The sequence below is a fragment of the Oceanobacillus polygoni genome, from assembly GCF_008304605.1.
Taxonomy (GTDB): domain Bacteria; phylum Bacillota; class Bacilli; order Bacillales; family Amphibacillaceae; genus Oceanobacillus; species Oceanobacillus polygoni.
Map to the genome: position 1 here is coordinate 434,013 of NZ_PIJY01000024.1, position 43,350 is coordinate 477,362.

At 39.1% G+C, this 43,350-nt stretch carries 41 protein-coding genes, 2 riboswitches and 1 other annotated feature; of the genes, 25 read left to right on the top strand and 16 right to left on the bottom strand.

What is annotated here, in order from left to right:
* Window positions 1–524: thioredoxin family protein (locus F1560_RS11310; RefSeq protein ID WP_149474774.1), on the bottom strand; the 524-nt coding region annotated here is incomplete at its 3' end.
* Window positions 525–891: 367 nt separating this feature from the next.
* Between F1560_RS11310 and F1560_RS11315 the strand changes: the two genes are divergently transcribed.
* The 4 genes from F1560_RS11315 to F1560_RS11330 all read left to right on the top strand — a co-directional run bounded on the left by F1560_RS11315 (window position 892) and on the right by F1560_RS11330 (window position 8,639).
* Window positions 892–1,950 carry a M20/M25/M40 family metallo-hydrolase gene (locus F1560_RS11315; RefSeq protein WP_149474717.1) on the top strand — a complete coding sequence of 353 codons (1,059 nt, stop codon included), beginning with the start codon at window positions 892–894 and terminating at the stop codon, window positions 1,948–1,950.
* 570 nt (window positions 1,951–2,520) lie between these two features.
* On the top strand, window positions 2,521–6,810 hold the full coding sequence (locus F1560_RS11320; RefSeq protein ID WP_149474718.1) for a S8 family peptidase: 4,290 nt from the start codon (window positions 2,521–2,523) through the stop codon (window positions 6,808–6,810).
* A gap of 270 nt (window positions 6,811–7,080) precedes the next feature.
* A riboswitch (FMN riboswitch) is annotated at window positions 7,081–7,227 on the top strand.
* Between the two features lie 150 nt (window positions 7,228–7,377).
* A complete protein-coding gene (locus F1560_RS11325; RefSeq protein WP_149474775.1) occupies window positions 7,378–7,962 on the top strand; it encodes an ECF transporter S component in 585 nt (194 codons plus the stop codon).
* 236 nt (window positions 7,963–8,198) lie between these two features.
* The gene (locus F1560_RS11330; RefSeq protein ID WP_149474719.1) at window positions 8,199–8,639 is read left to right on the top strand and encodes a cell wall hydrolase; all 441 of its coding nucleotides are present in this window, start codon (window positions 8,199–8,201) and stop codon (window positions 8,637–8,639) included.
* A 143-nt stretch (window positions 8,640–8,782) separates the two neighbouring features.
* Here F1560_RS11330 and F1560_RS11335 read toward each other — a convergent pair whose 3' ends face one another.
* Together F1560_RS11335 and F1560_RS11340 are read right to left on the bottom strand one after the other, a co-directional pair.
* Window positions 8,783–9,136 (bottom strand): TraR/DksA C4-type zinc finger protein, encoded by a 354-nt coding sequence (locus F1560_RS11335; RefSeq protein WP_149474720.1) that lies wholly within the window; start codon window positions 9,134–9,136, stop codon window positions 8,783–8,785.
* A gap of 114 nt (window positions 9,137–9,250) precedes the next feature.
* Entirely contained in the window at window positions 9,251–10,186 is a 936-nt protein-coding gene (locus tag F1560_RS11340) for a 1,4-dihydroxy-2-naphthoate polyprenyltransferase (RefSeq protein ID WP_149474721.1), read from the bottom strand.
* Window positions 10,187–10,458: 272 nt separating this feature from the next.
* On the opposite strand from F1560_RS11340, the gene F1560_RS11345 reads away from it, so the two are divergent.
* From F1560_RS11345 to ytkD, 9 genes are all read left to right on the top strand, one after another.
* Window positions 10,459–11,844 (top strand): isochorismate synthase, encoded by a 1,386-nt coding sequence (locus F1560_RS11345; protein ID WP_149474722.1) that lies wholly within the window; start codon window positions 10,459–10,461, stop codon window positions 11,842–11,844.
* Window positions 11,845–11,850: 6 nt separating this feature from the next.
* Window positions 11,851–13,605: a 2-succinyl-5-enolpyruvyl-6-hydroxy-3-cyclohexene-1-carboxylic-acid synthase gene (gene menD / locus F1560_RS11350; protein WP_149474723.1), complete on the top strand. Its 1,755-nt coding sequence runs from the start codon at window positions 11,851–11,853 to the stop codon at window positions 13,603–13,605.
* Window positions 13,598–14,419, top strand: coding sequence for a 2-succinyl-6-hydroxy-2,4-cyclohexadiene-1-carboxylate synthase (gene menH, locus F1560_RS11355; RefSeq protein ID WP_149474724.1), 822 nt, complete (start codon window positions 13,598–13,600; stop codon window positions 14,417–14,419). Before menD ends, menH begins: the two co-directional genes overlap by 8 nt.
* A gap of 43 nt (window positions 14,420–14,462) precedes the next feature.
* Window positions 14,463–15,281 (top strand): 1,4-dihydroxy-2-naphthoyl-CoA synthase, encoded by an 819-nt coding sequence (gene menB / locus F1560_RS11360; RefSeq protein WP_149474725.1) that lies wholly within the window; start codon window positions 14,463–14,465, stop codon window positions 15,279–15,281.
* 101 nt (window positions 15,282–15,382) lie between these two features.
* Window positions 15,383–16,834: an o-succinylbenzoate--CoA ligase gene (locus tag F1560_RS11365; RefSeq protein WP_149474726.1), complete on the top strand. Its 1,452-nt coding sequence runs from the start codon at window positions 15,383–15,385 to the stop codon at window positions 16,832–16,834.
* 285 nt (window positions 16,835–17,119) lie between these two features.
* Window positions 17,120–18,733 (top strand): mechanosensitive ion channel, encoded by a 1,614-nt coding sequence (locus F1560_RS11370; protein ID WP_245347614.1) that lies wholly within the window; start codon window positions 17,120–17,122, stop codon window positions 18,731–18,733.
* 95 nt (window positions 18,734–18,828) lie between these two features.
* Window positions 18,829–19,149 (top strand): hydrolase, encoded by a 321-nt coding sequence (locus tag F1560_RS11375; protein WP_149474727.1) that lies wholly within the window; start codon window positions 18,829–18,831, stop codon window positions 19,147–19,149.
* 115 nt (window positions 19,150–19,264) lie between these two features.
* On the top strand, window positions 19,265–19,825 hold the full coding sequence (locus F1560_RS11380) for a hypothetical protein (protein WP_149474728.1): 561 nt from the start codon (window positions 19,265–19,267) through the stop codon (window positions 19,823–19,825).
* An 18-nt stretch (window positions 19,826–19,843) separates the two neighbouring features.
* Window positions 19,844–20,317 carry an RNA deprotection pyrophosphohydrolase gene (gene ytkD / locus F1560_RS11385; protein WP_149474729.1) on the top strand — a complete coding sequence of 158 codons (474 nt, stop codon included), beginning with the start codon at window positions 19,844–19,846 and terminating at the stop codon, window positions 20,315–20,317.
* Between the two features lie 70 nt (window positions 20,318–20,387).
* Here ytkD and F1560_RS11390 read toward each other — a convergent pair whose 3' ends face one another.
* The 4 genes from F1560_RS11390 to pckA all read right to left on the bottom strand — a co-directional run bounded on the left by F1560_RS11390 (window position 20,388) and on the right by pckA (window position 24,905).
* Window positions 20,388–21,188, bottom strand: a complete 801-nt coding sequence (locus tag F1560_RS11390) for an ABC transporter permease (RefSeq protein ID WP_149474730.1) — start codon at window positions 21,186–21,188, stop codon at window positions 20,388–20,390.
* A complete protein-coding gene (locus F1560_RS11395; RefSeq protein WP_149474731.1) occupies window positions 21,181–21,978 on the bottom strand; it encodes an ABC transporter ATP-binding protein in 798 nt (265 codons plus the stop codon). Before F1560_RS11395 ends, F1560_RS11390 begins: the two co-directional genes overlap by 8 nt.
* A 13-nt stretch (window positions 21,979–21,991) precedes the next feature.
* Complete coding sequence (locus F1560_RS11400; RefSeq protein ID WP_149474732.1) at window positions 21,992–22,981, bottom strand: ABC transporter substrate-binding protein; 990 nt, start codon at window positions 22,979–22,981, stop codon at window positions 21,992–21,994.
* Window positions 22,982–23,318: 337 nt separating this feature from the next.
* Window positions 23,319–24,905, bottom strand: coding sequence for a phosphoenolpyruvate carboxykinase (ATP) (gene pckA / locus F1560_RS11405; protein ID WP_149474733.1), 1,587 nt, complete (start codon window positions 24,903–24,905; stop codon window positions 23,319–23,321).
* A gap of 200 nt (window positions 24,906–25,105) precedes the next feature.
* Window positions 25,106–25,214: riboswitch (SAM riboswitch) on the top strand.
* A 206-nt stretch (window positions 25,215–25,420) separates the two neighbouring features.
* Here pckA and metK point away from each other — a divergent pair.
* Together metK and F1560_RS11415 are read left to right on the top strand one after the other, a co-directional pair.
* A complete protein-coding gene (metK, locus tag F1560_RS11410; RefSeq protein ID WP_149474734.1) occupies window positions 25,421–26,617 on the top strand; it encodes a methionine adenosyltransferase in 1,197 nt (398 codons plus the stop codon).
* Window positions 26,618–26,744: 127 nt separating this feature from the next.
* Window positions 26,745–27,188, top strand: a complete 444-nt coding sequence (locus tag F1560_RS11415; RefSeq protein WP_149474735.1) for a DUF4181 domain-containing protein — start codon at window positions 26,745–26,747, stop codon at window positions 27,186–27,188.
* Window positions 27,189–27,236: 48 nt separating this feature from the next.
* Here the strand turns inward: F1560_RS11415 and F1560_RS11420 are convergent, their stop codons facing one another.
* The gene (locus F1560_RS11420; RefSeq protein ID WP_246811933.1) at window positions 27,237–27,761 is read right to left on the bottom strand and encodes a gamma carbonic anhydrase; all 525 of its coding nucleotides are present in this window, start codon (window positions 27,759–27,761) and stop codon (window positions 27,237–27,239) included.
* A gap of 85 nt (window positions 27,762–27,846) precedes the next feature.
* Between F1560_RS11420 and F1560_RS11425 the strand changes: the two genes are divergently transcribed.
* Both F1560_RS11425 and F1560_RS11430 read left to right on the top strand, forming a co-directional pair.
* Window positions 27,847–28,923, top strand: a complete 1,077-nt coding sequence (locus F1560_RS11425; RefSeq protein ID WP_245347613.1) for a tetraprenyl-beta-curcumene synthase family protein — start codon at window positions 27,847–27,849, stop codon at window positions 28,921–28,923.
* Window position 28,924: 1 nt separating this feature from the next.
* On the top strand, window positions 28,925–29,362 hold the full coding sequence (locus F1560_RS11430; protein WP_149474738.1) for a DUF1801 domain-containing protein: 438 nt from the start codon (window positions 28,925–28,927) through the stop codon (window positions 29,360–29,362).
* A 53-nt stretch (window positions 29,363–29,415) separates the two neighbouring features.
* Here the strand turns inward: F1560_RS11430 and F1560_RS11435 are convergent, their stop codons facing one another.
* The 3 genes from F1560_RS11435 to F1560_RS11445 all read right to left on the bottom strand — a co-directional run bounded on the left by F1560_RS11435 (window position 29,416) and on the right by F1560_RS11445 (window position 32,086).
* A complete protein-coding gene (locus F1560_RS11435) occupies window positions 29,416–30,174 on the bottom strand; it encodes an HAAS domain-containing protein (protein WP_149474739.1) in 759 nt (252 codons plus the stop codon).
* 2 nt (window positions 30,175–30,176) lie between these two features.
* The gene (locus tag F1560_RS11440) at window positions 30,177–30,503 is read right to left on the bottom strand and encodes a PadR family transcriptional regulator (protein ID WP_149474777.1); all 327 of its coding nucleotides are present in this window, start codon (window positions 30,501–30,503) and stop codon (window positions 30,177–30,179) included.
* A gap of 488 nt (window positions 30,504–30,991) precedes the next feature.
* Window positions 30,992–32,086 (bottom strand): AI-2E family transporter, encoded by a 1,095-nt coding sequence (locus F1560_RS11445; RefSeq protein WP_149474740.1) that lies wholly within the window; start codon window positions 32,084–32,086, stop codon window positions 30,992–30,994.
* 266 nt (window positions 32,087–32,352) lie between these two features.
* Here F1560_RS11445 and F1560_RS11450 point away from each other — a divergent pair, with 266 nt between their 5' ends.
* From F1560_RS11450 to F1560_RS11475, 6 genes are all read left to right on the top strand, one after another.
* Window positions 32,353–32,751, top strand: coding sequence for a VOC family protein (locus F1560_RS11450; RefSeq protein ID WP_149474741.1), 399 nt, complete (start codon window positions 32,353–32,355; stop codon window positions 32,749–32,751).
* Window positions 32,752–32,856: 105 nt separating this feature from the next.
* Complete coding sequence (locus tag F1560_RS11455) at window positions 32,857–33,195, top strand: DnaJ family domain-containing protein (RefSeq protein WP_149474742.1); 339 nt, start codon at window positions 32,857–32,859, stop codon at window positions 33,193–33,195.
* Between the two features lie 39 nt (window positions 33,196–33,234).
* Window positions 33,235–33,708, top strand: a complete 474-nt coding sequence (locus F1560_RS11460; protein WP_149474743.1) for a hypothetical protein — start codon at window positions 33,235–33,237, stop codon at window positions 33,706–33,708.
* 74 nt (window positions 33,709–33,782) lie between these two features.
* Window positions 33,783–34,541: an AAA family ATPase gene (locus F1560_RS11465; protein WP_149474744.1), complete on the top strand. Its 759-nt coding sequence runs from the start codon at window positions 33,783–33,785 to the stop codon at window positions 34,539–34,541.
* An 18-nt stretch (window positions 34,542–34,559) separates the two neighbouring features.
* Complete coding sequence (locus F1560_RS11470; protein WP_149474745.1) at window positions 34,560–35,120, top strand: GNAT family N-acetyltransferase; 561 nt, start codon at window positions 34,560–34,562, stop codon at window positions 35,118–35,120.
* A gap of 19 nt (window positions 35,121–35,139) precedes the next feature.
* Window positions 35,140–35,406, top strand: coding sequence for a hypothetical protein (locus tag F1560_RS11475; RefSeq protein WP_149474746.1), 267 nt, complete (start codon window positions 35,140–35,142; stop codon window positions 35,404–35,406).
* Window positions 35,407–35,763: 357 nt separating this feature from the next.
* On the opposite strand, the gene F1560_RS11480 is transcribed toward F1560_RS11475, so the two are convergent.
* From F1560_RS11480 to mnmM, 4 genes are all read right to left on the bottom strand, one after another.
* Window positions 35,764–36,486 (bottom strand): amino acid ABC transporter ATP-binding protein, encoded by a 723-nt coding sequence (locus F1560_RS11480; RefSeq protein ID WP_149474778.1) that lies wholly within the window; start codon window positions 36,484–36,486, stop codon window positions 35,764–35,766.
* A gap of 5 nt (window positions 36,487–36,491) precedes the next feature.
* Window positions 36,492–37,136, bottom strand: coding sequence for an amino acid ABC transporter permease (locus F1560_RS11485; RefSeq protein ID WP_149474747.1), 645 nt, complete (start codon window positions 37,134–37,136; stop codon window positions 36,492–36,494).
* A 135-nt stretch (window positions 37,137–37,271) separates the two neighbouring features.
* Window positions 37,272–38,066: a transporter substrate-binding domain-containing protein gene (locus tag F1560_RS11490; protein WP_149474748.1), complete on the bottom strand. Its 795-nt coding sequence runs from the start codon at window positions 38,064–38,066 to the stop codon at window positions 37,272–37,274.
* Window positions 38,067–38,172: 106 nt separating this feature from the next.
* On the bottom strand, window positions 38,173–38,754 hold the full coding sequence (mnmM, locus tag F1560_RS11495; protein ID WP_149474749.1) for a tRNA 5-(aminomethyl)-2-thiouridylate-methyltransferase MnmM: 582 nt from the start codon (window positions 38,752–38,754) through the stop codon (window positions 38,173–38,175).
* 164 nt (window positions 38,755–38,918) lie between these two features.
* Window positions 38,919–39,138 (top strand) — a binding site (T-box leader).
* A gap of 66 nt (window positions 39,139–39,204) precedes the next feature.
* On the opposite strand from mnmM, the gene leuS reads away from it, so the two are divergent.
* Window positions 39,205–41,619: a leucine--tRNA ligase gene (leuS, locus tag F1560_RS11500; RefSeq protein ID WP_149474750.1), complete on the top strand. Its 2,415-nt coding sequence runs from the start codon at window positions 39,205–39,207 to the stop codon at window positions 41,617–41,619.
* 67 nt (window positions 41,620–41,686) lie between these two features.
* Here the strand turns inward: leuS and F1560_RS11505 are convergent, their stop codons facing one another.
* Window positions 41,687–42,424, bottom strand: a complete 738-nt coding sequence (locus F1560_RS11505) for a hypothetical protein (protein WP_149474751.1) — start codon at window positions 42,422–42,424, stop codon at window positions 41,687–41,689.
* 178 nt (window positions 42,425–42,602) lie between these two features.
* Here F1560_RS11505 and F1560_RS11510 point away from each other — a divergent pair, with 178 nt between their 5' ends.
* Window positions 42,603–42,911: a rhodanese-like domain-containing protein gene (locus F1560_RS11510; protein WP_149474752.1), complete on the top strand. Its 309-nt coding sequence runs from the start codon at window positions 42,603–42,605 to the stop codon at window positions 42,909–42,911.
* Window positions 42,912–43,350: the final 439 nt, after the last annotated feature.

Genomic DNA, 43,350 nt, shown 5'->3' on the forward strand with positions numbered 1-43,350 from the left:
TTATACACTGCAACCCAAAAGTCATGGTTATCGCGATAGGACTTCGATATAAATAAATACATTTCCTTTGCTTTTTCATCGTAATCTTCCGCATCCTGTGGAGGCAGGGCGGCTCGAGAATGGTCGACAAATTGTTGAAGTTCCGCTGCACGTGGTCCCCATTTAGCTACTTCTTCTCCATTTTCATTAATGAAGATGAAAATAGGAATGGAACGCGCTTTTCCATTTGTTAAGTATTGGTCCATTAATTCTAAATTTTGGTCGCGCAAGAGCATCCGAACTTGAATATCAGTTGCCTCAGATAACTTTAATAAAATAGGGATATTCAGCATCGCATCTCCACACCAATCCTCGGTCAAGACGATGGCTCGAAGATTTTTTTCGCGGATTTCATCAAAAAATGCTTCATCAGCTGGTAAGGAAAAATGATCATAAATATGCAGTAAATCTTCTTTGTTCTTTTCCATGGATTCAATATAAGCGTCTGGATTCAATCCTTTTTCAAAGCCTTGATTAAGATGCATAAGCAAACACTCCTTTTAGATGTTGTTCGAAAAGTCCTTTTACGGATACGTACTGAGTAAAATTGTAAGGCTAAAATGATGATACGTAAACAAATGTGCTCTTTTTTTAGGTGGTAAGTTAGTATAAGAATTTGGCAGTAAACTTGATTTATACATAAACAGCCACGTCTGGCTCCAGCGCCCAACAACTAGCAAACTTCACACTCTTCCACTACGATAAGCGGGCCAGACTTGGACCTCGTCGTGTTTCCTTTATCTCATTGCGGAGTCTCCAGTTTGTACGTTGCTAAACGGGCGCTTGCGCCTTTGATCCAAATTTTGCTATCATGGAAATTAGTTGGATGAATAGCCTGAGGAGGTAGTATGGATGACACAAATAAATCAGCAGTTTTTACTGGAATTATTAAACACGCCATCTCCATCAAGTATGGAAATGGAAATTCAGAGGAAATGGATTAGCTATGTAAAGGATTTTGCCGATGAAATGCGTACTGATAATGCAGGCAATGCCATTGGTGTATTAAATCCGGACGCTCCTTTTAAAATTTTGCTTGCAGGGCATTGTGACGAAATTGCACTTGTAATTAACCGGATCGATGAGAATGGTTACTTGCATTTTGATAAAATGGGTGGTATCAACCCAAAGGCAGCGGTTGGAATGCGTGTAACTGTGCTTGGATATAACGGTAATGTAACTGGTGTTATCGGTGTGAATGCACAGCATCATGGTGGACTGAAAAATGACTTTGAACTATCGGATTTGTTCATCGATTGTGGCTATAAATCCAAAGAGGAAGCTGCAAAGCACGCGCAAATCGGAGATCTCTGTGTATATAAAACAGAACCAGAGATTTTAATGGGTCGCTATATTGCTGGACGTGGTTTGGATAATCGAACTGGTGCATTTATTGTTGCAGAAGTTCTGAGACAGCTTTCTGAAAAAGATATTAACGTTGGTGTTTACGCAGTAAGTACAGTAAATGAAGAAACCAATATGGGCGGAGCGTATTTTGCTGCTGCTGGAATTGAACCGACAATGGCAATTGCATGTGATGTGACGTTTGCAACAGATTACCCTGGCGTTAATAAAAATAAACATGGTGATATTACCCTTGAGGGTGGTCCTGTTCTTGCAAAAGGGGCACCAATCAATATTAAGATTAATCAGATGCTGGAAAAAACAGCGAGGAAGTTAGATATGGATGTGCAATATGAGCTGACACCACGCATGACAGGAACGGATGCAGACAAAATGCGACTAACGGGGAAAGGTGTACCCGTTTCTTTAGTGTCACTCCCATTGAGATATATGCATTCGCCTGTTGAAACATCGAGTATCCAAGATATCAAACAAGAAATTGAATTGATTGTAACGATGATTGCTGATATGACAGGAAAAGAGAGTTTAAATCCATTGGATGATTGAGTTTAGTAACGATTATGAAGTTATAGCTGCTTTCAAAAAGAGCCGATAGCCCCTCATACGGGGAGCTGTCGGCTTTTTTTGACCCGAAAAATAAAAGGGTTAAAAAGTCCTGATAAATATGAACCGATATTACAAAATACCTCTTATCACAGCGTCACATATAGTGTAATGTCCTTGTTTTCCACACTAAAGAAAAAAACCTCTTCTATATTTCCTATTTACTAGTAAAATAGATTTATTTTTCATGTGAAAATAGCGTTATGAAAACGTCCCCTACTATAAGATCCATGTATATCAATCATTTATTGAACGTGTATGTAAGAACAGAGTGAATAGTAATTGTTGTTAATTAGGAAAAATTGGTACTAATTATTCAATTGTGAAAATTCGGATTAATAATGACAATAATCGACAAAATTCATTCTATCTATCTACTATACTGACATTAACAACGAGATTCTACAACTATCGGAAATTGGAGGGGATCGACAAGTTTCTTGAAAAGGAGGGCAAGGGGTTTTTTAGAACTTAAGTGAATGTACTGTTCGAAAATTGAGGGGAGGAAAAGATTTGAGAACAAAGAAAAAGCGGCAGGTAAAGGCGTTCAGTATGGCAGCAACTTTTTTAATGGCATTTTCTATAATTACACCAGGTGTGACATTGGCTGAGTCGCAAAGCAAACCGCATTATTCGCTAAATGATTCCAATAAGGTTGCAGAAGCAAAGGTAAGTGAGCGTTTACTAACTGAATTTAAAGATGATGAAAAACTGACATTTCTTGTGAAGTTCAATGAAATTGCAGAAGTAGAGAAAGCTGCTTCAGAAGCAAAAGCAAATGCTGCGAAGGCGAATCTCTCTGCACAAAAAGTAGAGCATATCAGCCGATCTGCAGTTATCTCTGAGTTAAAAGCAACTGCACTCAGCTCCCAGCAAAATGTGAAAGCATATTTAGAGCAGGAAGTAGAGAATGGAAAAGCGGAGAATATTCAAACATATCACATTGTGAACGGGATTGCAGTTACAGCGACAAAGGAAGTCGCAGAGAAAATTGCAACCTTCGCTGAAGTAGAAAAGATTCTTCCGAATGAAACACGTGAGTTATATACAACCGTTACAAAAGATGCAGAGACACCTAAATCCGAAATTGCAAATGTGGAGTGGAATGTTGAACGTGTTGGTGCTCCGGCAGTTTGGGATATGGGATTTGATGGATCGGGTGTCGTTGTAGCGAGTATTGATACAGGCGTACAGTGGGATCACCCTGGGTTAGAAGATCAGTATCGTGGTTATGATGCTGCAACTGGTGAGGTAGACCACACGTACAGCTGGTATGATGCAACAGCAAATGAAGATGTGCCTTACGATGACCAAGGACATGGTACACATGTAACTGGAACAATGGTAGGTAGTGAGCCAGATGGATCCAATCAGGTCGGTGTAGCACCAGGTGCACAGTGGATTGCTGTTAAAGCATTTACAGCAGCAGGCGGAACCGATGTCGATTTACTAAATGCAGCAGAGTGGATTCTAGCTCCAAATGGAGATGCAAGCATGGCGCCAGATGTTGTTAATAACTCTTGGGGCGGTGGACCAGGTCTGGATGAATGGTATCGTGATGTTGTTATCGCTTGGAGAGCAGCAGAAATCTTCCCAGAGTTTTCAGCGGGAAATACAACGTTATTTAATCCAGGTGGGCCAGGATCGATTGCAACACCGGCAAACTATCCTGAATCGTTTGCAACTGGAGCAACTGACATCAATGATGCTTTAGCAAACTTTTCATTACAAGGTCCTTCACCATATGAAGGCGATATAAAGCCGGATATTTCTGCTCCGGGTGTAAATATTCGCTCGACTGTACCAGGTAGTGGCTATGAAGGCGGATGGAATGGAACATCGATGGCAGGTCCGGCTGTATCTGCAGTCGCAGCTCTATTAATTCAAGCAGATACTAGCCTGTCAGTGGACGAGCTTGAAGAAATTTTAATGCAAACTGCAACACCATTAACAGACGGTACATTCTCAGAATCACCAAATATGGGATATGGCTATGGATTAGTTAATGCATATGATGCTGTGTCTTCTGTCGTAACTGGCCTTGGAAGGCTAGAAGGACAAGTTACGAAAGAGGGAGAAGACACAGAAGCACCAACATTTGAACACGACGCACCAAGTGAAACGTATGCAGGAATGAATTTGGATCTTGCAATCGACGTTTCTGATAATATCAGTATTGCTTCAGTTGAAGTCGTTTATGGAGATGGCGAATCGGTACAAGCGAGTCGTGTGTCAGGTGACTATAAATCTGGTGAATATGTTGCAACTATTCCAGGTGAAGCGATTACTGGTGATTCGTTTTCCTATCATTTAGTCATCAATGACTTCGGAAACAATGAAGTAACAAGTGATAACTATGAAGTAACGGTATTACCAGGAATTACAGTAGGATATGCTGCAGATTTTGAAACAGCTCCAGCGGGCTGGACAATTTTTGGAGAAAATAGCAGCTGGGAAAGAGGTATTCCGACTTCGGGACCTGGAGAAGCAGCTTCTGGTGAGTATGTATATGCAACCAATCCAGAAGGGACATACAACAATAACGAAAATGGAACACTTGTGATGCCACCTATTGATTTGCCAGAAGGAGAATCCTATCTACAATTCAATCAGTGGTATAACATCGAAAACAACTGGGATTTTGGTCATGTGTTTATTTCCACTGATCAAGAAGAGTGGACACAACTAGCACGGATAACCAACACATCTGATGGATGGGAAGCTGCAGAAATTGATCTTTCAGAGTATGGTGGTGAGCGTGTCTATATAGGATTTAACCTTACAACGGATGGTAGTGTGCAACGCGATGGCTGGTATATTGACGATGTCACTTTAGCTGACACATCAAACAGCAGCAGTGCATCACTTGGTGTTGTCCCTGCTAAAGGAAAAGCAGCCGAAAATGCAAAAGCAGATAAAGATGCTATGAAGAAAGAAAAGGTGGATCCGAATAAAATAACACCAGAAAAATCAACGAAAGAAAGTGAAGCAAATAAAGGTGAGTCCATTCATCCGACGTTGCTTCCGCTAGGCGCTCAAGTAAGTGTACTTGAAAGTGGGCGTACTGCAAATACGGATCCTGCAACTGGAAGTTATTCATTGCTTCACGGAGCTGGTGACTTCACAGTAGTTGCTGAAGCATATGGCTTTCATTCAGAGGAACAATCCGTAACGCTCGAAAATAATGGTGTAGCAACGACGAACTTTACATTAGAAGAAATTGATCAATATACAGTAAGCGGTACAATCACGGATGAAAACACTGGGGAAGCAGTAGAAGGAGCGACAGTTCTGATCGTTGAGGATGCAAATATTGCGCCTGCAGAAACGGATACATCAGGTAGCTTCACACTTACTGCTTATCAAGGCACATATACGTTGAAGGTTTTAGCTGCTGGTTACCACGGTAAAGAAGTTGAAGTTGACCTTAGTGAATCAGATGCAGAAATCAATGTAGAACTTGAGCCTTTTTATACGGTTCCAGGTGGAGAAATTGGCTATGATGATGGTACTGCAGAGAATGCACGTGCATTTTATGATGCTGGCAATGGCTGGGCAGTGAAGATGTCATTACCTGAAGGCCAAGAAACTGCACTTGTTACAGAAGGTGTATTCCAATTCCATGATACGGACTGGCCAAGCCCAGGTGGAACAGAGTTCGCTGTTGAAGTATGGGATGCTAGCGGACCAGATGGATCACCAGGTGAAAGAGTAGCTGGTCCAGTAGATGCCGAAGCAATTAGAAGTCTGGATGAATGGACAGTAGTTGATTTATCTGAACATGCAATCCAGGTTGATGGCGATTTCTATATGGTTTACATTCAAACTGGAACAAATCCAAATGTGCCTGGACTTGCAACTGATGAAAATGGTCCAAATGCAGAGCGCAGTTACCAGTATGTTGGTGGAGCATGGTCACCATCTCCAGCTGCAGAGGGTAACTATATGATTCGCGCGCGTGTAGCATATGGAGTAGAAAATCCAGTTATCACCTCACCAGAGGAGGATTTCATTACAAATGAAACAGAATTAACAGTGGAAGGTACTGCTTCTGCAACGACCACGGTTCAATTGCTGAATAATGGGGAAGAAGCAGGGACTGCTGAAATTGATGAAGACGGTACGTTCGCTCTGCCAGTAGAGTTAGCGGAAGGTGAAAATGAATTCCAAGCTGTATCATTACTTGATGATGTACAGGTCGGAGAATCCGAAACCGTTACAGTAACCTTGGATACAGAAGCGCCTGAATTAACCATTGATACTCCTGCAGATGGCGATAAAGTAAATCGTGAAAGTGTAACAGTCGAAGGAACAGTTGCTGATGAAAATCTTGACTTTGTCGAGGTAAATGGTCAAGAAGCAGCGATAGAGGACGGAAGCTATTCGAAGCGAATTTTACTTGACGAAGGTGAAAACACAATTGAAGTTGTAGCAGGTGATCTAGCTGGAAATTCAACAACCGAGTCCGTAACAATTGCGGTTGATTTTACAGCTCCTGAAATCGAAAATCTAACACCAACAGAAGATGTTCATATCAATGCTGGCGAAAGTGTTAAGTTTGAATTTGATAGTGAGCCTGGATTAAAAGCAACATACTTTATCCATATGCCACTTACAAATACAACGGCTAATGCGACAGAGCTACCAATGATGGAAACATCTGAAGGACATTATGAAGGCTACTGGACAGCAACAAGTAGTGTCGTTGCTGAGGGAGCAGTCATCGAAGTTAAAGTAGTAGACGCTTTCGGTAATGAGACACGGGAGCAAGCAGATGGTAAGTTATTTATTAATGTAGAATAAGAAAAAATGCGGGGCGCATGCGCCTCGTTTTTTTTGTGCGGTTGGAATGGAGCTAAAGTAGTACTTAATGGAGCCAAAATATTTATTATGGAGCGTTAACAATAGAAATCGAGTCATAAAATAAGGAGATTTGTAACTTACTGAAAAGCTTGGAGTCATAGGAGGGACGCTCGATAGATTGGTTACATACTGCTTCAAATTAATTCCGAGTTTTTAACTTGCATTGCCAGAAAAATAGTGTATAATAAATTTAACAATTAAATAATCGATTCCAATCTTCGGGGCAGGGTGAAATTCCCGACCGGCGGTAATAAGCAGAGATGCTTTAAGTCCGCGAACTGCAAGGCTGCTTGCCATGCGGTTGACCTGGTGCGATTCCAGGACCGACAGTTACAGTCTGGATGGGAGAAGATGTCGAGCCTGTTTTGGTGCATTTTTGCGCCATTATTTGACTATGATTAAATCAACCCTAAAGCCTCTTTTAAGCTTTAGGGTTTTTGTGTCTGTTAGGCTAGTATCCTTCATCACGAGAGTGGAATCGATAAAAGATGAAGGAGGATTTAGATGATGCGTAACACAAGCAAACAATCATCAAATTTATTAAAACTTATTATTTTAGCTTTATTGGGGACAATTTCACTTTTATTGTTTTTCTTGAATTTCCCACTACCATTTTTACCACCATATTTAAAAATTGATTTTAGTGATGTACCAGCATTAATGGCTTCACTCATTTTCTCGCCACTTGCCGGTGTAATTGTTGTAGCGGTGAAAAATTTACTCTATATTGCTGTATCTGGAGCAGGAGATCCAATTGGTGTTGCAGCAAATTTCCTTGCAGGAGTTATGTTTGTCGTACCAGTTTCGATTTTATACCATAAATATAAAGGTGTTAAGAGTATCGTTTCAGGGTTAGTAACAGGAACGCTTATTATGGCAATTGGAATGAGTGTGCTAAATTACTTTATCATTCTTCCAGCATATGGCTGGTTTATGGGCTGGGAAATGACAAATCAAGTAATTTGGGTATCCGTCATAGCTGGTGTTCTGCCATTCAATATGATAAAGGGTATTATCATCGCATTATTATTTGTACCATTATTTATAAAAATGCATAGCTGGATTAAGCAGCAACAAGCGAAATTTATATAATAATTAAAAGCTAATCTCTATCGAAGAGGTTAGCTTTTTTGTATGGCAAGAAAACAGAACTTGATTAAAGTTACTTCGCGTGAAACTCAAACAGATGAATTTAAAGTGTCTTCAATTAGAATTGAACGGCTTAGCGGTTACATTTTACCTTCCGAAAAGGTCTTTTTCCTAAGCGTTCTTCTAAACAATGACATTAATACAAGCATTCTCTCATACTTTATTCAAGAGGTGGTAAAATGGCAAGAATTGCTTACCGAGATGCAGACATTGACTTAATGGCAAGGATGATGAGAGCAGAGGCTGAAGGTGAAGGCAAACAAGGAATGCTTTATGTAGGAAATGTTATTGTTAACCGCGTTGTAGCAGATTGTACGGACTTTAATGATTTGAGAAACATTGAAGACGTTATTTTTCAAGTACAAGGTGGTAATTATTCTTTTGAAGCCGTTCAAAAAGGGAATATGTTTTATCAACGAGCAAGAGATTCTGAAAGAAGATTAGCTGAACAGAATATAAAGCACTGGAGAGAACATCCAGCAAAATATGCACTTTGGTATTTTAATCCATATGCTCCGTGCCCTCCAACATGGTATGATCAGCCGTTTTCTGGTCAATTTAAACTACACTGTTTTTATGAACCAGCACCTGGGACATGTGAAAGTGTATACATGGGATGACTATTTTGCTAATGCTAATTTTAGATGGGGAAGTTGGAAGTAACGAACGAAATAAAAAGGCTCAGAGATAAAATTCTCTGAGCCTTTATTGTATATTGTGCCTTACAAGTAATGTCCTTCTACTTCATTGAAGAGGAGGATCATTATTCTTCCTCCACCAAATTCCGGGCAGTCGGCATAACTTCTAGCCGTTCAACAGGAATCGGTTTACCTGACTTTTCACTAATTCCATATGTTCCGTCTTCAATTCGACGAAGTGCAGCATTAATTTCCTGGAGGCGATCTCTAAGCATAAGGTTCAATCCTGCGTCACGCTGTTGTTCGAATTGCTCTGTTCCCATATCTGCTGGGTGATTATCATAATTCGCCAGTTCTTGAACCGATTCATTCGGACCGGTTTTATTTTCGGTTTGGATTTCTTCTTCGGTTTCTTTCTTCAGCTGTAATAGCTGTTCTTTAAAATAGTCTAATTTCTCCGTGCTAAGTGGGTTACTCATGTACATCCTTCCTTTCGTTTGGAGGGTAATATAACTTTCCTACCTGTAACTAAAGCATCCGCCTAAGTCTTGGGGGATGTCGAGTTTACTAAGATGTGATGGTACCGGCTTAAGCTAAATAAGCTCTGCAAGAAGCAGTGAGATCCCTAGTAAAAGTCCATAAATGGTGTTTGTTTTCGCAGTTGCTGCCATCGCAGGCATCATCTCAATGGCTGCCCGTTTTCCGCGGAACTTGCGGATAGCTTCACGTGCCTTAAAGCCACTTAAAAATGTTAATAATGACCAAAATGGCAAGATGCCAAAAATAATGAGCAATGCTGTAATACCATATGCCACGAGCATTAATACAGCAAGCAATGTGATTGATTTTTTCCTGCCGATCAGAACTGCAATTGTTTTTCTGCCACCGAGCTTATCGCCGTCACGATCACGAATATTATTGGAAAAATTAATGCTTCCGATTAAAATCGTAATGGGAATTGAAATCCAAATCATGGATAGTGATACTGTACCAGTTTGGATGAAATAGGTAATCCCAATAATTACTGTTCCCATTAGAACACCAGAAAATAATTCACCAAAGGGTGTGTAGGATATTGGAATAGGACCTCCTGTATATAAATAACCGAAAGCCATACATACTAAACCAATAACTGCAATCCACCAGCTGGAAGCGATACAAATATAAAACCCAATTAGAATGGATATTCCATAAAAGATGAAAGCTAAGTTGCGTATTTTTTTCGGAGCAATTCCATCTCGAACGATTGTCCCGCCAATGCCAACGGAATTGTCGTTATCTAATCCGCGCACGAAATCGTAATATTCATTAAACATATTTGTTGCAGCTTGAATGAGTAAGGATGCAATAAGCATTGCTAAAAATAAGAGCCAATCAATTGTACCTTCATTAAAAGCGATCATCGTTCCGGCGAAGACCGGAACAAAGGAGGCTGTTAGTGTATGTGGACGCATAAGTCTCCACCAGACGTGAAATCCTTCACGTTCGTTTAAAGCTTGTTTAATCGTTGTTTTTTCTGTAGATTGCATCAAATAGTTCCCCCTGCAAATTATCAATAGATATCATATTAATTCTAGCAAATAAAAGGAGGGTGTCAATCTCTTCTAGCTGTTATTCGTGTCATATTTTGACAAGATAGGAAGGTTTTAAACGTACTACTCGTATAAAGGCATTCCCCAAAGGCCTTGGTGGACGGCAAGTTTTCTAATCAAATATAGAGCCTTTCCTTGAGAAACTAGCGAGCATAGCATAAAATAGATAGGATGACACCTTTAAAGCGTCACTGTGGAGGTTAATATAGATGATTGAAATAAAAGAGGATCAAATTGCATCATTGCTCAAGGAAGCGATCGAGCAGCTTCGGACAGAAGACGATCGTAGACTTGTTAGTTTTACAAAAAAAATAGCGACAGCAAATCCGCTACAGTTTTTTGAAGCAGCAAAGCATATTCGTGAAAATCGTGCGTTTTGGACAAGCTCATCGCAAATGCTTTGGCTTACTGGCGTTGGAACCGCATTTGAAATGGGAGCAGATGAATCCCGTTTTGAAGTGATCGAAGCAGCGTGGAACAAGATATTAAACGAAGCATATATCCATAATCCATACGAGGTTCCGGGAACTGGAATTGTTGCTATTGGTGGTATGTCATTTGATCCGGAAAATACACAAACTGAATTATGGAAGAAATTTCGTCCTAGCCAATTTAGGATTCCTGAATTTTTACTTACCAAATATGATAGCTCGTACTATTTAACGATAAATGTGTGTGTAAGAAAAAATGATCATGCGAAACAGCTAGCTGAAGAGCTAAGGCTGATTGAGCAAAAATTACTTACAGAGCGTGCACTTCCAGATCACGGTCTGTATATTCAAGACGAAAACGAAATGGATTCCGATAAATGGATGGATATTGTTCGACGGGCGACAGAAGAAATTCGCAAACAGAACGTAGAAAAAATCGTACTTGCTCGTGAATTACGTCTTACATTCAATCGTCGTGCAGATATTTCTCCGGTTCTAAACAATTTATTGAAGACACAACCAAATAGTTATATTTTTGCATATGAAATTGGGGACGATTGCTTTGTTGGCGCAACCCCAGAAAGACTCGTCAAAGTGGAGAAGAACAAACTTTTATCCACTTGTCTAGCAGGAACTGCGCCACGTGGGGAAACAAAAGAAGAAGACATGAAAATTAGTGAAGCGCTGCTGAATGATGAAAAAAATCGTCAGGAGCATGATTTTGTGGTGCAGATGATTAAACGTGGAATAAAGGATTACTGTACACAGGTAGCGATTCCGGATGAGCCAATTGTTCGCCCTTTCAAAAACTTACAGCACTTGTATACTCCGGTTACTGCACAACTAAAGGATGGCTATACGATTTTAGATATTGTCAAGCAGCTGCACCCGACTCCAGCGCTTGGTGGAAGTCCGAAAGAGGAGTCGCTTGCATTTATCAGGGAACATGAATTACTTGACCGTGGCTGGTATGGCGCACCAATCGGTTGGATGGATAGCTCTAACAATGGAGAGTTTGCGGTTGCGATTCGTTCTGCACTAATCCAAAAGAATCAGGCATCGCTATTTGCTGGCTGTGGAGTTGTGAAGGATTCAGATCCACAAAGTGAGTATGAAGAAACAAAAATTAAGCTTCTTCCTATGCTTACCGTTTTAGGAGGATAAAAGTCAATGGATCATATTGAAAATTTAACGCGTTATACAGCAAATGTTATTGATGAATTTGTAAAAAATGGAGTAACCGATGTCGTCATCTCGCCGGGATCACGTTCTACCCCGCTTGCACTAACGTTTACAGAGCATCCGGACATCAAAGAGTGGGTCGTAATTGATGAGCGATCTGCTGCTTTTTTTGCAATGGGAATCGCGAAACAATTGGACCGTCCGGTTGCGCTTGTCTGTACGTCCGGAACGGCAGCGGCTAATTATTTTCCAGCAATTGTTGAAGCCTATTATAGCCGAGTGCCATTAATTGTTTTAACAGCAGATCGCCCACATGAGTTGCGTGATGTTGGTGCTCCTCAAGCAATTGAACAATTAAAGCTTTACGGTGACTACCCAAAATGGTTTCATGAAATGGCACTTCCTGAAGCAACACCAAATATGCTCAGTTACGCACGTAATAAAGCGGCTCGTGCAGTGTATATGGCAAACGAGGGAAACCCAGGTCCTGTCCATTTGAATTTTCCGTTTCGTGAGCCGCTTACACCCGACTTTACATTGGAAAACATATGGGAGAATCCGGCAATGCCAACTGAACTGCAACCGGTGAGCTCAGTGATGGATGGAGAGAAGTATTTATCTGAGCAACAAATAGAGTTGCTTAATCAGAAATTAGCAGATGGAAAAAAAGGACTTATTGTCTGCGGTCCACAAACCGATAAGCGTTTTGCTCAAGCGATTACGGAACTTGCATTGAAATGGAAGCTGCCGGTTTTAGCTGATCCCTTATCCCAAGTTCGCGCAGGCAGCCATGAGAAGGATCATGTGATTGAGGCATATGATGCTTTCCTAAGAAATAAAACGATACGAAAGCAGCTAGAACCTGATTATATTATCCGTTTTGGTGCAATGCCAGTTTCGAAGGCATATCTTTTTTATGTAAAAGAGCATGCACAAGTGAAGCAATACATTGTTGAGGGAAGTAGCGGTTATCGGGAGCCAACGGGAAATAGTACGGAGTTTATCTTCGCTGACCCCGTAATGCTTTGTCGAGCAATACAATCTACATCATCTATAAATGAGGTGGATCTGAGCTGGTTAAATCGTTGGCAGGAAATGAATCTGATATCAAAGAAACACCTTTTAAGCGGCAAGGAGTCTGCAATAACAGAAGGAGAGGTCGTACGGGGTCTCTGTGAAGTCATTCCGGATGAAAGCACGCTTTATGTAGGGAATAGCATGGCAATTCGCGATGTAGACACCTTTTTTATGACAACACCGAAGCGGGTGCGGATTCTTGCTAACCGAGGTGCAAATGGCATTGATGGTGTCGTATCTAGCGGTATTGGAGCTGCTGCGACAGGGAAAACCGTGACACTCTTAATTGGTGATCTTTCCTTTTTCCATGACATGAATGGGCTTCTTGCTGCGAAACACTACAAGCTCAATATAACGATTTTACTTGTTAATAATAACGGTGGTGGTATCTTTTCGTTTTTACCACAGTCCAATGATAAACGACATTTTGAAGCATTATTTGGAACACCTGTAGACATTGAGTTTAAAAAAGCGATTGAAATGTACGGTGGGGAATATGCACAAGCAATGACAGAAGATCAGCTGAAAGACCTGCTTGCCGCGAGTTATCAGCATGAAGGACTTTCTGTTATTGAAATTAAAACAGATCGTACAGAAAATGTGACATGGCATCGAGAAAAATGGAATGCAATTGAACAGGAAATTTTACAGGATTGGGATGGGTGAATTGTATTACACGATTGGTCAATCAACGTATTGGTATGAAGTAGATGGAGAAGGGATCCCGATCGTCATGCTTCATGGATTTACAGGGAGCACAAAGACATGGCAGCATGTGAAAAGTGCCTTTGGGTCAGGCTATCAAATTATTGCCATTGATCTGCCAGGGCATGGAAAGACAGAAGCAACACACGTTAAAACAATGGAAATGTGCTGTGCGGATCTACATGCGCTATTTCAATCCCTTGGGTTTGAAAAAATCCATTTGGTCGGTTATTCGATGGGTGGGCGAACGGCGCTATCCTTTGCAATGACCTATCCTTCTATGATTCAATCGTTAATATTGGAAAGTGCCTCACCAGGAATAGCGGATGAAGCAGAACGACATTTACGAGTTGCGGCCGATGAAAAGTTAGCCGAGCGGATTGAGCGGGATGGCATACAAGCCTTTGTTGATTATTGGCAAGATATCCCATTATTTGCTTCTCAAAAAAACCTTCCGCTTCGAATCCAGCAAGCCATTCGCCGTGAGCGCCTTACGCAAACTGCGGAAGGCTTATCACAATCATTACGTGCAATGGGAACTGGCGCTCAAGGTTCTTGGTGGGACCGTCTAGAAAGCTTTGAACGACCGGTGCAACTCCTTGTTGGAGAGCTTGATCCGAAATTCATTGCAACGAATAAAAAGATGCACGCTGCATTAAAATCGAGTAAGATGATTGTATGTGAAGATGCTGGACATGCAATTCATGTGGAAAAACCTGAAATCTTTGGTAAACTAATAGAAGAGTTTATCGATTCGGTTACGGATAAAAAATGATCGGATAAACTACATAGCAATTATTTTCAAGGAGGATTTAAATATGGCAGTGCAATGGGAAAAAGTAAGAGAATATGAAGAAATAATTTATGAAAAATATAATGGAATTGCAAAAGTATCGATTAATCGCCCGCATAAGCGTAATGCGTTTACACCATTAACCGTACAGGAAATGATTCATGCATTTTCCGATGCTCGTGATGATTCCGAAATTGGCGTTATTCTTTTAGCTGGTGAAGGGGATAAAGCATTTTGTTCCGGTGGTGACCAATCCGTTCGAGGACATGGTGGATATGTTGGAACAGATACAATTCCACGCTTAAACGTACTTGATTTACAACGCTTAATTCGTACGATTCCAAAGCCGGTAATTGCGATGGTCTCTGGCTATGCAATCGGTGGTGGACATGTATTGCACGTTGTATGTGATTTAACGATTGCTGCGGATAATGCAATCTTTGGTCAGACTGGACCAAAAGTAGGTAGCTTTGACGCCGGATATGGTGCAGGCTATCTTGCGCGTATGGTTGGTCATAAGCGTGCTCGTGAAATTTGGTACTTATGCCGTCAATACAATGCAGAAGAAGCATATGAGATGGGAATGGTAAACACTGTCGTACCTCTAGAAAAACTAGAAGAAGAAACAATCCAGTGGTGTGAAGAGATTCTAGAGAAATCACCGACTGCACTACGTTTCTTGAAAGCATCCTTTAACGCAGATACAGATGGATTAGCTGGATTACAACAGCTTGGTGGGGATGCTACGTTGCTTTACTATACAACAGAGGAAGCAAAAGAAGGACGCGATGCTTTCAAAGAAAAAAGAAAGCCGGACTTCAAACAATTCCCACGTTTCCCTTGATCGGTGTTTAATAGTGAAAAACCTTTGCTTCAAAATGGCAAAGGTTTTTCACTTTATCTGAGCGAGAAACGTGCTGAAATATGAGGTAAGGAGAATGAAAAATGACAGATACGATTCCTCATTGGTTATCCAAACAAGCAGATCTATCACCAAGCCATCCAGCAATTGAATTAGATGACGGAACGATTGTCACGTTCAGTGAACTAAAAGAAAGCAGTCAACGTTTTGCAAGGAAATTAACACATCTTGGAGTTGAAAAAGGAAGCCATGTCGGTATCCTGTCTACAAACCAGATTCCGATGTTGATTGCTATTCATGCTCTAAGTTATCTTGGTGCAGTCGGTGTCCTCCTCAACACGCGACTAACAAATGAAGAATTAAATTATCAGCTGAAGGATGCAAATGTGTCTTTCCTTTTAACTTCCGTTTTGTTAAAAGAGCAAGCTTCCATGCTAGATGTAGAAATAACCCAGTCCTTTTTTGATATCGAAGCATTGCCAGAGAAGGAAACGCCACTGGAGACCGAAATCAATTTAGAAGCTGTTTTTACGATTATCTATACATCAGGAACCACTGGTTTTCCAAAAGGTGTTGTTCATACATATGGGAACCATTGGTGGAGTGCAGTTGGCTCTGCTTTAAATCTAGGACTCCAGAAGCATGACAAGTGGTTAATCCCACTGCCAATCTTTCATGTAAGTGGATTATCAACCTCGATAAAGAGTGTCATATACGGGATGCCGATTTATCTATTAGAAAAATTTGATACGAAAACTGTCCATAACGCATTGATGGAGAAGCAGATTACAATTGTATCAGTCGTTACGATGATGGTTCAGCGACTCCTCGATGAGCTTAGCAAAGCAAGCTACCCAAAGGAATTAAGGTGTTTATTACTCGGTGGCGGCCCAGCGCCAAAAGCCTTACTAGAGCGAGCGAAGGAAAAAAATGTGCCGGTTTTTCAGTCATACGGCATGACAGAAACTGCTTCCCAAATCGTTACACTGAGTCCAATGGATGCGTTGGAAAAGCTAGGATCTGCAGGGAAACCGTTATTTCCCGCCCGGCTGAAAATTGAAAACCAAGCGGACGCCCAAGTTGGTGAGATATTTGTAAAAGGTCCAATGGTCACAACTGGATATTATAATAACAAGAGCGCAAATGAAAAGTCGATTCAAGAAGGCTGGCTAGCTACGGGTGATTTGGGCTATCTCGATGAGGAAGGCTATTTATACGTTGTGGACCGCAGAAACGATTTGATTATATCAGGTGGAGAAAATATTTATCCATCGGAAATTGAAGGTGTATTAAGCGGAATGAAGCAAATTAAAGAAGCTGGGGTAACGGGAAGAAAGGACGAAACGTGGGGACAAGTTCCTGTTGCCTTTATCGTTAAAGGGATGGAAGTAAGCATGGAAGAAATTAAGGCATACCTCCAAACACGCTTAGCTAAATACAAGCAACCGAAGGAATTTTACTTTGTAAAAGAGCTCCCAAGGAATGCAGCCAATAAGCTTGTTCGTAACAGATTAATTCAAGAACTTAATAAATAATGTTTAAAATTTGCTCCCGTCAGGTATATATAATTGCAAGTTCAAAAGGGAGGATGAAAAGGACCGAGAAGTTCGAGGCGGCGTAGCTTCGAGTCCGGAACGTATGCAATTAATACGTGAGGAACGGAAAAGCGAGCCAACGAGCTTCCACAGGATGTGGTGACTTCGACGTTCGACACAGGACGTGTCGGTAGTTAGTCGAAGGTCTACTGTTCTCGATGCGTCATTTTCACCGGACTTTTTGAACAACCATATTATTATATTCTTGAAGGGAGCATCTGTTTTATGGAAAACTTTATGGATCAGTATTTCACATCAAGCTTTATGCAAGGGTTACAAAATTTTGTTGTAGCTCTTCTTATATTATTGGTTGGTTGGCTTATTGCCAAAGCAATCGGAAATGCTGTTGAAAAAGCATTTGCAAAGACCGATTGGGATGATAAATTAATTCAAAAATTTCGCATGAGTGATAAAGAAATAAATACAGAGAAGGTAATTGGAAAAGTCGTGTATTACATACTTCTCTTAATCGTATTTATTTTGTTCTTTAATGTTCTCAATTTGAATATGATTGCGAATCCGCTTTCTGACTTGATTTCTACTTTCTTAAGCTTAATCCCAGCCGTATTAGCTGCAGCATTAATCCTTTTATTTGCATGGATTGTTGCTAGCATTGCTAGATGGCTCATTGTTGAAGGTAGCAGAAAGATTAATTTACAGCATCTGTTTTTCAAATTTAAAGTTGCAAAAACAGAAGAGCAAATTAAACATTATATAGATACATTCGGGAAAATTGTATTTTATTTAATTTTATTGTTGTTCATTCCAGGTGTATTAGACGCACTGAATATTCAAGGGGTCGCTGAGCCGTTTAGTGGGCTATTATCATCGATTCTTGTATTTATTCCGAAATTAGTTGCAGCTGCAATTATTTTTGCTGTTGGTTGGTTTGTAGCGAAAATAGTCAAAAACATCGTTACGAATCTTCTTCAAGCTGTTGGTTCTGAGAAATTAATGAACCGTTTGAAGCTTTCCAAGCTTTTTGAAGGAACAAGCTTTGCTGCATTTGTAGGACAAGTTGTCTTTATTGTCATTATGATTCCAATCGTGATTGCTGCATTGGAACAATTAGAGCTAAGGGGCATTACAGATCCAGCAATTGGTATGCTGCAGACGATTATGACGATGGTTCCTAGTATATTAATAGCCATTGCTCTTATCCTTGTTGGTATCTGGTTAGGAAAACTAATTGGTGGATTTGTGGAAGATTATTTACAACGTCTAGGTTTTAACCGATTAGCTATACAACTGCATATTGGTGGAAAAAGCATTTCTGCCAACAGAATGACACCTTCTGCAATTGCAGGATATATCGTGCAAATTTTAATTGTCTTTTTCTTAACGGTTCAAGCGTTAAATCTTATTGAGCTTCATTTCTTAGTAGGAATCGCAGCAGCAATTACAGCATACTTGCCAAATGTGCTTGCAGCAGTCCTCATACTAGGTGTTGCGATTATTTTAGCGAATATCGTTCAAAAAGTGTTGGTTAATCTTCTCGATGGTCCAGCAGCTAACTTACTTGCTATGTTTGCGAAGTATTCGATTCTCGTTCTCGCAGGATTTATGGCATTAACACAATTAGGAATTGCATCAACGATTGTGAATGCAGCGTTTATTCTCATCCTTGGCGGCCTTGCGTTAGCATTCGGACTTGCTTTCGGTCTAGGTGGAAAAGAATTTGCAGCTAAATACTTGCGTAAGTTTGATAAAACGATGGATGAAACGGTAGTAAAAGCACACATTAATCGTCAGGCAGAGGATGATATTGAAGATGCAGAAGTTAATCCAACAACATATACAGAAGAAACGATTGACGACACAGACCCAGAGAGACCGTAATCTTTTCTGCAAAAAGAGCATCTGCACATACTGCAGATGCTCTTTTTTTGGTTATTTTTCTTTAGATGAGCCAAATTAATGGTAGGAGGTGTCTTATGGAAAAAGAAAAGTATTATGTATGTATACCTGCAGGTGAGATTTCACAAGTACGTTTTGGGAATAATGATGATTTTACAATCTATGCGACGACAGAGGAAGTAGCAATGCTCCGAGATAAGCTAAATAATATGGACAATGCTGGGTGGGGTACGTATATTCGTGCGCATATACCAATCATGCTTTATCATAATGATAAAGCGAATGACGCTTATGATGATAACTTGACAGAGGTTTTTGAAATGATTTACAAGCTTGGAGATGAAAAAAGTCGCTTCCATATTGAAGAAATGGGAATATTAGGGGATAATCATATGTAGACAAGTATTGGAATATAATTCTATAAATGTGTTTAAGCACCTTGGAAAAAAGGAATAGTTTACCACGAAACAATTTTCAATAAATAATCTATTAATAACCAGGGAGGCTTTTTATATGAAAAAAAAGCAGCACGGCGCATTACGGTGGATCGTAACAGTTGCAATCCTTGCAAGCATTATTATGATCAGTAATACAATAGATGTAGAGCATGTAAATGCTGATAACCAACAGAAAGTGATAACTTCTCAAATGAAGGAGAATCCTGTTCGACAACACGAATCAGCCTTAACGCATGAGGATGTCGTTGCGCTTACGAATACATTTATGGATATTCTCGTTCAAGATGTCGATAACGATTATAAAGTGATTCAATTCCAGAGAAAAGCTGAATTATTACATGCATTTGAACAAGTTGCAACTAAAGATGTTGCCAAAGATTTTGTTGATTTTTATTACATGGAGGAATCAGATGGGATGTATATATTACCAACTGAAACGCCACCATGGTTTATAGAAGAAAATGATTATGATATGATAACAATAGATGCTTCAACCGTGAAGGTCATGCAGGAGAATACAACAGATCTTTATGGTGATTACAAGGTGGAATTTGAATTTACCTATGATAACGGTTGGAGAATAACAGATATTAACTATCATCAGTTTTTCGTATAATGAAGGCAGTTGAATGACTTGATAACGTTTAGGGACTACTACAACAATGAAGTAAAGCTTTCCTTTGATGATCACCCTTTTTCTGAGGACCCAAGGCATGTTTGGGTGATATGCAGGTACAAGGGGAAGTGGTTACTGACAAAGCATCGGGAACGCGGATTGGAGTTTCCAGGTGGTAAGGTGGAAGAGGGAGAAACAGCGAGGGCTGCTGCTGTTCGAGAAGTAATGGAAGAAACTGGTGGAACAGTGCAGGAAATAACTTATATTGGACAATATATGGTGAATGGTCGCAAAGATATTGTCATAAAAAATGTTTACTATGCGATTGTGGAGGAGCTTACAGAACAAGAAACCTATTATGAAACAGAAGGGCCAGTTTTATTAAAGTTTATCCCGAGTAGAGTGAAACAAATGAGAAAGTACAGTTTTATCATGAAAGATGGCGTATTAGAGAACTGTATGGATTATTTGAGACATCATAAAGTGAAATGAGAGAAGATCAAATCGAATGGTTTGGTCTTCTTTCTTTTTTAGAGAATAGGAAACACATAGCAATGTCTTGCTATGTGTTTCGATTTCGGATTAACCAACGTTCTAATTTCTCCACGAGCTTATACATGATCGCTGCCAAAACCGCAATAATAACGAGACTGGACATAACAAGTGTGAAATCAAATACTTGGAATCCGTAGATAATTAAATAGCCTAGTCCTTGCTTGGAAACAAGATACTCCCCGACAATAACACCGACCCATGAGAGCCCAACATTAACTTTAAGTGTAGAAATCATTGCTGGCATTGCTGCTGGGAAGATTGCTTCCTTAAAACATTGCCATCTCGATGCTCCAAAGCTACGTAGTACTTTTTCATAATTGGGATCGACTTCGTTAAAAGCAGAATAGACGACAAGTGTTGTGACAATGACGGATATTATAAACCCCATCGCAATAATCGATAAATATCCTGGACCAAGTGCAACGATTAAGATTGGCCCAAGCGCTACTTTAGGCATTGCGTTTAATACGACGAGATAGGGACCCATAATGTTAGCGAATCGAGCGGACGACCATAGTGAAGTGGCAATAAGGATTCCGCCGATTGTTCCGATAATGAATCCGATAATAGTTTCAAACAAGGTTACTTGTAAGTGGTTAAAAATCGATCCATTTGCAAAGCGTGTGACAAGTAAATCAAAAACTTTACTTGGTGAACTGAATAGAAGCGGATCGATCCAATACAGACGACTTGCTATTTCCCAAAGCGAAAAAAAGGCAATAAGGATTGTTAGCTGCCAAAAGAGTACGATTTTTTTCTCTCGCTTCAACCCACGCTTGTAATTTTCAAATAAGTGGTGATCATTCATTTGGAATCTCCACCACCTTTTGCTGTGATTCTTTCGATTCTAGTTCATCCCATATTTTATCGAAAATTAGTTGATACTTTGGATGTCTTCTTACTAGAAATGGTACTTCATTGCGAAGTTCAATTGGGACTTCATAGATTTTTGCGATCGATCCGGGATTGGCATTCATCATAAAAATTCGATCACTCATTGCAATAGCTTCGCCAATATCGTGTGTAACGAGTACTGCAGTTTTATGATAGCTTTTTAGCAAATCTGCAACCAAATCCTCTAAGTTTAGCTTCGTTTGGTAATCAAGTGCGGAAAATGGCTCATCGAGCAACAGTATCTTTGGATTATTAATCAGTGTTCGGACCAATGCTACACGTTGTCGCATTCCGCCAGAAAGCTCACTTGGATATTTCATCTCAACATCTTTCAATCCGACTTCTTTCAATAGCTGTAACGCTTTTTTCCTTAAATCATCTGTCTTATTACCGTTGATTTTTGGCCCGAGTAAAACATTATCAATAATTGTTTTCCATGGGAATAAATAATCCTGCTGAAGCATGTAGCCGATTTCCATTTCAGATTCAGTCGTTGATTTTCCTTGCAAGGAAACCGTACCTTCCGTTTGCTGAATAATTCCTGCAATGATGGATAGGAGCGTTGATTTACCGCAACCGCTTGGGCCTAGCAGGGAAATAAACTCGCCTTCTTTCACAGCCATGGAAATGTTGTCGAGTGCTTTTGTATAGCTTTCCTTGGAAAAATAATGATGGGAGACATGGTCCAACGTCAGAAATGACACAAAATCTCCTCCTTTAATCAGACATTACTCTCTCAGCGTAATCCGTGTTCACTAAATCTGTGTACGGAACATCTGCTGGAAGTTCGCCAGCTTCATCCATAATCGCTTTTAAATTTTCCCATTCTTCTTCATCTAAAACCGGATCGGTAGCGAAGGAGTCCTGGCTTTTGTAACGATCAATCGATGCTGCAAGCATATCTAAGTCTGTGTCTTCAAAATAAGGCTCAATGACTTTAGCAATTTCTTCTGCGCTATTTTCCGCAACCCATGCCTGTGCTTTATAAATCGCACGGGTGAATTTCTCAACCGCCTCGTCATTTTCTTCCATGAAACTTTGTTTCGTCATGAAAACCGTATATGGAACTTTGCCAGATTCTTCACCGAAGGATGCGACAATATGTCCCTGGCCTTCATTTTCTAAAACACTCGCGGTCGGTTCGAACAGTTGAACATACTCATAATCACCAGATGCAAATGCACCAGGGATATTGGCAAAATCAATATTCTGTACAAGATCCAAATCTGCATGTGGATCAATACCATGATTCTTTAAAACAAATTCGCCAACCATCTGTGGCATCCCACCAACACGCTGTCCTAAAAAGTTACTGCCCTCTAAATCCTTCCACTCGAAATCAGGCTGTGGCTCTTTTGCTACTAAAAATGTCCCGTCCGTCTGAGTTAGCTGCGCAAAGTTAATCGCATAATCTCTCGAGTCCTGAGCATACACATAAATGGAAGTTTCCGATCCGACGAGCGCAATATCTGCTCCACCAGAAAGCAGTGCAGTCATTGTCGTATCTCCACCCCATGTCGTCTGCAGCTCCACTTCCAGTCCTTCTTCCTCAAAAAAACCTTTCTCAAGCGCTACATATTGTGGTGCATAAAAGAGGGAGCGAGTGACCTCTGCTAAGCTAATTTTAGTTGTCTGCGCTGAATTACAAGCAGAAAGGAAAATGAGGAAAACAACTGTTACAACAGCACTAAATTTAATTTTTCTCATACATTTCGTTCCTTTCAAAATACGTGATAATTTGTCAACACAGTTTATGCGAAATTGAAAAATGTGTGAATGCCTAGTTGTGGAGGATTGGGATAAGTCTTGTGAAGTTGTACGGTGTGATTGTGCATCGGGAATCTGGATATGGAGCGAAAGTTTTGTTTATGGATCCATAGCGCAAGAATCTGGATCGAAAATCTCCGTAGTGCAAGAATCTGGAGCGTTAATTCTGATAATGGAGCTAGCAACATAAAAAGGCCAGCCTAACAAAGTAGGCTGGCTATCAGTATTGATTTCCACTCATATAGATAAATCCTTTTGGGATGAGTAAACACTATGATTAACCTTTATGAATCGGGCCTGCTTCTTTAATAGCTTCACTAGCATCCTTAAATTTCTTGAAATTTTCATGGAATTTTACTGCTAGAGATTTTGCGGCCTTCTCATAGGCTGCTGGATCATTCCATGTTTTTTTCGGGATGAGTACTTCATCTGGAACTCCTGGAACATGCATTGGAATTTCTAATCCAAAAATTTCATCTTTTACGGTTTCCATTGAATTCAGCTCGCCTTCTAAAGCAGAGTGAATCATTGCACGTGTGTAGGATAGCTTCATACGGTTTCCAACACCATAAGATCCGCCAGTCCAGCCGGTATTAACTAAGAATACATTTGAATTGTACATATCAATTTTATCGCCTAGCATTTCCGCATATTTTGCTGGAGCTAATGGTAGGAAAGGAGAACCGAAGCAAGCAGAGAAAGTTGCTTGAGGTTCGGTCACACCACGCTCTGTACCAGCAAGTTTACTTGTATAGCCGCTTAGGAAATGATACATTGCCTGTTCTTTTGTCAATTTGCTGATTGGTGGTAGTGTCCCAGAAGCATCTGCTGTTAAAAAGATGATTGTATTTGGATGACCAGCAACGCTTGGTGACACGATGTTATCGATATTTTCAAGCGGGTATGCAGCACGCGTATTCTCTGTTAATGTCGTATCATCGTAATCAGGAATACGTGATTTTTCATTTAAAACAACATTCTCGAGTACAGAACCATAGCGAATGGCATTGAAAATTTGTGGCTCTTTTTCCTCTGATAGGTTAATGCATTTGGCATAGCAGCCACCTTCAATATTGAACACGCCGTTTGGGCTCCAACCATGCTCATCATCACCAATTAGACGGCGGTATGGATCAGCGGATAACGTTGTTTTTCCTGTGCCGGAAAGGCCGAAAAACAGGGCTACATCACCTTCTAGACCAACGTTTGCTGAGCAATGCATGGATAAAACATCTCGCTTTGGTAGCAAGTAGTTCATCACGGAGAAGATAGATTTCTTTATTTCACCAGCATATTCGGTACCGCCAATTAAAACGACACGTTTTTTAAAGGAGATTAAGATAAACGTTTCCGAATTTGTTCCATCGACAGCTGGATCTGCTTTAAAATTTGGAGCAGAAATAACTGTAAACTCTGCTTGGTGATTGTTTAACTCTTCATCTGTTGGTGTGATGAATAATTGACGTGAGAAAAGATTGTGCCATGCATATTCATTGATGACTTGAATTGGTAAGCGGTAATTTTTATCCGCACCAGCAAATCCTTTAAACTGATAAAGTTCATCTTTCTCTTTTAAATAATCAATCACTTTTCTGTAAAGATTATCAAACGCTTTCTCTTCGATTGGACGGTTAACTTTGCCCCAGTCAACAAAATCTTCACAGACTTCATCTTTTACAATAAATTTATCTTCCGGAGAACGTCCAGTATATTTTCCAGTAGTTGCTCGAATTGCTCCTGTTGAAGTAAGCTTTCCTTCTTGGTGACTTAAAATTTTTTCAACTAATTGTGCTACCGATAAATTAATATGCATATTATTATGCTTATTTAACTCTTTAATTAGTGATCTTTCCACGGTTTTCATGTCATTATCTCCTGCCTTTTTAGGGTTTTTATACATTTATGACAACCTTTATTTTCTTAAGATGTTTATTAGTATAACACATTTAAATTATTAGTCCATACTATTTAAAAATAAATTATAAAAAATATATGACAGCCTATCTGCCGAAAATAGTTGACTTAGGCAGCTACTTTCGTTAATCTAAAGATTGAACGGATACTCTCTTATTCAGAGTTGGTGGAGGGACAGACCCGATGAAGCCCAGCAACCATCACGTGATGTGAAATGGTGCTAACCTGATGCAAGGAACAATTCCTTGAACAATAAGAGCGAAAGGCCAGTATACCCTTTCCTCATGTCTTTGAAGGAAAGGCTTTTTTGTTTTTATAGAGAAGTTTTATATAAAATGATATTCATAGAAAAGCGATTCACCTGGTCAATGGGAAAAGTTTTACCTTTTGAAGGTACTTTGAATAATATATGTAGAACATTAAAATTAGAGTTCCGTAACATACAATAAAGGAGAGTTTAGCCTTATGGCTGTAAATCGACGTTTATTTACTTCAGAATCAGTAACAGAAGGTCATCCAGACAAAATGTCAGACCAAATATCAGATGCTATTCTAGATGAAATTTTAAAAAAGGATCCAAATGCACGAGTAGCTTGTGAAACAACTGTAACAACAGGGTTAGTATTAGTAGCGGGTGAAATTTCTACAAGCACGTATGTAGATATCCCAGCTATTGTTAGAGAAACGGTAAAAGGAATTGGCTATACACGAGCTAAATATGGCTTTGATTCGGAAACATGTGCCGTAATGACTGCAATTGATGAGCAATCAGCAGATATTGCTGGTGGTGTTGATACGGCTCTAGAAGCACGTCAAGGTAAAATGAGTGAGGATGAAATCGATTCAATTGGTGCTGGAGATCAAGGTTTAATGTTTGGTTTTGCTTGTGATGAAACCGAAGAGCTTATGCCATTACCGATTTCACTAGCGCATAAATTAGCGAAGCGTCTTGCTGATGTACGAAAAGAAAACATTGTAGATTATCTGCGTCCGGATGGAAAAACACAGGTTACTGTAGAATATGATGAAAATGATCAGCCTGTTCGAATTGACACAATCGTTATATCTACACAGCATCACCAAGATACCACTACTGAACAAATTGAAAAAGATATGATTGAGCATGTGGTTCGTGCTGTTGTACCTGCTGATCTCTTGGATGAAAACACAAAGTATTTCATTAACCCAACTGGTCGTTTTGTAATCGGAGGACCCCAAGGGGATGTTGGACTTACTGGGCGTAAAATCATCGTAGACACATACGGTGGATATGCACGACATGGTGGTGGAGCATTCAGTGGTAAGGATGCGACAAAAGTAGACCGCTCTGCTGCATACGCTGCTCGCTATGTTGCGAAAAACATCGTTGCTGCAGGTCTTGCTAAGTCATGTGAGGTACAATTGGCATACGCGATTGGCGTGGCAGAGCCTGTATCCATCGCTATTAATACATTTGGCACTGGAAAAGTGAGCGAGGAAACACTTGTAGCTGCGGTTCGGAAATTATTTGATCTTCGTCCAGCTGGAATCATTCGCATGCTTGACCTTCGTCAGCCGATATTTAAAAATACTGCGGCATATGGCCATTTTGGTAGAACCGACGTTGCATTTTCATGGGAAAAAACAGATAAAGTTGATGAGTTAATCGCATTGACAAAATAATATTATGGCTGTACAGCTCGGTGGCGAGTTGTGCAGCTTTTTTTATAATATGGAATTAAAGAATAGTAGTTCTTAGTAAAAAAATTGTGGGTAGGGGAGAACGATTCAAAGGAAAGCGAGGGTAGTTATGTACGTTTATGAAGGCAATAATAATTTGGTAATGGACCTTTTTATCCTAGTAGGAGTGCTCGCTTTAATCATTTTTATATTTAGTTGGATAATGAGAAAGGTCTTGCGTGTCGAACGTAAAAAATGGTTCTCAAATAATTATGTTAATGATATACATAAAAAGTATGATATTGGATTAAGGGTGTTTTCCGTATTCGCAATTGTGATTGCTGTCATTTTTTTAATTAAAAATGCCTCGGATTTTAGTACGGACATTTCTTTCTCTTTATTTTTAATTGGGTTTTCCTTTACAGTCGTACAGGAATTATTCCGAGCATATATGGAATGGAAGTATGTAAAAGAGAAAAATGATTATCTTTTTACACTTAGCCAGTTAGTATTTATTATTGCGCTTCTTGTGATAACATGGAAATCATCTTTCTTTGGCATGTTAAATTTATAACATTGCAAAATAGATGGAGCTTGAATTTATTTCAAGCTCCATCTATGATTAACGTCCCATATTTGTATGTTCCTTATAATACTTCCCTTTTTCCACATACGATCTACGAACTCGTTCCATTTCGGCGTAATCAGCTTCTGTAAGCTCACGTACAACCTTCGCTGGTCGTCCCATTACTAATGTGTTGGGAGGAACTTTTTTTCCTGGTGGAACAAGACTCCCAGCCCCAACAAACGCATTTTCCCCGATTTCAGCACCATCCAAGATAATCGATCCCATTCCAATTAAGGCGTTTTTCCGAACGGTAGCGGAGTGTAAGGTAACTTGATGACCGATTGAGACATCATCTTCAATCAGAAGCGTCTTATCTGGGCTTTGGTGCAGCATGCAAAAATCCTGTATGTTAACGCGTTTCCCAATCCGAGTCGGGGCAACGTCACCACGAATTACCGTCTTAAACCAGATGCTAGAATCCTCATCGATCGTAACGTCGCCATTTATAACGACATCCTTTGCGATAAAAACAGTATCGTGAATAGTTGGATAAATATTTTTGTAAGGCTCAATCATGATTACATCCCCTTGTTTTTGTTTTCCTAATGAATATGGTGCTATAATGATTATAGCAAATTTCACCAGTTGGAACGGAGGAAATGGATTGACAAAGGTACCTAAAAATGCGATTACATTATTACGAATCGTGTTTAAACGAATCTTTCCAATGGTAGATGAGGAAATGGAATACTGGAAGCGTAGAGCGGAGCAAATACCGAATGAAGAGTTGATTGAGCAAGCACTTGCTAGCATACGTTTAAAGCGATTTCATTGCCAAGGTGGGAGCGTCTATGCGCTGCTTGCTGGTAAAAGGGAAAAAGAAGCAGTTCGCTTTATTGTCGCTTATCAAACGATTAGCGATTACTTGGATAATCTTTGTGATCGAAGTACGTCACTTGATCCAAATGATTTTCGCATGCTTCATGAAGCAATGAAAGACGCTTTAATTCCTATGAATCCATTGAAAAATTATTATGAAATGCGAGATGACCAAGCTGATGGAGGTTATCTTGCAGAGTTAGTTCAAACATGCCAAGAAACGTTAAGCGATTTAGCTTGCTTAGAACAGATCCAGGATCAACTTGTGAAGCTACAGGGACTATACGCAGATTTACAGGTTCATAAGCATGTACAGGTAAACGAACGAATTCCGCGTTTAACGACGTGGTTTGAAAATAATAAAGATGTGAATAAAAATCTCACATGGTATGAATTTTCAGCTGCGAGTGGTTCAACGTTAGGAATTTTTTGTCTTGTATCATACGGACTAGGTGGAAAAATAAAGCCAAATACAGCACAAGCTATTTTCGATGGTTATTTCCCTTACATGCAAGGGTTGCATATTCTGCTCGATTACTACATCGACCAACAAGAGGATCATGATGAAGGTGACCTTAACTTTTGCAGTTATTACGAGAATTGGAATAAAATGAAAGAGCGCTTCCTTTATTTTATTGAACAGACAAAAACAGATGTGCGTGGATTGCCAGATCAAAAATTTCATGAAATGATCCATCAAGGCTTGATTGGCTTATACTTAGGTGATAAAAAAATAAAAACGATTCCATATGGCGAGGAAATGCGAAAGACTCTACTACAAGCTGGGGGAGTTACTGCCAAAATGTTTAATTGGAATATACGCATGTACTATAAAGCAGAGGGAAAGAGAGGGAACATGTAAGATGTATGAGCAAAAAATGAAGGAAAATGATCGAGATGTTATTGCTTTTATTGAGGATATTGACAATGCAAAGAAGCGGGAGGATGCTTATAAGCTACTTGAAATTTTTACAGAAACAACTGGCCAACCGGCTAAAATGTGGGGTACGACCATTATTGGATTTGGTTCCTATCATTATAAATACGCATCTGGTCACGAAGGGGATGCGCCATTAGTAGGGTTCTCACCACGAAGAGCAAAGCATAGCTTATATTTTGCTGCAGGCGATGACAGGAGGGAGGATCTGCTAACGGATTTCGGCAAGCATACAACTGGAAAAGCCTGTGTGTATATTAATAAAGTTGCTGATATTAACGTAGACGTTTTGAAAGCATTGATCCGTCAGTCTGTCGAATTTTTACAGGAGAGGTATCCAAGTGAAGCGGGGGAAGATGTGTAACAAATAGAAGGGGATTATCGCTTGAAAAAACAATCGATAATCCCCTTTTTATGCTAGACTTTCGCTAGTTTACTTGAAATCCAGAGGTAAATAAGAATACAACCAAATGTAATGCATGTGCCTGTAATTATTCGGGCAGATTCTGTTAACGATGTAAAATCGAGCAGGTAATCTGGAAGCGTCACAAATGCTAAAACAATGGGAAGGACCCAGGTTTTGGACCAAATGGAAAAGCCGATGATGAAAATCATTGTGAAAGCACCAATGATAATCGTTCCGACCACGCCAAAGTTAATGACGGGTGTTGTAACCTGTTGGTTAAGAAAAATTAGTCCGACAAAAAGAGCGAGCGGCAGCAGTGCAGCAGGATAAAGAATAGCAAATTGCTTTCCAGCGGCTAGGTTTTTTCCGGCAATATATCGAAATACAAGGGATATGATTGTTAAGAATAAGATGGCTATGATTAGGAAGCCAAAAATCTCCAATAGTGAGTAGGAAAGCGTTCCTTCAAATAAATCTCTAACAATAATGAATGAGAAAGCACCAAATAGAATCATTGGAATATATTTCATCCAAGCTTTAACGTCGATGGGCATTTCACTAGCAAGCTGCTCCATGTAGGCTTCTGGAGATTGACCAATAATATGTTCTATGGATTTCCCGTTTTTCTCTGCCTGCATTAAATGATCCTCTAGTTCTTCGACGATTTCATCAATCTCTTTTTCCTTTTTACCGCTTGAAAAAAGGTAGACGCGAAGGTTTTCTAAAAATTGCTTACTTTTTTTAGATAGCTGTATGTTTTCATGCAACATTTTTAAACTCCCTTTCCCTTTTTTGTTTCATGTGCTAAAACATGGTTAACGTTTGTCTGCAAGATTTCCCATCTTTCTATAAAATTTTGTAACTCTTGTTCTCCATTTTCTGTGAGCCGATAATATTTCCGCTTAGGCCCTGCTGTGGATTTTTTTAAAGTGGAGGTTACTAATTTTTCTTTTTGCATTCGTAATAATAAGGGGTAGATCGTACCTTCACTGAAGTTGGAAAAACCATAGTCTTCTAATTTCTCAGCTAGCTCATAGCCGTAAACTTCCTTATTCTTAATAATGGCAAGAATACAACCATCTAAAATCCCCTTCATCATCTGTGTTGTTGACACGTTTTCAAACCCTCCTTTATCTTGTATTGCAAGGTATATGGGTATTAGAATATAAGTCTTGTATTACAAGGTATGTTTTTAGTATATGCAATATTACCTTGTTATGCAAGAGTTATCGTGTAATTTTTAGAAATGGAGTACTTGATTACTTCTTATAACAGGTAATCATGATAACTGCCCGACCGAAGAGGGATTTAATTTATTCGGTATCTCAGAGGGGAAATGAGTCCTCAAACGAAAGAGGATTCAACTGATACGACAACTCAACACAAAGAGGTGATAAGTAACCGATCGAAAAGCATTCGGTAAATCCCAGTGTCTATAACCGATAAACCATTGTTGAAACAACAAAAATAGATCTCGGACTTATGCAACGAACGAATTGACTGTCGTTGAATTTTAAAGTGCCAGAGCCCAAAAATAAAAAGCCGCGAAGAAAACTCAATTTCTTCGCGGTTCATGCAAACGTATCGTTATATCAATGCATCTTTCTTATCTTTCTTAGAATCTCGATACGTGTTATAGAAATGCATAATGATTGTTCGAAGCAATGCATAGAAAGGTACGGCGAATAAAATACCGAGGAAACCTGCAATGCTGCCAGCAGCAAGGATAACTGTTATCACCGTTAGCGGATGCAGTTGCAATACTTGCCCCATAACATTCGGTGAAATGACTGAACTCTCAATTTGCTGCGCAACGAACATAATTAAGGAAATCCAAAAGAGATTCATTGGATCCTGAAATCCACCAACAATTAATGCTGGAATTACTGCTAAATACGGACCTAGGAAAGGAATAACATTGGTGATCATTCCGAAAAGGGCGAACGCTAAAGCATACTCCAACCCGATAATGAGATAGCCAATTAATAGCAAGACTCCAACAAAGAAACTAACAAGCAGTTGTCCTTGGATGAACGAAGATAAAACATTGTCCATCTTAACTAACAGGCTACGAACGTTATCTGCTTTTTTCTTACTGAATACTTGCGTGATAAATGGAATTAATTTATCCCCATCCTTCAGCATGAAGAAAAGGAAGAATGGAATAAGAACAATTCCCATTGCAATCGAAACGACTTGCCCTAAGAACCCACCAATAAAGCTAGGGATATTATTTGCAATCCCTTCCAGGTGTGATGGGAGATCAGCGACGAAGTCATTAATCATTGAAACTGCTTGTACTGGAATGGCTTCGTAGTTTTTCTGTACCCACTGAATCGTTTCTTCAGCGAGCTTTACCATTTGTGGGATGCTATCAATCATCGTAGTGAATTGATTTTGAGCAATCGGCCAAATGAATATAATGAATAACGTTCCAATTAAGATAAGTGTTAAGTACACAAAAATAATCGAAAAAATCTTATTTATTTTTAGGAGCATGAACAGATGCATTAATGGCTTCGTTAAATAATACAAAATACCAGCACCAATAATTGGAAGGGCGACAGCACCAATTAATCTAATAACTGGAAAAAAGATGAAATGTGTAATTGAAACAAGCCAGATTAAGAGAAAAAGCATAATTAAAAAAAGCATTACTTGAAACCATCGTTTATGAACCAATCAATATCACTACTTTCGACCATTTTTATTTCTATTTTACATGGAGGAGACGATAATAGAAAGTATTTTGTTAGAATTATGCCAACAAGGCAGCATATTTATACCTATGGGTTGAAAAGAGTTTCATAGTATGCTGTTACAGAAGGGAAAACTTTTCAAGTTAATGCTTGATTTTAGTTAGAAGCTGTATGAAATAAAGGAATTTATGAAAGAAATAGCGAAATATAATATGGTAGATTGAAAAACTAAAATAGGGAGAATAAACGATGTCAAAGGGTCTTATTCATCATGTGGAGATAAATGTTTCCAATCTAGAAAACTCGGTTGCGTTTTGGGGCTGGTTCTTGGAGAAATTGGGATATGAGCTTTACCAAACTTGGAATAAAGGACGAAGTTGGAAGCTAGGGGAAAGTTATCTTGTTTTTGTTCAGGCGGAAGAAATTTATTTTGATGTTTCGTATCATCGAAAACAGGTTGGGCTTAATCATCTTGCTTTTTACGCTGATTCACGTGAACATGTTGATTTAATAACATGGCAATTAAGACAAAAGGGCATTTCTATTTTATATAAGGAGCTACATCCATTTGCAGGGGGGAAGGAGCATTATGCTGTTTTTTTCGAGGATCCAGATAGAATAAAGGTGGAGCTTGTTGCCCCCGGTTGAGTTGGTTCAATTATTAAATCAACTTGCATATTATTTACCATATAAGTTATGTGAGATTTACTTGAATAAGTGAAGCAATCCATATGATCGAAAAGGGGAATGGCAGTGGATAAAAAGTATAATGATTTAATCGGTGATATACTCGAGGCGGCTGGTGAAAAGGATAATTTTGACTTAAAGGGTGCGGGAAAGCCGTTGCCAAAAGGCTATGTGGAAAGAGATGTTTTTCAAAACTTCCAGCAGATTGCAAAGGATGCAGGATACTTGCCTTACTGGCTAAAATTGCAAAAAGAAATTGCAACCATGGTGCATGCTGCTAAAACGGAAAAAGACATTAAGAAAATTAATAAGAAAATCAAGGAATATAATACGGCTTGTCCATCGTCGATGCAAAAGCTACCGGTTGAGCTGGATAAGCTTGAGGATGCAAAAACAATTTGGTAATCAGTTGATTCAAATCAGTAAAGAAACGGAGGGGATTATATGATTCTCCAGAGAGGAATCACTGGAAAAAACCATAACGTAGATGATCATTTTCCAAAACCGGCTGGCAAGGAATTTAAGCAATTATGCTATACGCTGATTGCACAGCTAGATGGACGCGTATTAGCTTTTTCAGAACCGCAAATCGATACGAATTATTTTCATGTCGAGCTTGAAGTTTTCAAAGAGCGATTGCACCTGCTCTTAAATGAGAATCATCGCTACCTTGCTGTTGCAAGTGAGGTTGATTATTTTAAGCTAACATTTATTGATGAACCAACACTGACCAGACAATTCGCACCTTATTATACGGTTTTACAGCAAGCGGAACTGAATGAGCGAATTCAACTAAGACCAGGGCGTAAAAAGGGTGCTTTGCTTAACGAGAATGATTTATGTAAAGAAGAATTAGTTGATTTGGTGTATTGGAATCCTAAAACAGTAGGGCAGGCTGTTTTCAATCATTGGGATTAGGAAGTACAAGGAGTTTGCTTTTGCTCCTATGCATAAGGCATGACTTCAATACATATCCGTAAAGGGAGTAAAAAATGAGATTAACTCAAGAGGATCAGTATATTAAAGAGCTTCAATTACGTAAAGATCACATTCATTCATGGAATACATTCCCATTCAATCTTCCTGTTATAAAGAATCTAAAAAAGCTATTGTTCCATCCGAACGTAACCTATATTGTGGGAGAAAATGGGATGGGGAAATCAACCTTGCTTGAAGGGATTGCAATTGCACTTGGATTTAACCCAGAAGGCGGCACAAAGAATTTTAATTTCTCAAGCTTCGACTCGCATTCGAATTTAGATCAGTTTTTAAGAATCGCAAAAGGACCTTATCTGCCCAATGATAGCTTCTTCTTCAGAGCTGAATCGTTTTACAATGTTGCGAGCAATATTGAGGAAATGGACGCATCCTCTTTTGGAGGCTCACGAATTATCGATTCATTTGGTGGTACGTCGCTCCATGAGCAATCACATGGTGAATCTTTCTTTGCTGCATTTACCAATCGCTTCCGTGGCCAAGGATTGTATATTCTTGATGAGCCAGAAGCAGCATTATCCCCATTAAGACAATTATCCATGCTTGCCAGAATTCATGAGCTCGTTAATCAAGGGTCACAATTTATCATTTCTACACATTCTCCGATTCTCATGGCTTATCCAGATGCTGTTATTATCCAGCTTACAAAGGATGGGATGGAAAAACAAAGATTAGAAGATACCGAGCATTATAAAGTAATGAAACAGTTTTTTGATGATAAAGACAGACTTCTGCATCATTTGTTCCAAGGATAATAAAAAAGGGGTGAAGTCATGAAAGTCCCAGATTTAACGTACGAAACAAAACGATTAATAATTCGACCGTATCAGAAGCAGGATTATGTGAATTGGTATACGCAATTCAGTCGACGATTGCCATCTCAATCCAAATACGATGAGGGTTATATAGACATGTCTCGTTTTACAAAGGACTGGTTTAATAAATGGATTCAAGGGTTTCATGAAGGTGCGAAAAAAGATGAAATGTATATTTTAGGCGTCTTTCGAAAAGAAGATGGAGCTAATGTTGGCACTATCGAGTTATCGACAATATTACGGGCGAAATACCAATGGGCGATGATGGGATATTTTATACATAATCAGTTTTGGAAAAATGGATATGGGAAGGAAAGTGTTATTGCTGCCACGCAATTATTTTTTAAGCAATTAAACTATCATCGTATCGAACTGCATATCAATACGGATAATGAACCGTCAATTCGATTAGCAGAAAGTGCTGGGTTTATTTACGAATGTACAAGGAATGAATTTTCCTATGAACGTGGTCGTTGGGCAGATTTATTAATCTATTATCGGAATAACGAGTCATTATAATTAAAAAAGGAGAGGGAAGATGGGTACTATCATTCGCTGGTTGCTAGCGATATTTTTGACTTACCTTGCAATTACTACACTACAAACAGGATTGGAATTGATTGGCGCCTCAAAAGAAGGGGATGCAATCACAGTTCAATTCCTGTCATTTGAAATAAATAATCAAGTTGATCCGGAAAACATAATGTCCTATGCGATTGCTTTCTTTGCTGGTACGCTTGTTACTGCAATACTAGCGCTTAGTTTTATAAGAGAGGCATTTTCTAGATTGAAAGAGAAAAGTTAATAGGATTGTACGTAAAATTACATGATCGAAACCGAAACCAATTATAGTTTGCATCGTATGAATAGATACATGAGCCTTTGGAAGGATGTGTACTTATCGTATGAATTCAATAAGGAGAAGGGGAAAAGAAAACAAAACGAAGTGGGACAGGATTCTAGATATTCTCTTATTTGTACCAGAACTTTTTATATTTCTGGTGCGAATTATTATCCAAGGAATTGTTGCGTTGTTTAGAATATGGAATTAGCACGAGTTAAATAAGCGCGCTAATTTCTGTTCTTCATTGATTTTAGCAAATTCACGAACTAACTTAAAAAGGAGCCGTCATCTCCAATGAGAATCTAGCTCCTGCTATCATTATAACACTTTACTTAGAAACGATTGTGTACGCTCATGCTGAGGGTTACTGAAAAGCTCAACGGGTTCGTTTTCTTCAACGATTACTCCTTTGTCGATAAAGAGTACGCGATCAGCAACTTCTCGGGCGAAGCCCATTTCATGTGTGACGACAACCATTGTCATCCCTTCGTGGGCAAGTTCTTTCATAACTTCAAGAACATCACCGACCATTTCTGGATCAAGGGCAGATGTTGGTTCGTCGAACAACATAACCTTCGGATTCATCGCAAGTGCACGAGCAATCGCAACACGTTGTTTTTGACCACCAGACAATGATCCTGGGTAGCTATCCGCTTTATCACTTAATCCTACTTTCGCTAGAAGCTCTTGTCCTTTTTTTACAGCTTCCTCTTTAGAAATTCCTCTTGTTTTCATCGGTGCAAGGATAATATTTTGCATAACAGTTTTATGTGGGAAGAGGTTGAAATGCTGAAAAACCATGCCGACTTCTTGTCTTATTTTATTGATATTAATACTTTTATCCGTAACATCTTGTCCATTAATGATAACTTGGCCTGAGGTAATGTCCTCTAGTCGGTTCATACAGCGTAGGAATGTGCTTTTTCCTGAACCAGACGCGCCAATAATACATACAACTTCTTTTTCTTTAATGTTTGCAGAAATATCTTGCAGAACTTCTAAGTCACCATACTTCTTTTGTAAGTTTTTCACTTCAATCATCGTAGTCATCGTAATTCAAATCTCCTTTCCAGGTAACTGGATAATAAGGACAGTAGGTAAATCATGACGAAGTACATCACACCTACAGCTAGCCAGATTTCAAAAGCTTTGAAGGTTGATGCAATGACAACATTCCCTTGCTGTGTCAAGTCAGCAATACCGATGATAGAGAGTAGGGAAGTGTCCTTCAAACTAATAATCGCCTGATTGGTAAATGTTGGGAGCATCCTTCTGAATGCTTGTGGTAGGATAATATACCTCATATTTTGCGTTGCTGTAAGGCCGAGTGATCTTGCGGCCTCGGTTTGACCTTTGTCCATCGATTGAATACCAGCGCGAATATTCTCTGCGAAATATGCCCCGGCATTAATTGCTACTGTTATGATACCGGCAGTTGTACGATCTAACGATACGAACTCTAATGAATTCAATCCATAATAGAAGAAAAATAATTGCACGAGTATCGGGGTTCCGCGGATAGCATCGATAAATATTTTGGCTATCCAATTAAGTACCTTTATCGGAGCTAATCGAAGCAAGGCTAATAGTAGACCTAAAATAAAACCTAAGACAATAGCTACACAAAATATATAAAGCGTTACTCTTAACCCTTCCAAAAGGTAAGGCAGAGAATCAAAAATGACTTGCATATTGTCACTCCTTCATGATTAGAAAACTTGGCATCCGCCTAAAAGCTTGGTGAATGCCTTAGTTGCACTTATGCAGGTATATACTTTCCTACTTGCAAAAAATCAGCGCGCTGCAGGAGCGCGCCGCGAATAATTTTATTGTTCGATGTACGTATTGATAATTTCGTCGTACTCGCCATTCTCTCTCAAGTTGGCTAAGCCGTCATTGATTTTTTGTAGCAGTTCGCCATTTTCACCTTTTAGTACTGCAATGCCGTAGAAATCACCATTTAAGCGATCTCCAACTATTTTTAAGTTAAGATCATCTGTGGCAATTGCGTATGCGATAACTGGATAATCTTCAATCAAAGCATCGGCAGTCCCGTTCGTTACTTCCTGGAACATGGATGTACTATCTGAAACTTGGATTGTATCAAATCCGTAATCACCTTTGTTATCTTCTGCCCATTTAGCGCCAGATGTTCCGTTTTTTACTGCGACAGTTTGTCCTTCTAAGTCTTCAACTCTTGTAATAGTATCGTTGTTTTCATTAACAACAAGTGTTATTCCTGCTTCGAAGTAAGGTTCAGAGAAATCAACAATTTCTTTTCTTTCATCCGTAATACTCATGCCAGCGATTGCGATATCAAGCTGTCCTGCTTGCATTGCTGGAATGATTCCGCCAAAGTCCATTGCTTCCAACTCGATTTCAAAGCCTTGGTCCTCTGCGATTGCATGAATTAAATCGATATCGATCCCTTTATAATCTCCACCTTCTTGATATTCAAATGGTGGGTATGTAACATCAATACCGACAGAATAAACCTCTCCATCTCCTGCAGAATCGGAATCTGAAGCATTATTATCTTCTGGTGAGTCATTACTTGTACCACAAGCTGCTAAAAATAAAGCAAATGCAAACATTAAACTGATTAGACTAATTTTCCTCATGTAGAAACTTCCCCCTTTTAGGATTCTTGAGTATTTTGTTAATTGTATATAAATTGTAATAATACGTCAAGATTCTCGGGGATTGTATAATGCTCCAAGCTCGTTGTTATTGATTTTCAATCCTAGCAACTTTTCGTTGAACAGCCAGTATAAAAGGTGGATCATTTTTTTGATTAATAAAACCATAGCGCAGAACATTAAACTGTTTCTGGTCTAATTGAAGCAAGTACTTTAATAGACCTTCCTTTTCTTCTTTTCCACCTTCGTGACCGTGATAAACAACAAGTACGACAAGTCCATCTTTTTTTAGTCGGTTTAAAATAGCATTGACTGCACTTACTGTTGAGTCAGGTGTTGTAATTACGGACTTATCACTTCTTGGTAAATACCCAAGGTTGAAAATGGCACCCGCGACTTCTTTGTCCTTAGGGAAATAATCAAGAATTCTTTCATGACTGTCATGAATTAAAGAAACATTGGAACAGTTATTATTAATTAATGCTTTTCTCGTATTTGCAATTGCTTGGTCTTGTATATCGAATGCGTACACATGTCCCTTCTCACCAACGAGCTTACTTAGAAATAATGTGTCATTTCCATTTCCGCATGTAGCGTCAATCACCTTTTCACCCGAATGAATAGACCCTTCTAGTAAATAATGAGCATAATTAAGAATTCCTTTTAACATAAACGTAGCACGTTCCTTCTTAAATAGATTTTATCTCTCTATTTTATCATGAAAGTAAAAATCAAGAAATGTAAGGATTTTGGATGCATGCAACGGAATCAAGTATGAAAACGGAGGTTATCTTGACAATAGTTACTGGATTCATTATAATTCGGTTAAATAATCTAACGACTTTGATAAGGATTAGTAGTAATTTTTTTCAGGCATAGAGAGGCAGTGCTCGGTGGAAACTGCCGTTGAAAGATTTTATGAACTCGCCTTTAATGTTGCAGGAGTGAAACGAGTAATTCCTGCCGTCCTATCCACGTTAAGGATAACAAGTGAACGCGAATGGATGCGTTAATTTGGGTGGTACCGCGGGAGATATAGCTTCTCGTCCCTTTTGTAGGGATGAGTGGCTTTTTTTATGGCAAAATACAAGAGTTTTACTGTGAAAGGAAGGAATATTAGATGAGCTTTAACCATCAACAAATTGAGAAAAAGTGGCAAAAGCATTGGCTTGAAAATAAAACGTTTAAAACGGAAACCTTTTCTGAAAAAGAAAAGTTCTATGCATTGGATATGTTCCCGTACCCATCAGGCGTAGGGCTGCATGTTGGGCATCCAGAAGGCTATACGGCAACAGATATTTTGTCGCGGATGAAACGAATGCAAGGATACGAAGTAATGCACCCGATGGGCTGGGATGCATTTGGGCTTCCAGCAGAACAATATGCAATTGATACAGGGAATAGTCCAGCTGAATTTACAGCAAAGAATATCGCGACATTCAAACGCCAAATTCAAGAGCTTGGCTTTTCCTATGATTGGGATCGCGAACTGGATACAACAGATCCGAACTATTATAAATGGACGCAATGGATTTTCATTAAGCTTTATGAAAAAGGACTTGCCTATATTGATGAAGTTGCAGTGAACTGGTGTCCAGCATTAGGTACAGTTTTGGCAAATGAAGAAGTAATTGATGGGAAAAGTGAACGTGGTGGACATCCGGTAGTTCGTAAACCAATGAAGCAGTGGATGCTGAAAATTACAGCGTATGCGGATCGATTGCTGGAAGATCTAGATGATTTAGATTGGCCAGATAGCCTAAAAGAAATGCAACGTAACTGGATTGGTCGCTCAGAAGGTGCGGAAGTAACGTTTGCAATAGATGGTCACAATGAAGAATTTACTGTGTTTACGACACGTCCAGATACATTATTTGGTGCTACGTATGCAGTGCTTGCTCCAGAACATCCGTTTATTGAAAAAATAACAAGTGCAGAACAAAAATCTGCAGTAGATGCTTACTTGAACGAAGTCCAAACGAAATCAGATTTGGAGCGTACGGATCTAGCAAAAGATAAAACAGGTGTATTTACTGGTGCATATGCGATTAACCCAGTAAATAATGAAAAAATGCCAATTTGGATTGCGGATTATGTATTGATGTCTTATGGTACAGGAGCAATCATGGCTGTTCCGGCACATGATGAGCGGGACTATGAATTTGCAACAAAATTTGAATTGCCAATTGTGGAAGTAGTTTCAGGTGGGGATATTACAAAAGAAGCATTTACTGGTGATGGAGAGCATGTCAATTCAAGCTTCTTAGATGGGCTTGGAAAAGACGAGGCGATCTCAAAAATGATTGAATGGCTTGTCGCTGAAGGAAAGGGAGAGCAGAAAATTACGTATCGCCTGCGCGATTGGTTATTTGCGAGACAACGTTATTGGGGAGAACCGATTCCGATCATCCATTGGGAGGATGGAACAATGTCAGCTGTTCCAGAAGAGGAGCTTCCATTGGAATTACCAGTGATGTCAGAAATAAAACCATCTGGTACAGGAGAATCTCCGCTTGCCAATAACAGTGACTGGGTAAATGTTGTTGACCAGAAAACGGGAATGAAAGGGCGTCGCGAAACGAACACAATGCCACAATGGGCAGGTAGCTGCTGGTATTTCTTAAGATACATTGATCCGAAAAATACCGAACAACTAGCTGATCCAGCTGCATTAGAAAAATGGTTGCCAATTGATATTTATATCGGTGGCGCAGAGCATGCCGTACTTCATCTACTATACGCACGTTTCTGGCATAAGTTCTTGTATGACATTGGAGTTGTATCAACAAAAGAACCATTCCAAAAGTTATTTAACCAAGGGATGATTCTTGGTGAAGGTAACGAGAAAATGAGTAAATCTAAAGGTAATGTTGTAAACCCGGATGATATTGTAACATCTCATGGTGCAGATACATTACGCCTTTATGAAATGTTTATGGGACCATTGGATGCATCTGTTGCTTGGTCAACGAATGGATTAGATGGCGCTAGAAGATTCCTTGATCGTACATGGAGATTGTTTATGAATGATGATGGTACACTTTCCGAGAAAATTGTGGATGCAGAAAATACGGATTTAGATAAGGTGTACCATGAAACCGTGAAAAAGGTGACTGAGGACTTTGAAAATCTTCATTTTAATACCGGAATATCACAAATGATGGTATTTATTAATGAAGGCTACAAAGCAGATCAAATTCCAAAAGCGTATGTAGAAGGGTTTGTAAAGATGCTTTCTCCAGTTGCCCCGCATGTTGCTGAAGAAATTTGGGAACAACTTGGTCACACAGATACGATTACCTACGAAGAATGGCCGGTCTTTGATGCAGCAAAATTAGTGGAAGATGAAGTAGAGGTTGTACTTCAAGTGATGGGTAAAGTTCGTTCGAAATTAAGTGTGCCGAAAGATATTTCGAAAGAAGACTTGGAAAAAGTAGCACTAGCAGATGAAGGATTGCAAAAATGGATTGAAGGAAAAACAATTCGAAAAGTAATCGTTGTTCCAGGGAAATTAGTTAACGTCGTAGCGAATTAAATGAAACCAAAAAGATCTCCTTCTATTTTTATAGAGGAGATCTTTTTGGTTAAAGGAATAAATATATTTAACTTGATGGAACCCAATTCGTTTGTAAAATAATCCACTCGCCATTTTCGTAATACCACAATGTTTCAATTGTCCCAAGCCGATCAGCATGATAGGCGCCACTAATTTGTTGATAGCTTTTTAGACCATATCCTTTACTTTCGCTAATCGATATTGGTTCATAAAAAGCAATTGGATCAATCATTAATGAAGTTGGCTTTAAAAGGTTGCGTTCTTTATCATAAATCCCAAGACGTATATAATCCTCTGCACGGTCTTTAACATCCATCACAATTGGCTTACCATTAGGGACAATTTCAATGATGACTTGAAAGTTTTCTTCAAATTTTCCACTAACATACCGCTGTTCGGGTAATGGGATTTCTGTTAATTCCTGATTTGCTAATGTGTGCAAGAAAGAAGTGTATAAACCGCCACTCCCACCAGTCGGGCTTTGATAAAAGATATCTTTTATTCCATCGTGATTCAGGTCAATAAATTGAAGTTCAGGTTCATAACCACCACCATAGTTGATTTTCCATTCTTGTTCATTGGAAGAACGGATGTCTGCCCAAATATCTTGATAATATTGAGCATCCGGGGCGAAAAGCTTTCCCATTAATTCAATCGTTTCTACTTCTCCATCACCCGTTATATCAACCTGATATGATTCAATTAATATACTGTCTTCTGGCTTTGATTCAGCAGCAAATACAATCGTAGGAAAGGCTATTAATAGTAGAAAAAAATATTTCAACGTGTATCACTTCCTTAATCTGAAATATCACAATCTCGCTCAATTGATACTTTGTGATAATTATTATCATGTATTAACCCTAGTAATAAAATTGTTTCTAGTAGGTTGCGCATCGTGTTTGCATCCTATTCGTGAAATACGTAAAATTGGAATTGAAAACATTAAGGGAGATGGCAAAATGTCAGAAATAAATGAAGTAACACCTAAAGAAGTTGAAAAAATGATAGATGATAAAGAAATTATTATCATTGATGTACGAGAAGATGAAGAAGTTGCCCAAGGAATTATCGAAAAGGCGAAGCATATTCCATTGGGAGATATACCAGAAGCGGTAGCTGACTTAGATAAAAACAAATCGTACATTCTTGTTTGTCGATCAGGGGCAAGGAGTATGAATGCATCTAAATATATGGATGAACAAGGGTTTAAGGTTTCCAATATGAAAGGCGGCATGTTGGAGTGGGAAGGCGAAGTTATCGTCGGTTAGTGAAGAAGAAGTTATTTTCAGTAATTCTGAAAATAACTTCTTTTTATTTAGGTATTGCATTTTATGCTATAGGTGTGTAATATAAATTTTGCTGTTCGGAAGCAAACATGTTACATAAGTTTTCAACTTCCAAGTATATTCGACAGATTTTTTAAAAAAGTGTTGACAAGCATTTATGAATAATGTTATGATAAACATCCACTAGCAATAAGATGTCGGAATTGATTCGTTTTTCGGATTTATTGTTTGATTGCAAGTGTGCTAGTGTAATAATAAAGTTAGTTGCTGAATGAAGGCGACAAAATTTGCTCTTTGAAAACTGAACAAAACAACCAGTATGTCAAGAAAAAGGAAACCAAGTTTTCTTTTTAAAACAAGTAGAAGTCAGCTTCTACAACAGCTAAGTATTACAAACACTTTTATGGAGAGTTTGATCTTG

What these genes read in the sequence shown, in the direction of transcription:
- F1560_RS11335 (WP_149474720.1), bottom strand. Translation starts at nt 9,136, where the DNA reads ATGAGTAACCCACTTAGCACGGAGAAATTAGACTATTTTAAAGAACAG.
- F1560_RS11340 (WP_149474721.1), bottom strand. Translation starts at nt 10,186, where the DNA reads ATGCAATCTACAGAAAAAACAACGATTAAACAAGCTTTAAACGAACGT.
- F1560_RS11330 (WP_149474719.1), top strand. Translation starts at nt 8,199, where the DNA reads ATGGCAAGAATTGCTTACCGAGATGCAGACATTGACTTAATGGCAAGG.
- F1560_RS11460 (WP_149474743.1), top strand. Translation starts at nt 33,235, where the DNA reads ATGATTCTCCAGAGAGGAATCACTGGAAAAAACCATAACGTAGATGAT.
- F1560_RS11510 (WP_149474752.1), top strand. Translation starts at nt 42,603, where the DNA reads ATGTCAGAAATAAATGAAGTAACACCTAAAGAAGTTGAAAAAATGATA.
- F1560_RS11375 (WP_149474727.1), top strand. Translation starts at nt 18,829, where the DNA reads ATGGAAAAAGAAAAGTATTATGTATGTATACCTGCAGGTGAGATTTCA.
- F1560_RS11380 (WP_149474728.1), top strand. Translation starts at nt 19,265, where the DNA reads ATGAAAAAAAAGCAGCACGGCGCATTACGGTGGATCGTAACAGTTGCA.
- pckA (WP_149474733.1), bottom strand. Translation starts at nt 24,905, where the DNA reads ATGAAAACCGTGGAAAGATCACTAATTAAAGAGTTAAATAAGCATAAT.
- F1560_RS11345 (WP_149474722.1), top strand. Translation starts at nt 10,459, where the DNA reads ATGATTGAAATAAAAGAGGATCAAATTGCATCATTGCTCAAGGAAGCG.
- F1560_RS11370 (WP_245347614.1), top strand. Translation starts at nt 17,120, where the DNA reads ATGGAAAACTTTATGGATCAGTATTTCACATCAAGCTTTATGCAAGGG.
- F1560_RS11475 (WP_149474746.1), top strand. Translation starts at nt 35,140, where the DNA reads ATGGGTACTATCATTCGCTGGTTGCTAGCGATATTTTTGACTTACCTT.
- F1560_RS11430 (WP_149474738.1), top strand. Translation starts at nt 28,925, where the DNA reads ATGTATGAGCAAAAAATGAAGGAAAATGATCGAGATGTTATTGCTTTT.
- F1560_RS11465 (WP_149474744.1), top strand. Translation starts at nt 33,783, where the DNA reads ATGAGATTAACTCAAGAGGATCAGTATATTAAAGAGCTTCAATTACGT.
- F1560_RS11435 (WP_149474739.1), bottom strand. Translation starts at nt 30,174, where the DNA reads ATGTTGCATGAAAACATACAGCTATCTAAAAAAAGTAAGCAATTTTTA.
- F1560_RS11440 (WP_149474777.1), bottom strand. Translation starts at nt 30,503, where the DNA reads ATGATGAAGGGGATTTTAGATGGTTGTATTCTTGCCATTATTAAGAAT.
- F1560_RS11450 (WP_149474741.1), top strand. Translation starts at nt 32,353, where the DNA reads ATGTCAAAGGGTCTTATTCATCATGTGGAGATAAATGTTTCCAATCTA.
- F1560_RS11365 (WP_149474726.1), top strand. Translation starts at nt 15,383, where the DNA reads ATGACAGATACGATTCCTCATTGGTTATCCAAACAAGCAGATCTATCA.
- mnmM (WP_149474749.1), bottom strand. Translation starts at nt 38,754, where the DNA reads ATGTTAAAAGGAATTCTTAATTATGCTCATTATTTACTAGAAGGGTCT.
- F1560_RS11400 (WP_149474732.1), bottom strand. Translation starts at nt 22,981, where the DNA reads ATGAGAAAAATTAAATTTAGTGCTGTTGTAACAGTTGTTTTCCTCATT.
- F1560_RS11470 (WP_149474745.1), top strand. Translation starts at nt 34,560, where the DNA reads ATGAAAGTCCCAGATTTAACGTACGAAACAAAACGATTAATAATTCGA.
- metK (WP_149474734.1), top strand. Translation starts at nt 25,421, where the DNA reads ATGGCTGTAAATCGACGTTTATTTACTTCAGAATCAGTAACAGAAGGT.
- menH (WP_149474724.1), top strand. Translation starts at nt 13,598, where the DNA reads ATGGGTGAATTGTATTACACGATTGGTCAATCAACGTATTGGTATGAA.
- F1560_RS11485 (WP_149474747.1), bottom strand. Translation starts at nt 37,136, where the DNA reads ATGCAAGTCATTTTTGATTCTCTGCCTTACCTTTTGGAAGGGTTAAGA.
- F1560_RS11480 (WP_149474778.1), bottom strand. Translation starts at nt 36,486, where the DNA reads ATGATTGAAGTGAAAAACTTACAAAAGAAGTATGGTGACTTAGAAGTT.
- F1560_RS11390 (WP_149474730.1), bottom strand. Translation starts at nt 21,188, where the DNA reads ATGAATGATCACCACTTATTTGAAAATTACAAGCGTGGGTTGAAGCGA.
- F1560_RS11415 (WP_149474735.1), top strand. Translation starts at nt 26,745, where the DNA reads ATGTACGTTTATGAAGGCAATAATAATTTGGTAATGGACCTTTTTATC.
- leuS (WP_149474750.1), top strand. Translation starts at nt 39,205, where the DNA reads ATGAGCTTTAACCATCAACAAATTGAGAAAAAGTGGCAAAAGCATTGG.
- menD (WP_149474723.1), top strand. Translation starts at nt 11,851, where the DNA reads ATGGATCATATTGAAAATTTAACGCGTTATACAGCAAATGTTATTGAT.
- F1560_RS11490 (WP_149474748.1), bottom strand. Translation starts at nt 38,066, where the DNA reads ATGAGGAAAATTAGTCTAATCAGTTTAATGTTTGCATTTGCTTTATTT.
- F1560_RS11325 (WP_149474775.1), top strand. Translation starts at nt 7,378, where the DNA reads ATGCGTAACACAAGCAAACAATCATCAAATTTATTAAAACTTATTATT.
- F1560_RS11315 (WP_149474717.1), top strand. Translation starts at nt 892, where the DNA reads ATGACACAAATAAATCAGCAGTTTTTACTGGAATTATTAAACACGCCA.
- menB (WP_149474725.1), top strand. Translation starts at nt 14,463, where the DNA reads ATGGCAGTGCAATGGGAAAAAGTAAGAGAATATGAAGAAATAATTTAT.